Source organism: Rhizobium sp. SAFR-030 (assembly GCF_059415005.1).
Map to the genome: position 1 here is coordinate 801,409 of NZ_JBPFDO010000002.1, position 49,492 is coordinate 850,900.

The following is a 49,492-nucleotide window of genomic DNA, read 5'->3' on the forward strand; positions in this document are numbered from 1 at the left end:
GGATCAGCACGGCGTTCAGCACCGGTCGGATGACCTTGAGCAGATCGTCGGGTCCGCTTGCGCCGGCTGCCGAGTAGTCGATCCAGTCGCTGTTGAGATCAAGCACCGGATTGCCGGAACGCTGCGATTCCATCAGCCCGCGCTTGTAGCCGCGGGCCTTCGCGCCGCCATACTCCACCTCGGTCAGCGGCGCATGCTTCAACCCGTACAGCAGGTTGTCGCGAAGCGTGCCGTGGAAGAAGTAGACGTCCGACGAGACGAAGGAGATGCGGCGCCCGGTGACCGATTCGGGCAGCTCCAGCATGTCCTTGCCATCGATGGTGATTCTTCCCGACATCGGCCAGACGATCCGTCCGAGCGCTTCGGCCAGTGCCTCGGCGCCCCCGCCATTCGGTCCGACCAAAGCGACCGTCTCGTCCGGTTCGATCTCCAGCGAGACGTGATTGAGAAGCCGTGCGCCGCTGTCGTCGGCAAGCGTCAGGTTGGAGACGACCAGCGGATGCGAGAGTGGCAGAATGGCTGTCGCAACCACGTCCTGCACCTGCGGTGCGACCAGTCCGTCGACATCGAACTGCTCGACCACCTGCGCATATTTCACCTGCACGTCCTGGCGAGCCTGATCCCAGTCGATGAGTTCCTTGAGCGGCCCCGGCAGGTCCTTGTAGGCGCTGATCACCGCCACCAGCTGGCCGATGTCGAGCCGTCCCTGGAGCGCCAGGTAGCCGCCAATCGCGTAGAACAGGAACGGTGTCAGCTGGGCGAGGAAATTATTGATGAACTTGACCAGAAATTTCCACTGGTAGAGGTCGTAGCGGATGGTGAAGATCAGCGCTAGGCGGGCTGCTATATCGGCCCGTTCGAGGTTCGACGTATCGTGCCCGTGGATGGTGTGGATGCCGTCGACGATCTCGCCGACGCGGCCCGAAAGCTGCCGTGCCGTCAGCTGGCGTTGCCGGCCAAGTTCCAGCAGCCGCTTGCGCATGCGCGGGATGATGATGGCCTGCACGCAGACGATGCCGGCGGCGATCATGCCGAGCCAGAAGTTCTGGACGATGATGAAGCACAGCGCCGTCAGCGCCTGGCCGCCGAGCAGCGCCGGCTGGACAAAGGCGTCGCCGGTAAACCCGCCGAGTGGCTCCACCTCGTCCTTGATCATCGACGAAATCTCCGCCGATTTGACGCGCTTGAAGTAGATGGGAGGAAAACGCAGGATCCGGTCGACAAGCTCGAAGCGGATGCGCCGCAGCATGCGTTCGCCGAGCTGGCCCTTGAACGTGTTGATATAGAACTTGAACAGGCCATTGAGCACGACCAGCGCCAGGAAGACGCCGCTCAGCGCCATCAGCGTCTCCACACGGTCAAGCTCAATCCCGTCGAACAGCTGAAGATGCCCGACCAGCGGCAGGTCGAAGGCAATGTCCATGAACGGCTTGGTGGCGGCGACATCCTCGAAGCCTTGCCCCTGGATCGGGCCGTTGACGATCTGCTTGGGAAGATCGAAGGCGAGGAAGTAGGGAATCATCGACGCTGCGACGACGAGCAGGATCCAGATTTGCTGACTATAGGTATTGGACCAGATGTAACGCGTGAGGCTCTTTTCCATCCGGGTCAGACATATCCTCGTTGGCCTGGTGCTTCAGTCCCGCTCCGTCCCGTGACGCAAGCCTACCGATTTGAGCCGCGTCCGGGCGGGAAAGCAATCGAAAAAAGCACTGCACGCGAACCGCCGGGAAAACATCCGGGGGCAACGGAGCTAGTCGCGCCTCACCACCTCGGCGGAATGCGCCGGCGGCTGGCGGCGGTCAGGGCAGCAGCCGGTTCAACCAGGTGGCGGACTGCCGCTTCTGGCCGCCCTGCGCGCTGTCGCGGTGCAGGAGAATCAGCCGTTCGGCTTCCGACAGCGCATTGCGGCGCAGGTCGGCGACGGCCTCTTCGACACGCACGTCCGAGGCGAGCGACTTCTGCACCGTATCCGGCGTGAGGATCGTCACCTTCTGGCGCACGCCACGCAGTTTTTCGACGCCAAGCATCGACCAGTCGCCACGCGCGTAACCGGAAAATGCCTTGCTGGCGATAACGTCGGTTGTGTATTTCTTCGTCAGTTCCTGCAGGCGCACCACTTCGTTCACCGAGGAACCGAAGGCGGAGAAGGTCAGGCGGTCGCGCAGGCCGACATTGCCGAACATGACATTGCCGACATGCAGGCCGAGCCCGTATTCGATGTTCGCCAGCCCCTTTTCGTGACGATGGCGGTTGAGATCAGCGACCCGGCTGCGCGCCACGGTCACCGCGGCCATCACCGCTTGGCAGGCCTGGCGGGATGGTTCGCTGTGCCGATCGCAGGGGAAGACGGCAAGGAAGCCGTCGCCGAGGAAACTCAGGATCTGCCCGCCGTTGCGATTGAACGGTGCGGCAATGGCGTCGAAGAAGTCGTTCAGCGTATCGATATAGACCTGTCTGCCTTCCTTCTCCGCAAGAATCGTCGAGCTGCGCATGTCGCCCATCACCAGAGCGGCGCGGATCGTCTCGCCGTCGCCGCGGCGGATCTGGCCGTTCATCACCCGCTTGCCGGCATCGCCGCCGAGATAGGTGGTCAGCATGTTGTTGGCGAGCTTGTCCAGCACCGCCATCTTCGCCGCCACCGCCAGATGGTTCTGGATGCGCTGGAGGGCGGCGATCATGTCGTCGCTGAAGCCGTCCTTGGCGTCCGTCGACCACGAGCCCATCATGCCCTGGACGGATTGTTCGCCGAACGGCTGGATGAAGGCGATGTAGTCGGTAACCTTGTCTTCCTGCAGGTCCTCGAACACCGGAAATTCATATGGGCCTTCCTTCGGCACCCGGCGACGCAGGTAATCGAGATCATTGCTCAGAAGCTGGTAGTAGGGGCTGCGCAGGAAGATCTCCGGGCTGCCGGCGTCGTGCCGGTATCCTTCCACCGTCAGCCCGCTCTTGGCACGCCAGGTGAAACCGAGGGCGTCATAGAGCGGATGGAGCATCGAAAACGTCAGGTGCACGCGCACGATCGGCATGCCGGCGGCGGCGATACGATCGCAGAAGCCGCGGATGATCTCTTCCAGCGGCTGGCCGGCCAGCGCGTTGCGGATCAGCCAGTCCGCGACATTGTCCATGAAGATGGTCGAGACATTTCCAGCGGTACGGGTCATCGGCGGAGCCTGCGTTGCGATCGGCGCCGGGCGCCGGAGACATGAAAACCGTCGCTGCTTCGATGGATGGACGATCCGCGGCGGGCAGCCAGGACATCTAGATCGGAACTCTGTGTGGCAAAGACAAGGCTGCCGCGCCGATCTTGTGACAATCGTGTCATGAGCGCCTCAGGCCGGCATGCTGAACCTGTTCGCGCCGCCGGAGTGCTTCTCGGCGAGACTGCTTGCCGCATAGGCATAGCCGCCGCTGGCACCATCGATGAAGTGCATGTGATCGTGGCTCATCGGGTTGAGAACCAGGCACGTCATCAGCGCGCTGTTCTGGCGATGCAGACCGTAGTGGCAGATGCCGTCCCGTTCGGCCTGCTCCAACAGCGCCTCCAGCCGCTGCCGGTGGGGCTCGTCGACATCGACGGTCATCTTCAGACCGTCGTCGAACTTGCGGAAATCCGAGTTTTCGGCGATCTCTCGCGTATAGCGGCGGGCATCGAAGCGCCCGATCGACAGGTTGAGGCGATGCGAAATGTAGACGATGCCGACCTGCAGCAGGTATACGAGCCGCTTCGACAGGCGCGCGCCGGCCGTCGGTGCCGCCGCTGACGTTTCGAGCGCCATCCCGCCGCCCATCAGACCGACCTGCGGCCCGTCTTCCGGCACCGGATGGCCATCGCGGCTCTGTTCCGACATCACGGAAATAAGCGCTGCTGCGAGTGCCTGAAACGCCGGTGCCGCCTGCGGCGAGGCGGGCTTGACGATAATCGACACAATCTCGCCGTTGCGCGCCGGGATCGGGCTCCAGCGGCACGACAGCCCGGTGAGGTCCGGCGCCGATGCCTGGCCTTCGGGAACGTGGTAGCGACCGGCCTTCATTTCGCCCTCCGCCCAGCTCGTGCCGCCGCCGTCGAACATCGCGTAGGAGATGTGCTGACTGGGGCCGAAGCGGGCGATCGCCACGTCGAAACCATTGGTACGAACGGCTTCGATCGGCACCAGCGCGACGCGCATCGTCAGCTCGAGCTCGCTGGCTGCCCAATCGCGGACAGCGCTCAAAGCGACGGCCACGTCGTCCGTTCTCGACCCGGGAAACGCGATCATCGCCCCGTCGCCGCCGAAGACGAACGGATAATCCTGTGTGCCGAGCGCGTTGAGGACGGCGGAGATGACTCCGGCACCAGCCATGTTGACGGACTTGTACCGACCGAGAGCAATGGCCTGGGTCGACCCGACAATATCGGCGAGCGCTAGAACCCATCCGGACGGCAGAGGCGCATAGCTTGCCGCATCCGCAAGCTCCTCGAAACGAAGGAGCACCGGCAAGGACTGGTAGAAGTCGTCGTCATCCATCGTGCGCATGTGCCGATGCTAGCACGGCGCGGGGGGCTGCGCATCAGACGCGGTCGGGCTGCCGGACTTTATTCGCTGACGTCTGCAACAGAGCGAGTTCGCCGGCGGAGTGGAACGCGAAGACTTTTAGGGGTAGCGACCGCCCACGGATGACGATGTCACGTCGCGCAAGCGACGAGACGTCGATCTGCGACAGTTCGGCGACCGGCTCCGAGATCACCAGCGGCAAGTCGAATTCCTTCGCTGCCGATTCCAGCCGGCTTGCGACGTTGACGGTATCGCCGATCGCCGTCAGGCTCTGGGTTGCGCCGTAGCCGATGGTTCCGACGACCGCCGGGCCGACATGGATGCCCATGGCTATCCGCAACGGCGTCGTCAGTTCGTCGGCCAGTTGGCGGTTCAGCTCGTCTATGCCGGCGGCGATTGCGACGGCTGCGTCCAGCGCCTGCCGGCAGGCGTCAGCCGCAGAACCGCTGATGCCGAACAGCGCCATGGCGCCGTCGCCGATGAACTTGTCGATGCGCCCGCCGGACGCCTCGACGGCATGGCCGACCACGGCGAAATAGCGGTTCAGCAGAAAAACGATGTCGAAGGGCAGGCGGGCTTCCGACAGACTGGTGAAGTTGCGGATGTCGCAGAACAGCACGGCGATCTCGCGCTCGCGGCCGGGCACGGATTCGTATCCCTCGGCGACTACGGCCCGTTCCGGCATGGCGACCAGCAGGGGAGCGAGCGTCAGGCTGGCACTCGGCCGCAGCTGGCAGGCGAGCCGGATGCCGCTGCCGGCGCCGATCCGGTCGAGGGTCTTCTGTTCGAGCGGTTCGGCGGGCGGCAGTGACTCTTCGCCGGCTATGATCTGCACCCGGCATGTGGAGCAGCGACCCTTGCCGCCGCAGACCGCGTAATGCGGCTTGCCGGCCAGGCGGCTCGCTTCGAGCACGGTAAACCCGCGCGGCACGCTGATCGCCTCGCCGGTCGGATAGTGGATGGTCACCAGATGGGCGCGCTCGCCGAACCAGCGGATGCCGCGCAGGACGAAGACCAGCAGCAGCGCGCCGGCGAAGCTGCAATAGACGGCGATACGGATCATCTGCAGCTGGCTATCGGCATTCGCCGGCAGAACCGTCGGATCATAGTAGCCGCCCGGAAAGCCGCTCAGCATGAACGTCGGGTTCGTCATCGACCGGCCCATCTGCGCAAAGCCCAGCAGCGACAGAACCGGCAGCAAAATCGCAAGCGTCAGGAACCACGGCCAGACCGAGGGGTACCAGTGTCGGTGCCGCAGCCAGAAGTGAATGCCGATGCATCCGTGGATCCAGACGATCACCAGGGCGATCGCCTGGCGCAACCCGCTGATCGGCGACTTCGTCCACAGCAGGTGAACGACGGTCTCGTAGCTGTCGCTTAGCCGGAACAGCTGCGAGGCGACCCGCGTCGCGAGGATGTGATCGATAATCATCACCGGGATCGCCAGGCCGAGAATGATCTGCAGCGCCTCGCCCTTGGGCATCACGAAGCTGCGCCGCACGTAGATCGAGCGAAGCGTCAGGCCGATGTGGATGAGGAAGGCGCCGTAGAGGACGGTGGTTCCGAGGGGGTTTCGCCAGATGAACAGGAAGATCGGACGCGCGTCGTCGGCCGCCTCGACGGACATAAGCCCGAAGACGTGGTTGCTCATATGCATCATAAGGAACGAATAGATGATCAGTCCCGAAACCAGCCGTGCCCGGCGCAACCGGCGCTCCGTAAGCGGTATCCATTTGGCGAATGCGCTCATGTGCTCCGGTTCTGAAGACCGATGATCTTCCGCCACGAATGGCAGTTTCCCGAAAGCCTGTAAATCGACATTGTCGCGGATTTCGGGCAGGCCGGGATTGGCGCCCGCCCAGGAAGGACGACGTATGCGCAATGATTTACTGATCAGGTGATGTCGAGCAGCATCCCATCGCTGGCTGCGAGACTGTTGGGGAAGGCTTCCTGAGCCAGCCGCTCCAGCAGCGCCAATTCGCCATCGGTGCGGGATGGCGAGTGGTGGAAGAGCACCAGCCGCTTCGTCCGCGCCTCCAGTGCGAGCTTGACGCCCTGTTCCCAGGTCGAGTGACCGAAGCCGCGATAGCGGTCCATCTCGGATTCGGTGAAGGCCGAATCGTAGACCGCGACATCAGCATCGGCCATCAGTTCCAGCGCCGTCGGGTCGAGCACGCCCGGCTGGTGTTCGATGTCGAAGACCAGCGCCAGCGATTTGCCGCCCCATTCGATGCGGTAGCCGATGCAGCCGCCGGGGTGATTGAGGGTAAACGTCTTGATGTGGATGCCCGGCCGCGGCGTCAGGATATCTCCAGCGCGAAAATCATGGAACGCCAGGGATGCCTTGCAGATATCAAGCCGCACCGGAAAGAACGGCGGGCTGATGAACTGCTTGACCAGCTTCTGCGTCGTCATCTGCCCGGCGAGGTGCCCCGACCAGATGTTGACGGTGATTGCCGGGTTGTAGATGGGCTTGAAGAACGGCAGGCCGATGATGTGATCATAGTGCGAATGGGTGAAGAACAGATCGACGTCGGTCGTCTGGTCCGCCAGCATGTCGAGGCCCGCCTCGCGGATGCCGGAACCGGCGTCGAAGAGCAGGCGATTGTTGCCGCAACGAACCTCGATGCAGGGAGTGTTGCCGCCGAAACGCGCGAATTCCGGGCCCGATACCGGCACGCTGCCGCGGACACCCCAAAACTTCATCTGAAAGCTACTGTCTGTCATGTCGCATTCAACACATCTCCCGCTCCATCAGACTATCCAGAAAACCTTACCCATTCCTCAGCCGGCCCGGACTTTGGCCGAACAAGGAGACGCGCTGCAAGTTCGACCACGGCGTGACGGCGATCTTCACCGTTCCTGTCCCTTGCCATGGTGACAAAGGAGACTGCGGACCGGTTTGGCGGATGAAATCCTATCGCGGCGCGAGAATCAAAGGCTTTGTGCGCGCCGGGCGGAGCAGAAGAGCGAGACCCGTGCGGTACTTCATAGATGGTGGTTCCGGCAGGGGTTTGCGAGCAACCTATTGCCTATCCCAATGCGCACGCAGAGAATCCTTTGACGGGAACTCGTCTTGTGCCGGAAGCGCCCTACATCACCGTCACTTATGCTTCCGGAATCGATCAAACCCGCTCAGGACAGATGGAGAAAAACAGTGCTATCCTTTAAAAAGATCCTTGCTGTGGCCTGCGTTGTTGCTCCATTCGCCGCCGCCCAGGCACAGGCCCAGGTGGTCGTGTCGTCGAAGATCGACACGGAAGGCAGCGTGCTCGGCAACATCATCGTCGCCGTGCTCAACGCCAACAAGATCCAGACCACCGACAAGATCCAGCTCGGCGCGACGCCCGTCGTCCGCAAGGCAATCATTGCCGGCGAAATCGATATCTACCCGGAATACACCGGCAATGGCGCGTTCTTCTTCAACAAGCCGGAAGATCCCGCCTGGAAGAATGCCGCTCAGGCGTATGAGGGCGTCAAGAAGATGGACTACGAGGCGAACAAGCTTGTCTGGCTGTCGCCCTCCACCGCCAACAACACCTGGGCAATCGCCGTGCGCCAGGACATTGCTGACAAGAACAGCCTGAAGACCCTGTCGGACTTCGGCAAGTATGTCGCGGGCGGCGGCAAGGTGGTGCTTGCTGCCTCGTCCGAATTCGTCAATTCGGCAGCAGCGCTGCCAGCCTTCCAGACCACCTATGCTTTTGCACTCAAGCCCGACCAGTTGATCACGCTCTCCGGCGGCGATACGGCTGCGACCATCGCCGCTGCGGCCAACCAGACGAACGGCGCCAACGCCGCCATGGTCTACGGTACCGATGGGGGCATCGCGCCGTCGGGCCTCCTCGTCATGGAAGACGACAAGGGCGTCCAGCCGGTCTATCAGCCGGCGCCGGTGATCCGTGAAGCGGTGCTGAAGGAGCATCCGGAGATCGAAGCGCTGCTGAAGCCGGTGTTCGAGAAGCTCGACCTGAAGACGCTGCAGGATCTGAACGGCCGGGTCCAGCTGGGCGGCGAACCGGCAAAGGCCGTGGCCCAGGATTTCCTGACCAAGAACGGTCTGCTGAAGTAACGTGTGCTGTTAGGGTCCGAGCCGGCTTCCTGTCGTAGGCGCCGGCCCGGACCCTGAAACCGCAGGGGGAAGGGCGGGTTGAGGCTTACACCGGACAAGCTTGGTGCGTTTCTCACCCTGCTGGTGATCTACGGCATGGCGTGGGCGCCGTTCGCGACGCTCAAGCCGAACCGGATCGTCCAGGGGCAGGCGCGGGCGCTTTCCGAAGCGCTGCCTGCGCAGGCGCTGGTTCTCGTGTCGGTGCTGCTTGCCGCTGCCGCGCTGATCGCTGTTCTTCGCACTGCGGCATGGCTTAAACTGGCTGCGGGGCTCGCGGCCCTGCTGACCCTCTTCATGGCCATCGGTCAGGCGGCGGATTTTCTCGCGGCTGCTGGAAACACCTATGCGCGCGTCTCACCCGCATCCGGATTCTGGCTCCTGCTGTTTGCCTTCTCGCTGATGACGATCGACGCGCTTGCGAGACTGCGTCCGTCCCCGCTGCTGCGGCTTGTTCTTCTCGGGCTGGCGGTTGCCGCGTTCGCAGGTCTGAAACTCAGCGGTGACCTCGACGGATTGTCGGTGATGAAGGAATACGCCTCGCGCGCCGACAGCTTCTGGGGCGAAGCAACGCGCCACGTCTCCCTGGCGATCGGCTCTCTGGTTGCGGCAGCTGTCGTCGGCTTTCCCCTCGGCCTTCTCTGTCACCGCGTGCCGCCGCTGCGAAAGGGCATACTGGATCTCCTCAACGTCATCCAGACAATCCCCTCCATGGCGCTCTTCGGCTTGCTGATCGCCCCCTTTGCCTGGATCGCCGCCAACATTCCCGGCGCGTCGGCGATCGGAATCGCCGGTATCGGTGCGGCGCCGGCCTTCTTCGCGCTGTTCCTCTACTCACTGCTGCCGGTCGTCGCCAACACGGTAGCGGGGCTCGCCGGCATTCCAGCCGAAACGCGTGACGCAGCGCGCGGTATCGGGTTGAGCCGGTCGGAACTGCTCCTGCAGGTGGAGATCCCGCTGGCGCTGCCGGTGATCCTCACCGCCGTTCGGATCGTTCTCGTGCAGAATATCGGCATGGCCACCATCGCCGCACTGATCGGCGGTGGCGGTTTCGGCGTATTCGTCTTCCAGGGGCTGGGTCAGATGGCGGTCGACCTCGTGCTGCTCGGCGCACTGCCGACCGTCGCACTTGCCTTCGCTGCAGCGACCATCATGAATGCCATTGTTGACACGGTCTCGCGCATTCCAGAACAGGGCGTCCGAGCATGATCGAAATTGATGCGGTCTCGAAGCTTTATGGGCCGCTGCCGGCCGTCGACGACGTCTCGATGACCATCGCGCCGCGCAGCATCGCCGCCGTGGTCGGGACATCCGGTTCCGGCAAGACGACGCTGCTGCGGATGATCAACCGGCTGGTGGAGCCGAGCGCCGGCTCGATCCGGCTCGACGGCGAAGACAATCGCTCTATCCCGGGATACGTGCTGCGCCGTCGGATAGGCTACGCGATCCAGGGACACGGCCTGTTTCCGCACCGGACGGTAGCGGAGAACATCGCGACCGTGCCGCGGCTGCTCGGCTGGGACACCGCCCGGATCAAGGACAAGGTCGAGGAACTGCTGACGCTCTTCCAGCTCGAGCCGGGCGTGTTCGCCGGGCGCTACCCGCACGAACTTTCCGGCGGCCAGCAGCAGCGGGTCGGGGTGGCGCGGGCGCTTGCGGCCGAGCCGAACGTGCTCTTGATGGACGAGCCCTTCGGCGCGCTCGATCCGGTCATCCGCGCCAAGGCGCAGGACGATCTCGTTGCCATCCAGAAGCATCTGAAGACGACGATCGTGCTGGTGACGCACGACATGGACGAGGCTTTTCGTCTTGCCGACATGATCGCCGTCATGGACCAGGGTCGGCTGATCCAGTACGCCAGGCCCGTCGATCTTGTCCGCCATCCGGCGAGTGATTTCGTAGGCACGATGGTCGGAGACGGCCAGCGGCCGTTCCGCCTGCTGGCAATCAGCAAGGTCGCGGATGTGGTGGAGGCCGGTGAAGCCGAAGGCGCGGCTATCGGCGCCGGAAGCACCCAGCAGGATGCGCTTGCCGAGCTCATCTGGTCGCGACGCGATGCGTTGCCGGTGGTCTCGGAGGAGGGCGCGCCGCTTGGCCGCGTCACGTTGAAAAGCCTCCTCCAGCATGCGGCGGCGGAGCGATGAGGCAGTGGGTTCCAAGGCTGCTGCGCGGCGGCGTCGCGGTTCTGCTGATCGCCTTCCTGCTGTCGCCGAACAGCTTTGAGCCGGTGCTGGCGCCGCTTGCTCCTCCCAACGCCCCGGCGATCTACAATCAGGACAGTCTTCTGTGGCTGACGGTGGCACATCTCGGGACGGTGCTTGTCGCGACGCTTATCGCCACGCTTGTCGCGGTATCGATGGCGTTGCTGGTGACGCGCCCGTTCGGCGCCGAATTCCTGCCGCTGTCGCGCAGCATCGTGTCGATCGGACAGACCTTTCCGCCGGTGGCAGTGTTGGCGATCGCCGTTCCCGTGTTCGGCTTCGGCGAGAAACCGACGCTGATCGCCCTCATTCTTTACGGTCTGCTGCCGGTGTTCGAAAACGCGCTGACGGCGCTCAGCCATCCGCCGCGTGCTGTGATTGAAGCAGCCCGTGGCTCGGGAATGACAGGCTGGCAACGGCTGGTGCAGGTGGAACTGCCGCTTGCCGCGCCGCTGATTGCTGCCGGCGTGCGGCTGTCGGCGGTGATCGGTGTGGCGACGGCCACCATCGGATCGACGGTGGCCGCCAAGACGCTCGGCGAGGTCATCATCGCCGGCCTGCAGACCTATAACTACGCCTTCATCCTGCAGGGCGGGATCCTCGTTGCGGCGCTGGCGCTGCTCGTCTCCACCGGGCTGATGATGGTCGAGCGGCTGCTCTGGCGCCAGCGCGACGATCGCCGTTGAGCGATCACTTAAGGCTGGGGAGCGGGTTTTCCTTGAGAAGCTTCGCCAGGTGCACGGTATTTCGCGCCAGCATCTTCACCGTACTGGTGACTGCATCGGGCACTTCGGGAAGATCGACGAAGTTGGTGCTCTCCATCGCCTGCCCGACCCAGTAGGCAATGGCATTCGGCGCCAGCGTGAAGCCGACGTCGTTCAACGCCTGGTAAAGCTGCGCCGAGACGTGATGGGCACCGTCTTCGTTGCCCACGACGGCGACGGCTGCGACCCGTCCATAGCTGACCATCCGGTCCTGATCGTCGAGTTCCGACAGGAAGGCATCCATCCGCTCCAGCGCCCGCTTGGCGATACTGGAAGGCTGGCCGAGCCAGATCGGCGTCCCGAAGATCAGGATGTCGGCGTCGAGCAGCTTCTGCCGCAACTGCGGCCATGCATCGCCCGGACCTTCGTCGGAACTGACCCCGGGCTTGATGTCGTGGTCCGCCAATCGGATCGTCTCCGTCAGCACGCCCTCCTTTGCCATTTCCGCAGCAATCAGTGACAGCATGCGGTCGGTCGAGGACGGCGTGTCTCCAGTGCTCTTGAGCGTCGCGTTAAAGGCGATGGCCTTCAATGGCATGATCGGGCTCCTTCTGCTGTTCTGGCTCGTAACCAGCACCGAATGCTGTTGTTCCGGCAGTCGCGGCGGGACTTTGCTGGCCCTCGCGCCGGTTCGACACACGCTTCGAGACCCTCGCGCGAAACGGGTTGCGTCCACGACCGATCATGCGAACAAAGGGTCGCGTCCGGCGCAAAATGCGCGGTTTTGCGGGAACGCTTTTTGGCTTTTGCCGTTCATCACGCACGACGTGACAGCGTCGAACCAAGAAAGGATTTGTACCGTGAAAAAGCATCTCATCATTCTTGCAGGCGCTTGTGCGCTTGTCGCCGGTGCTGCCCAGGCTCAGCAGTCGACCGTTAATGGCGCCGCGGGCGGCGCGGTAACCGGCGCGATCGTCGGCGGACCGGTTGGTGCTGCCGTGGGTGGCGTGATCGGCGCCGTCGCCGGGACCGCCATCGATCCGCCGCCGCAGCAGGTCGTCACCTATGTTCGCGAAGCGCCAATGCCGACCGAACGTGTGATCGTTCAGGAACGCGTCTCCGTCGGCCAGCCGCTGCCTACCGCCGTCGTTGTCACGCCGGTTCCGGAAAACCCGAGCTATGGCTACGCAGTCGTCAACGATCAGCGCGTCATCGTCGAACCTTCGTCGCGCAAGGTTGTTCAGGTCATCAACTGACGCTGTCGGATAGGACGCAGGCTCGCTGCGTCCTATCCGTTCTTAAAGGAGGCCCGGGAGATGTATGCAGACCAGGATCGCAAAAGCGACGGCTACGGGTTTCTTCTCACGACCCTGATGGTGATCATGGCAGCCGTCGCAGTCGCGCTGTATCTGGTGCAGGATCCTGGAGCCAACTCCCACTCGCGCGTTTACGTGACATCGGCGGCAAATGCCGATCGCGCCGGCTGATTTCGCCGCGTCCGCTAGCTGCAGGACCAGCCTTGCTAACGCTCATTCATTCGGCACCGATGATGCGCCAGGTGTCCTTGCCCGCCGCCTTGGCGGCGTAGAGCTGCTTGTCGGCAAGCCCGATCAGTCCCTCGACATCACCCGTCTTGTCCGGGCTCCAAGTTCCGCCGATTGACACGTTGACGCTGACCTCGCCGGTGCCGATGGCGATCGGCGGGCGAACGCCCTCGACGACACGGGCGGCGATTTCTTCCGCCACCGTTGCCGATCCCGGGATGATCAGGATGAATTCGTCGCCGCCGGTGCGGCAGACGGCGTCGTCGTTGCGGACGAGGCTGGACAATCGGCGGGCGACCTCGACAAGCACGGCATCGCCTGCCGGATGACCATGCCGGTCGTTGATCTGCTTGAAGCCATCAAGGTCGACGACCAGAAGGCCGAATCCGTCGGTCGACTGCATCTGCTGGTAGGAACTGCGCAGGCCGCGGCGGTTGAGAAGCCCGGTCAAGGCATCCGTCTCGGCGTTCTGCTGCATGTTTTCGAGGCGACGGCGTTCCTCGGTCATGTCGATCGCCACTCCGACGACGCGCAGCGGCTTTCCGGCGCTGTCACGCAGCAAACGGCGGTCGCAGCGCATCCACCGCTCGCCGCTCTCGGTGATCAGCCGATATTCGACGACCGAGTGATCGACCTCACCGGAGATAAGCGGCGTAAGATCGGTGGCCAGTATGTCCTCGGGCAGCACCCTTTCAAGATATTGATCGAGATCGAGGCTTTTGGCGTCGACACCGGTGATGAACTGCGACAGCCGGTGCGACGTTTCGAACACGTGCGTTGCGAGATCCATGTGCCAGAAGCCGCCGCGAAGCGCGGTGATTGCCAGCTCCAACTGCGCCGCCCGCTCGACAAGTTCCAGTTCGACTCGTTTCTGTTCGCTGACATCTTCGATCTGCGACAGGAAGCGGGTGACCTTGCCGGCCTTGTCGCGCATCGCGACGACGTTGAGGCGCGCGTGAACGATCTCGCCATCCGGCCGGATGTAGCGCTTTTCCATCGTGTAGCCGTCTCGGAGACCGTCCATCACCTCGGAAAAGAGCGTCAGATCGGCGTCGACGTCATCCGGATGCGTGAAGTCACGGAAGGGCTTCAGATAGACCTCGCTCTCCGACAGCCCGACCATGCGGCTGAAGCTCGCGTTGCCGCGCAGGATCCGGCCCTGCGTATCGACAATCGCGATGCCGATCGGCGCGTTGTCGAAGGCATAGTCGAAGAGCGCCAGACGCTCCTCCAGCGAAATTGTTTCTCGAAAGCTCGTATTCATCCGTTCAGCTCTGGTTCCTGCGCTCGACACGACGGGTCGTCCCGATGACGAGGTTAGAACAAAACGGTCGGGTGCTTCCCAGGGTTCCGGCCTGTCTTCATCTCTCGATCGAGGTCGCATAATGGAACTTTAGAAGATGCTTGTCGATAGGCTTGATGCTATTCCTGATCGGCGTTCAGCCGGTAGCCGACGCCGGGCTCGGTGCGCACGATGGCCGGGTTCGTCGGGTCGCGTTCGATCTTCTGCCGCAACTGGCCGATGAATACCCGAAGGTAATGCAGGTCGTCGCCGTGCGCAGGTCCCCAGACGGAGGTGAGCAGCGTCTTGTGGGTCACGACCCTCCCGGCATGACGCGCCAGCAGGGTCAGCAGATCGTATTCCTTCGGCGTCAGGCGGATGCGCTCCTCGCCGCGCGAGACTAGGCGACGCAGCGTGTCGATCACCAGCCCGTCGCTGGTGATCATTGCCGGCAGTGCCTCGGTCTTGCCGCGGTGGCGCAGGGCAGTGCGGACCCGGGCGGTCAATTCGCCGATGCCGAACGGTTTCTCCACGTAGTCGTCGGCACCAAGGTCGAGGGCTGCGATTTTCTCGCTTTCGCGGTCGCGCGCCGAGAGGATGACGATCGGGATGTCGGACCAGCCGCGCAGGCTGGCGATGACATCCTTGCCGTCCATGTCGGGCAGGCCGAGATCGAGAATGACGAGATCCGGTGCGGATGTCGCGACTGCCTTGATGGCCTCGGCACCGGTTGCCGCCTCCACCACTTCGTAGCCGGCAGCCGCCAGCGCCGGCTTCAGGAAACGCTGGATCTGCGGTTCGTCGTCGACGACCAGTATGCGACCCAGCATCAGGCAACCTCTCCGCCGATTTTCGGCGTCTCGACGGGGAAACGCATCACGACGCGGGTTCCTTTCTTGCGGACAGCGGGGCTCTCGGCATGAATGCGGCCTCCCATGGCCTCGACGAAGCCGCGCGCGATCGACAGCCCGAGGCCGGTGCCCGGCGCGCGTCCGTCGGACCGGCCTCTTCGATAGAACTTTTCGAAGACCCGGTCGAGATCATCCGCCGGAATGCCGCGGCCGAGGTCGGTGACCGAGATGACGACGGCGCCGTTTTCCAGCCGTGCATAGACATTCACCGGTTCGCTGCCGCCGTATTTGACGGCGTTATCGAGGAGATTGAACAGCACCTGGCCCAGCAGCACGCTGTCGCCCTCGATCAGCGGCAGGCCGCTTGCCAGTCCTGTCTGGATGACATGCCCCGGAAAATACTTTCTCGCCCGCTCGACGGCCGACTGCACGACGTCGGCAACATCCAGCCAGTCGCGCTTCGGCTTCAGCGTACCGGCTTCGATGCGCGTCATGTCGAGCAGGTTGGCGACGAAGCGGCTGAGCCTGCCGCCTTCCTCCTCGATCGACTGGAGCAGGTCGTCGCGGCTCTCCGCCGTCATCCGTTCGCCGAGTTCGCGCAGGCTGGTGACGGCACCAGTGATCGTCGCGAGCGGCGTCTTGAGATCGTGCGAGATCGACGACAGTAGCGCCTCGCGATAGCGCTCGCCCTCGATCCGTGCCGCCTGTCCGAGGTTCTTCTCGGCAAGCAGCGCGCGGTCGATGGCGATGGTCGTCTGGTCGAGGATGGCCGACAGGGCGCGTTCGGCCGTGATGTCGAGCCGAGCCTCCGTCTGCTCTATGCCGCACACAGCAAGCGAGCCATGCGGGCCGGCGAGCGGACGGAATTCGAAGCGGCTGTTGGGAAGCGTGCCGGTGCCGCGTCCGGCCGGCTCCTGCTTGTCGAACGCCCAGCGTGCGGCCGTCACGTCGGCAATGTCGAGTTCCGTATCGGGCGGCCAGGCGGCGGCGATGCGCAGGTCGTCACGTTCCGGCAGGAGCATCACGACATTGCGCCTCAGGCTTGCCTGCAGTTGCGAAACGGCGGCCCAGATCGCTTGCTCCGGCTTGTCCGTGCCCGACAACTTGCGGGAAAAATCGTGCAGCGACTGCAGCGCCGTCGCCCGAAGGCGGGCAGCATCTGCCTGTTCGCGGATGCGCGATGCAAAGCCGCCGGCGATCACCGCGACCGCGAAGAACACGAACAGCGCAAACACCTCGTGCGGGGCGGCGATGGTGAAGGTGTGGAATGGCGCGATGAAGAAGAAGTTGTAGCACATAGCCGAGAGGACGACGGCGACAAGTGCCGAGATGTAGCCGGACAGCATCGCCGACCCGAGAACTGCCAGCAAAAACAGCAGAGAGATGTTAGGCAGATGGACGAACCTGTCGATCGTCGTGCCGACGAACGTGGTCGTCGCCACCAGGGCGATGGCGCTGGCAGCCGGTCTCCAGAGGTCAGAGATTGCGAGGCGCGGGTGCGGGGACTTTCGGATCGGCTTTTCCCGCCGGTCCGGTGTCACCAGGTGAATGCCCAGTCCGCCGGCGCGACGGGTGATCTCTTCCGGAAGCGACGGCGACAGGAGACGCGCCCACTTGCGCCGTCGCTTGGCGCCGATGACGATCTGTGTGGCATGCTCCCGGCGCGCCAGCCGGAGGATTTCCTCGACGAAATCGGTGCCGATGATCCGCCGAGTCTCAGCACCCAACTGTTCGGCCAGACGGAAGATCTCGTCGATGCGCTGTAGGCTGCCTCGGCTGTCCACCTCGCGGTCGGCCCGCTCGACACAGACGACGATCCAGGGGGCGTTGAGGCCGGATGCGAGGCGGCTTGCGACGCGCACCACCTTTTCCGAAACCTCATCGGGCCCGACGCAGACGATCAGCCGCTCGCCGGTCGCCCACGGTCCTTCGATGGCGTTCTGCCGCAGGTAGTCGACCATCTGGTCGTCGACGCGGTCCGCCGTGCGGCGCAACGCCAGTTCGCGCAGGGCCGTCAGGTTGCCGAGCCGGAAAAACCGATCGGCTGCCCGGCTCGCGCTCTCGGGCAGGTAGACCTTGCCCTCCTTGAGCCGTTCGATGAGTTCGGTCGGTGGAAGGTCGACCAGCAGGACCTCGTCGGCGCGCTTCAGCACGATATCCGGAACCCGCTCGCGCACTGTGACGCCGGTGATCTGGGCGACGAGGTCCGCCAGGCTTTCGAGGTGCTGGATATTGAGCGCCGTCCAGACGTTGATCCCGGCGTCGATCAGTCCCTCGATATCCTGGTGCCGTTTCGGATGCCGGTTGCCGTCCGGGTTGGAATGGGCGAGTTCGTCGACGATCAGGATATGCGGCTTGCGCGCGAGCGCCGCATCGAGGTCGAACTCGTCCATCATCCGGCCGCGATGGGCGACGCGCATGCGCGGCAGAACCTCCAGGCCGTCGAGCAGCCCGGCGGTCTCGCTGCGGCCGTGCGTTTCGACGAGGCCGACGACGACATCGATGCCGTCGGCCTTCAGCCGCCTGGCGCGCGACAACATCGCATAGGTCTTGCCGACGCCGGGGGCGGCGCCGAGAAACACTGTCAGCTTTCCTCGGCGGCCCTGATCCGCAAGGGCAAGCAGCGCATCGGGGTCAGGCCTGCGATGATCCGCGCGATCGTCCTGCGCCATTCCCGTCCTCACATCTGGCTGCGTTCTGGCTTAGTCTTACAGCCGCGGTGCGCTCGAGTCTAAAGACTGTCGAGCGCCATATTGAGCTGCAGCACGTTAACACGTGGTTCGCCGACGAAACCGAGATCACGCCCCTGCGTTTGACGAGCCAGAAGCTCCTCGATAGCGGAGGGCGTTAAGCCTCGTGCGCCGGCCACCCGTGCGATCTGCATCCGGGCGTAGTCGGGCGAGATATGCGGGTCGAGGCCCGAGCCCGATGTAGTGACGGCGTCGCCCGGGACGGACGCGGGGGATCCGGCGGTCTTGAGCTTGGCGACGTCGGCTGCGACGCGGTCGCGCAGCTTGGCCGAAGTCGTGCCGAGGTTGGAGCCGGAAGAGGCATTGGCGCTGTAGGGGTCGGGACTGGTGGCGGATGGACGCGGCCAGAAGTAGCGGTCGGAGGCAAAGTTCTGGCCGATGAGGCTGGAGCCGATGACCGTCCCGTCCTTCTCGACCAGGCTGCCGCTTGCCTGGGCAGGCATCAGCGTTCCGGCGATGCCGGTCATGGCAAACGGGTAGGCGAGGCCTGTGACGATTGTCATGGCGGCGGTGAGGACGAGGGCGGGTCTGAGTTGGTTGAGCATGATCACACCAAATGGAGGGCGCTGACGGCCAGATCGATCACCTTGATGCCGGCGAACGGCAGAAGGAGACCTCCGAGGCCATAGACGAGGAGGTTGCGGCGAAGCAGGGCTGCGGCGCCGGACGGACGGTAGGACACGCCGCGTAGCGCCAGCGGAATGAGGGCGACGATGATCAGCGCGTTGAAGATGACCGCCGACAGGATTGCTGATTGCGGCGAGGCAAGTTGCATGACGTTGAGGGCGGCCAGTGCCGGGTAGGTCGCGACGAACAGCGCCGGGATGATGGCGAAGTATTTGGCGACGTCGTTGGCGATCGAGAAGGTCGTCAGCGATCCGCGCGTCATCAGCAACTGCTTGCCGATCTCGACGATCTCGATCAGCTTTGTCGGGCTGGAATCAAGGTCCACCATGTTGGCGGCTTCGCGGGCGGCCTGAGTGCCCGTCTGCATGGCGACGCCGACATCGGCCTGGGCGAGCGCCGGAGCGTCGTTCGTGCCGTCGCCGCACATGGCGATCAACCGCCCACCCTGCTGCTCGCGGCGGATATAGGCGAGCTTGTCCTCCGGTGTCGCCTGGGCGAGGAAATCGTCGACGCCGGCTTCCGAGGCGATCGCTGCCGCCGTCACCGGATTGTCGCCGGTGACCATGACGGTGCGGATCCCCATGGCGCGCAGTTCGGCAAAACGCTCCTTGATGCCGGGCTTCACCACATCCTTGAGGTGGATGACGCCGAGCAGGCGGTCGCCATCGGCAACGGCCAGCGGCGTGCCGCCGCTGCGGGCAACCATGTCGACGGCGCGGCGAAACTCCTGCGGCGCATCCTGCTCGGTCATGCCCGCAAATTTCAGCACCGCATCGACGGCACCCTTGCGCAGGCGGCGACCGTCCTTGTCGATGCCCGACAGGCGGGTTTCTGCGGTGAATGCGATGACTGCGTCATAACGCGCATCCGGCATGGGGAGCGAGAACTCGCCCGTGGCAAGGGCGACCACCGAGCGACCCTCGGGCGTTTCGTCGGCAAGGCTTGCCAGAAGAGCGGCCTCGGCGAGTTCCGCTGCCGAGGCACCTGGAGCGGGGATGAAGTCACTTGCCATGCGGTTGCCGAAGGTGATCGTGCCGGTCTTGTCGAGCAGCAGCGTGTCGACGTCGCCGGCCGCCTCGACGGCACGGCCTGAGGTGGCGATGACGTTGAAGCGCACCAGCCGGTCCATACCGGCAATGCCGATCGCCGACAGCAGGCCGCCGATCGTCGTCGGGATGAGCGTCACCAGCAGCGCGGCCAGAACCGTGACCGACAGGATCGTGCCGGAGTAGCCGGCCAATCCCCAGATGGCCACGGAGACGAACAGGAAGATCAGCGTCAGACCCGACAGCAGGATCGACAGAGCGATCTCGTTGGGTGTCTTCTGTCGCTGGGCGCCTTCGATCAGCGCGATCATCCGGTCGACGAAGCTCGACCCCGGCGCCACGGTGATCTTTACCCGGATTTCATCGGACAGTACCTGCGTCCCGCCGGTCACCGCAGAGCGGTCGCCGCCGGATTCGCGGATGACAGGGGCAGATTCGCCGGTGATGGCGCTCTCGTTGACGGAGGCCACACCCTCGACGACTTCGCCGTCGCCGGGAATGAGCTCGCCTGCTGCTACCAGCACGATGTCGCCGATCTTGAGGCTGCTGGCGGGAACGGTCTCAATCCTGCCGCCGGCAATTTGCCGTCGCGCGACGAGTTCGGACTTCGTCTTCTTGAGGCTGTCGGCCTGCGCTCGGCCGCGCCCTTCGGCGACGGCTTCGGCGAAGGTGGCGAACAGCACCGTGAACCACAGCCAGGCAGCGATCTGGCCGGAGAACGCTGCTTCTGCCGGATTGACGGCAAGGTCGCGCAGGAAAAGGATGGAAACCACCGCCGCCACCGCTTCGGTGACGAAGATGACCGGGTTGCGCAGCAACTGGCGCGGGTCGAGCTTCAGCACGGCATCACGTGCCGCCGGCAGCAGGATCGAGGGGTCGAGCAGGCTTTGGGCCTGATGGTCCTTGGACATGATTGCGTATTCCTTCAGAAGGTCTGGCCGGCGAGCATGGCAAGGTGCTCGACGATCGGGCCAAGGGCGAGCGCCGGGAAGAACTGCAGGCCGCCGAGAATGAGGATGATGCCGATCAGCAGCCCGACGAAGAGCGGTCCGTCGGTGGGGAAGGTCCCCGAAGAGTTCGGTACCTTGATCTTGGCGGCCAGAGAGCCGGCAATCGCCATCACCGGAACGACATAGCCGAAGCGGCCGAGCAGCATCGCGATGCCGAGCGTCGTGTTGTACCAGAGGGTGTTGCCGGTAAGCCCGCCAAACGCCGAGCCGTTGTTGCCGGCAGCCGAGGTGTAGGCGTAGAGGATTTCCGACAGCCCGTGCGGACCCGCGGTTCCGACGCTTGCCACCGCGACGGGCAGCAGGGCGGAGACGGCGGTGAAACCGAGGATCACCAGCGGCAGGATGAGCACCGCCAGCATGGCGAACTTCATCTCGCGGCCCTCGATCTTCTTGCCGAGGAATTCCGGCGTCCGTCCGACCATCAGACCGGCGACGAACACCGCCAGAAGACTGAAGACCAGCATTCCGTAGAGGCCGGACCCGACGCCGCCCGGCAGAACCTCGCCGAGCTGGATCAGGAACATCGGTGCAAGTCCGCCGATGCCGGTGAAAGAGCCGTGCATGCCGTTGACACCGCCATCCGAGAGGCCGGTGGTGACCGCCGCGTAGAGTGCGGTCATCGCCTGGCCGAAGCGGACTTCCTTGCCTTCCATATTGCCCATGGCAGGATCGACGCCAATGGCTGTCAGGATCGTGTTGCCGCCGGCTTCGGCCCAGTAGGTGACCGCGACGCCGCCGACCAGCAGCAGGCTCATTGCCGCAAGCAGAGCCCAGCCCTGGCGGCGGTTGCCGACCATCTGGCCGAAGGTGTATGCCATCGCTGCCGAGACCGACAGCATGGCGAACATGTTGAGATAGTTCGACCAGGCCGTCGGGTTTTCGAACGGGTGGGCGGCGTTGACGTTGAAGAAGCCGCCGCCATTGGTGCCGAGCTGCTTGATGGCTTCCTGCGAGGCAACGGGGCCAAGCGAGATGACCTGCTGGGCGCCTTCGAGCGTCGTTGCTGTAACCGAAGCGTCAAGCGTCTGCGGCAGGCCCATGGCGACGAAGGCGATCGTCACCACCACCGCCAGCGGCAGCAGCACGAACAGCGTCGCACGCGTCATGTCGACCCAGAAATTGCCGAGCGTCGAAACCTTCGAGCGGGCAAGCGCGCGGGTGAAGGCGACAGCGAGCGCCATGCCGGTGGCCGCAGACAGGAAGTTATGCACCGTCAGGCCGGCCATCTGGCTGAAGTGGCTCATCGTCGCCTCGCCGGCATAATTCTGCCAGTTGGTATTGGTGACGAACGAGACGGCGGTGTTGAAGGCGAGATCCGCGGGGACTGCCGCGAACCCTTGCGGGTTGAGCGGCAGAAATGCCTGGAGGCGCAGGATGGCATAGAGCGAGGCGACGCCGACCAGCGAGAAGGTCAGCATTGCCATCGTGTAGCCAAGCCAGCTCTGCTCCCTGGCGGGATCGATGCCCGATGCGCGGTAAAGGCCGCGCTCGACGGGAGCGAGCAGCGGCGACAGGAAGGTGCGTTCGCCACCGAACACTCGCGCCATGTAAAGCCCGAGAGGCTTCACGACGAGGAGCACCGCGACGAAAAGGAGGCTGATCTGCAGCCACCCGATGATGGTCATTGGATATTCTCCCGGGGCTCAGAAGCGTTCTGGGCGGATGAGGGTGAAGACGAGATAGCCGCCGAGTGCGACGGCAACGGCGAGGCCGAGAAGCGGTTCGAACATGCCGATCGCCTCAGAGCCGGTCGAGGGCGCGGGCATAGGCGGCCAGCACGACAAGCGTGCCGCAGCCAATTGCCAGGAAGATGAAGTCGGGCATCATCATTTCTCCAGTTGTGATGGCGGAGAAGTAGGCCTGAAGCAGGTCAGGTTTCGATGCCGAAGGCAGCACCGGGATGCAAGGAAAAGATAAAGGGAGCTTGGCGCACCGTGTGCGCGAACCGCGGCCTGGGTCGCGGGCGAGGAATCGCCAGGCCTGGAAGACAAGACATCCGTCGCGGTGCTTTGCGTATAGACCGATCAGCGGCAAGTTTAGTGAGGATTACTGGAGATCGTGCCCCGGCAACATTGAATGCGCCCGTTCGGGAAAAAAGAACCCGACCACAAGGGCCGGGTTCAAATAGCAGAAGATAAATCCATCTGCTTCTCGCGATCTGGAGTGTTCCACACATGCCAAGTGACTGCAAGAGCGTCAGGGTCAATTAATATGCAGATGATCATAATTTATGCGATCATTAGTCAGAATTGCGCAAGGGTCCTCGCCTCCGATGGCGCCCTATAATCTGCATCAGTTTGATGCTGCTGGGCAGCGCGCCGAGCGTCATCGCCCGGGGGGCGGGACATCTCGCTAGTTTACCATGTCGACAGATAGCCGCGTTGCTTTAGGGGAAACCCCGGCCAATCGACGTGCGCCGTGTTAATGTGCAGCACGACGAACCGCACCTGTTCCAGTGCGCCTCCACTTTGCTCACCCCGGGATGACCATGCAGATCGACAGGTTGAAGATAGCAGACATCTTGCTCGTCAGGCCGAAGAAGCTCGGCGACGGCCGTGGCTATTTCATGGAAACGTTTCGCGAGAACCTGTTTCAGCTCGAGGCCGGCCCTGTCCACTTCGTGCAAGACAATCAATCTCTCTCAGCCGAAGTCGGAACCGTCCGGGGACTGCATTTTCAAATGCCGCCGAAGGCGCAGGGCAAACTGGTTTCCTGTGTTGCGGGCGCGCTTCTGGATGTCGCTGTCGACATCCGTCACGGATCGCCGACTTACGGGCAGCATGTCGCGACGGAACTGACGGGTGACAATGGGCACCAGCTATGGCTGCCGCCCGGCTTCGCGCACGGGTTCTGCACCCTGATGCCAGACACGATCGTCAGCTATAAGGTGACGGACTATTACAGCTTTGAACATGATCGAGGACTGTCATGGGACGACCCGGCGATCGGCATCGACTGGCCGGTGGAGGCCCGGTCGGTAATCCTGTCGGAGAAGGACAAGCATCAGCCGCAGCTTGCCGATCTGCCGGTCTTGTTCACCTACGGAGAATGAGGAGGGGCCATGCGCGTACTCGTGACCGGCGGCGCCGGCTTCATCGGATCTGCTGTCGTCCGCCATCTGGTGCTCGACAAGCGCTATGAAGTTCTCAACATCGACAAGCTGACCTATGCCGGAACGCTATCGTCGCTGAAGGCTGTCGATGGCAATAGCGGCTACCGCTTCCTTCAGGCGGACATCTGCGACGGGCGGTCAGTGAGCGAGGCGTTCGAAAGCTTCCGGCCCGACCGCGTGATGCATCTGGCAGCGGAAAGCCATGTTGATCGGTCGATTACGGGGGCGAGAGAGTTCGTCGAGACGAACGTCATCGGCACCTTTACCATGCTGGAATGCGCGCGTGCCTACTGGCAGACGCTCACCGGCGCGGCGAGGGACGCTTTCCGCTTCCTGCATGTCTCCACCGACGAGGTCTATGGCTCCCTGGACGACCACGGCCTGTTCAGCGAGACAACACCCTACGATCCAAGCTCACCCTATTCGGCATCAAAGGCTGCTTCCGACCATCTCGCCAAGGCCTGGGCGCGCACCTATGGCATGCCGGTGGTCGTTTCGAACTGCTCGAACAACTACGGTCCTTATCATTTCCCTGAAAAGCTCATTCCTCTGGTGATCCTCAACGCCCTGCATGGCAACCCGCTGCCCGTCTACGGGAGCGGCGACAACATCCGCGACTGGCTCTACGTCGAGGATCATGCCCGTGCGCTCGATATCATTGCCGAGCGGGGCCGCATCGGCGAGACCTACAATGTCGGCGGGCGCAACGAACGGCGCAACATCGACGTGGTCCGGAGCATCTGCGGGCTGATGGACCACCTGCGTCCGGTGAACCGTCCGCACGAGAGCCTGATCCGCTACGTCACCGACCGTCCGGGACACGATGCGCGCTATGCGATCGACGCCACCAAGCTTGAGACCGAACTCGGCTGGAAGGCCACCCACGACTTCGATGCGGGCATCGAGAAAACCGTGCGCTGGTACCTGGATAACGAATGGTGGTGGGCGCCCCTGCGAAAAGGCTACGCGGGCGAACGTCTCGGCCTGACGCTGGCTGGAGCGACGCCATGAGCCGCAGACGCTATCTGGTCACCGGCAGCAAGGGACAGGTGGTTCAGTCGCTGGTCGAACGTGGCAAAGTCGACGAAAACATCGAAATCATCGCGTCCGGTCGTCCGATGCTGGATCTCGCGCAGCCGGAGAGCCTTGAGGCCGCCATTTCACGCGTCGAGCTCGATCTCATCGTGTCGGCCGCCGCCTACACGGCGGTCGACCAGGCGGAAACCGAGGAGGGGCAAGCCAAGGCCGTCAATGCCGATGGTCCGGCTGCTCTTGCCGGCATAGCATCGGCGCGTGGCATTCCGCTCATTCACCTGTCGACAGACTACGTGTTCGATGGCAGCAAGCAGGCGCCTTACCTCGAGTCCGACCCGGTCGCGCCGCTTGGCGTCTACGGGCGCACCAAGTTGGAAGGTGAACGTCGTATCCTGGCAAGCTCGGACAACGTCGTGATCCTGCGCACCGCCTGGGTCTACAGTCCGTTCGGGCGCAATTTCGTCAAGACCATGATAGGCGTCGCCGCCACGCGAGACAGGCTCAACGTGGTCGCCGATCAGGTCGGCAATCCCACGTCTGCGCTGGATATCGCCGACTGTGTGCTGGCCGTCGCCGCCAATCTTCTGGAAAGCAACGATGCGTCCCTGCGGGGCGTCTTCCATATGGCGGGCGCCGGCGAGGCAAGCTGGGCCGATTTCGCCGAGGAGATATTCAGGGTCTCGGCAGCGTCCGGCGGTCCGTCGGCAAAAGTCGACCGGATCCCGTCGAGCGCCTATCCGACGCCGGCCCGCCGGCCCGCCAATTCCAGGCTCGACTGCAGCCGGCTGCAGAGCGCGCACGGCATCCGCCTGCCGGACTGGCGGCAATCGACCGCGGAGGTGGTCGAACGGCTGCTGCGGTATCAAGGCAATTCGTCAGCGAGTTGAGGGGGAGCGCATGAAGGGGATCATCCTGGCCGGGGGCAGCGGCACGCGCCTGCATCCGATGACGCTGGTGACGTCGAAGCAACTGATGCCGATCTACGACAAGCCGATGATCTACTATCCCTTGTCGACGCTAATGCTGGCAGGCATCCGCGACATCCTGATCATCTCGACTCCCGCCGACCTGCCCAACTTCCAGGCACTGCTGGGAGACGGATCGAAGTGGGGAATTTCCCTCTCCTACGCCGAGCAGCCGTCGCCGGATGGGCTGGCGCAAGCCTATGTCATCGGCGCCGACTTCGTCGGCTCGAGCCCCTCCTGCCTCGTCCTCGGCGACAACATCTTCTACGGCCACGGCATCAACGACCTCTTTCGCAGCGCCATGAGTCGCGAGAGTGGTGCAACCGTGTTCGCCTATCATGTCAGTGACCCGTCACGATATGGCGTCGTCGACTTCGACGAAACGATGAAGGCGGTGTCGATCGAGGAAAAGCCCGCCAACCCTAAATCGAACTGGGCTGTCACCGGGCTTTATTTCTACGACAGCGACGTCATCGAGATCGCCGCCGGCCTCACACCGTCGGCGCGTGGCGAGCTGGAAATCACCGATGTCAACAGGATCTATCTGGAACGCGGCAAGCTTTCGGTCGAACAGATGGGGCGCGGCTACGCCTGGCTGGATACCGGCACGCCGGACAGCCTCCTGGATGCGTCAGAATTCGTGGCGACGCTTGAGCGCCGGCAGGGCTTCAAGATTTCCTGCCCTGAAGAGATCGCCTATCGAGAGGGCTTTATCGACGCCCAGCAATTGGAAAACCTGGGCAAGGCATATGGGAAGAGCGCCTATGGATCCTACCTGCTGAACAAGGTTCTTGGGCGAGGCTGACAATCAGCGGGCGCGGGCCTTTGCACATGCACAGCCCGACCTACGAGGTCGGGCTCACATCCTCCACGCCGAGACCTAGCGGCCGAACTCGTCGGCCACGCGAACGATATCGTCTTCCGCCAGGTAGGAGCCAGTCTGGACCTCCACCATCTCGAGCAGGATCTTGCCGGGATTGAACAGCCGGTGGATCTCGCCCTGCGGGATGTAGAGCGACTCGTTCTCGCGCAGGAACGTCACCGTATCGCCGATCGTTACTTCCGCCACGCCCCTGACGCAGACCCAGTGTTCCGAGCGGTGATAGTGGCGCTGCAGCGAGAGCTTCTTGCCAGGCAGCACGAAGAGACGCTTCACCTGGAACCGGTCGCCCGAGAGAAGCGACGTGTACCCACCCCACGGGCGATAGGAAGTTGGATGGGTTTCCGTCAGATCTGCCGTCGATGGATCGGCGGCGAGACGCTTGACCAGCTTGCCGACCTCCTGGCTGTCTTCCAGCCGGCCGACATAGACCGCGTCCTCGCTGGCGATGACGGCGACGTCGCTCAAGCCTTGGACTGCCAGGTGCACGGACCTCGACAGGACCAGGGAATTGGAGGAGTTGATGATGGTGGCATTGCCGATGACGACATTGCCGGCATCGTCCTGCTCGCCGACTTTCCAGACCGCATCCCAGCTGCCGAGATCGGACCACGGGAAGGTGGACGGCACGACCGCTGCCTTCTCCGTCTTCTCCATGATCGCGTAGTCGATGGAGATATCGGGGCTCTTGCCGAAGCAGTCGAGGTCGAGGCGGGCGAAATCCAGATCGAGGGTGGCGTGTTCCACAGCACCCTTGGCCGCGGCATGAACTTCCGGTGCGAATTCCAGCATTTCGCTCAGCAGCAGGTCGCAGCGGCACATGAAGATGCCGGAATTCCAGTAGAAGCCGCCGTCGCGGAGCATTTCCTCGGCCTTCGCAAGCGGCGGCTTTTCCACGAAGCGCTTTACCGCGCGGGCGCCCGAGGTAAGCGTTTCGCCGCCCTCGATGTATCCGTAGCCGGTGGCCGGCTCCGTCGGCGTGATGCCGAAAGTGACGATCTTGCCGGTCAGGGCCGTTTCGCGGGCGATCCGGATCGAGCGCCGGTATTCCTCGCCGGCGTCGATTTCGTGGTCGGACGCAAGCAGTTGCAGAACCGCGTCCTCGCCGAAGCGGTCGCTGAGGAAGAACGCAGCCGCTGCGATGGCGGCCGCGGTGTTGCGCGCTACCGGCTCCAGGAGGATGCCCGAGAGAGCTGCACCCACTTCCCGGGCCTGTTCGGCGACGAGGAAGCGGAAGTCCTGGTTGGTGATGACCACCGCCGCCTCGTAGAGGGCCGGGTCGGCAACGCGTTCGAGCGTTTCCTGGAACAGCGTCTTGTCGTCCACCACCTTGATGAACTGCTTGGGCGCGCTGGAGCGTGACAGAGGCCACAGGCGCGTTCCCTTTCCACCGGCCATGATGACGGGGATGATTTTCTGGCTCACGAGCGTCTCCAAGAAAGAAAAGGTGTCATCAATGCCGGTTGGCGGCCCACTGCTGGATCATCGTCATACCTTGCCGAAGAAGGGCGGCGGATGAGGTCTCGTCGGCCGCTTCCACATAACAGCGCATCTCCGGTGCGTTGCCGGAGGGGCGGAAATGAATGGTCCGTCCGCCCGACAGCGTGACGCGCAACCCGTCGATGTCGCTGGTCGACAGGACCTCTCCCAACGGACGGAGGAAGCTGCCAAGATTGTCCGCGCCGCCGCGCAGGAACGTCATGAACGCTGCGCTCGTATCGACGGGAAAATTCTCCAGCCGGTCTGCAGAAGCGAAAGGCAGGTTGAACGAGGAGGCGATGGCGGAGAGCGGTCGCGCCTCGGATTTTGGTAGCGCCAGACAGGCGAGGATTGGCAGGAAGCTGTCGCGGGTTGGCAGCGCGCCGAGGGTCGTCCCGCCCGACTGAAACGACGAGGCGGTCAAAACGCCGCCATTGGCTTCGAAACCCATGATCGCCGACTTCCCGGCGGCAGTCGCCGTGTTCATTCCATCGATGACGAACGGCGATCCGACCTTCGTGCGGATGACCTCGAAGGTACCGGAAGCTTCGATGCCGGAGTTGGATGTCACCGGGGTCACGACCACCGAGGCGCCGAGAAACTTCGCCGCGATCAGGCCGAGGAGGTCGCCCCGCAGTGGCGCGCCGTTCTCGTCTGCGACGAGCGGCCGGTCACCGTCACCGTCTGCCGAGACGATGGCGTCCAGCCGGTGCTCGGCGCTCCACCCGGCGAGCAACTGGATGGTATCGGCTGAGACGGCCTCGGTATCCACCGGGATGAACGTATCGGAGCGCCCGAGCGCAATAACATCCGCTCCGAAGCCTGAGAGGATGTCGACCAGGCCGTCGCGCGCCACGCTGCTGTGCTGATAGACGCCGATCCTCAGGCCAGAGAGTCCATCCTTGCCCAGCATCGTACGGTAACGGGCGAGGAAGGTCTCCATGGCCGCGGATGATTCGTCCGAACCGCCTCCCGGTGTGAGGTCCCTGATAGCATCGCTCAGTTCCGCAGCGATCTGGTTGATCCGCTGTTCATCCCGCTTGTCGATCTCGCCGTCCGGCCGATAGAACTTTATGCCGTTGCGGTCGGCCGGGATGTGCGATCCCGTCACCATCAGGCTGGCGGCGCCGCGAGCCATTGCGTAACAGGCAAGTGCCGGCGTTGGGATGGCCCCGCAATCGATTGGCACCAGGCCCGTCCGTGCAAGGGCTCCCATGCAGGTCGCCGCGATGTCGGGCGTCGAGGGCCGGTAGTCACCGGCGACGAACACTCGGTCACCCGGCTTCGCCAAGCCTGCATCGAGTAGATAGCGGCCGAAAGCGGTAGCGTAGAGCGCCGAGGTGTGTCCCTGCAGGTCGGTGACGAGGCCGCGAAGTCCGCTGGTGCCGAATTTCATGACGCTATCCTTATCGATCCGCGGGATGCTCCTGAAAAGTCAAAAGATCATACAAGATATAATACACTTACTTAATCTATTATGCTTTTTATATGCGGCAGTCCCGGCATCTATTCTGCGGCTTTATTCGAGCATCATCGCCTGTTCGATGGCCGATCGAGGATCATCGTCCGGGCTCGGTTCACCATTGATGCTGCAGTCAAGCCTGTCCCAAAACCACCTGTCCCCCGCATTTTAAGGGTCTGCGAAAGGCCCGCCTAACGATTGTCGGCTAGCCTGAGGCTTGCAGTATCGCCACAGGCAGGTGCTCGGCTCTTGCCCGCGTGAAAGTTTGGCGAACAGGGACAGGTTCTGGAACGACATGAGGTTTGCTTCTCGGCGCAACCCGCACCAACAGGATGGGATGGTTTCGGCCCGGCCTCTCGGCCCTTCCGGACGCCTGGATGCAGCCCCGGCGGCAGATTTCCAGCCGTCGGCCGCAAAGCCCGTCGTCTTCGGCGGTACCGTCGGCCTCTACACCCCGCCCGCCCGTATTATCGCGCCATCGGCGACCGCCGTGCTGTTTGCGTCGCCCTGGGGATTGGAGGAACTGTCGACGCGCAAGTTCTTCCGCGTCCTCGCCGATCGGTTCGCGCTCCACGGCGTGGCAAGCCTGCGCTTTGATTACCCCGGCACGGGCGACGCTCTGGACCCTGCCGAAGAGGAGACCGCGATCGGTGCCTGGCATGAGGCACTGCTGGATGCGGCGCGTCTGCTGGGATCGTTCGGGCACCAGCGCGTGCTCCTGATCGGCCAGAGCCTCGGCGCCGCCTTGTCGCTTCAAGTGTCGCACAGGATGGACAACCTCGACGGCGTCGCCCTGCTGGCGCCCGTCGTTTCCGGCCGCGCCTATCTGCGGGAACTGGCACTGTGGTCGACGGTGGTCGACGACAGTCTGAAACTAAGGGATGTCGATCGCGCTCCTGCCGGGAGCGTTGCCATCGCCGGGCTCGTCATGCCGGCCGGCATTGCCTCTGCCGTCGGAAAGCTGAAACTCTCGACAGCAGCGCCGGCGCGGCCGGTCGACTATCTTCTGCTCGATCGGCCCGGACAGATCGGTGGCGATGCGCTGTTCGAGCATCTGCAAGCCGAGGCGCGATATATCGAGCGACGGACCTTCGACGGCTACGAGGCGCTGATCGCAAGCCCGACCACCTCGCGCATTCCTCAGGAGGTGATCGCGACGCTGGTGGACTGGGTCGACCGGCACAAGGCACCGGCGATGGCGCCTCTGGCGGCCGTCGCCTCGGCCTTCAATCCGCCTGCCAAGGCGCTTCTCCAGTCCCCGGACTTCTCTGAGCGTCCCGTGCGCTTCGGCGATGCGGATCGGCTGTACGGCGTGCTCTGCGAGCCGGTTGGCGAACGCCGCGGCGCGACCGTCATCCTTCTCGGCTCTGCCTACGATCGCCATTCCGGATGGGGGCGGCTGACGGCGCTGACGGCGCGGCGCCTGGCGGCGGCCGGCATCGCCTCGCTGCGCTTCGATTGCGCCAACGTCGCCGACAGTCCGGCGGCAACGGGCGCTCCTTTGCAGGTCCTCTATTCCCGCGAGCAGCAGGCGGACGTCACGGAAGCCCTCGATTTTCTCGAAACGCGCTCGCTGCTCCCGGCCGTTGCCGTCGGACGCTGCAGCGGAGCCTATCTGGCGTTCCGTAGCGCACTTGCGGAAAAGCGGATCGAGGGCGTGGTCGCAGTCAACCCTTACGCCTTCCACTGGGACGAGACGAAGCCGCTGCAGGATGACCTCCGGTCGATGCCGCAAAGCATCGATACCTATTGGCGCAAGATGGTAAGCGGCGCAGCGATCGGCCGCATCCTGCGCGGTGAGATCGACATCCGCAACTCGGCCCGGAACGTCGCCGCGGCGGTCTTCGGCAAGCTCGAATACCAGATGTCGTCGAGGTTCGGCCTGTCGCTGACGCGCTCGGCCGAGCGCGCCTCCGTCTATGAAGCATTCGAAACGCTGGGCGAACGGCGCGTCCAGGTCTCGCTCCTCTACAGCTGCGGCGATGTCGGGCTGGACCACCTGCGGTACCATTTCGGCGACGACGGCATCCAGTTGAACCGGTTCGCCAATGTCGCGATCGAGTTCATTCCAGATGCCGACCACAACCTGACCCCGCAAGCAGCACGTGCGGTCTATCTGGAACGGGTTCGCGAGATGGCGCTGCGGATCCGGACGAGAGTGCAATAGCGGCAGGGTGTCCCGCTTCGACACGATTGCCCGGCGGCACAATGAAATATTCAGAACTCTCGTCGATACTGGGCATCGATGCCGCAAACGCGACGCGTGGTAGGGTCTCTCATGTCAAACAGCTTTCACATCGCGGCAAGGCCGCCTCTGGTCCGGGAAGAGCCGGATCGGAGTTCGATGGTCGAGCTGAACGATCTGAAGAGCATCCTCCTGCATCGCCGCTGGCTGATCCTCGGCACCGCGGCGCTGCTGACCCTTGTCGCTCTCCTTTACGGAATGCTGACGGCACCCCAGTTTTCCTCGACCGCCGAAATCCTCATCGATCCGCGCGATCTCCAGGTTGTCCGCAACGATCTCTACCAGAGCTCGGTCGCTGCCGACGGCGGGATCACGCAGGTTGAAAGTCAGGTGAGCGTCGTGCAGTCGACGGGCGTGCTGATGCGCGCCGTCGAGGCGACACAGTTGACGCAGGATCCCGAGTTCAATCGCCAGGGCCTGCTTGGCCGTCTCCTCGGTTCCGGGGATACGGCAACGGACGGGCAGGCGGCCATGGTGAAGACCATCGATGCCCTGCGCCGGCGTCTCTCCGTCAAGCGGGCCGACAAGGTGCTCGTCATCGACGTCACAGTCACCTCCACCGATGCACGCAAGGCAGCACGGCTCGCCAACGCGGTCGCCGGCGCCTATCTGCAGGACCAGGCGTCGGCAAGATCGCAGGCGGCGGGACAGGCATCCGACGCGCTCGTCTCAAGGCTGGAAGAACTGCGCAACCAGGTGCAGAAGTCCGCGAACGCCGTTGAGACCTACCGGCAGCAGAACAATTTGGTCATGTCTTCCGGCCGGCTGGTGAGCGAGCAGGAGATGACCGACCTCAACAATCAGCTGACGGCGGCCCGGGCGCGCAGCGCACTGCTTCGGGCGCAGGTGGACCAGATCCGCTCGCAGCGCGACACGGGGCTCTCCTCCGGCGCCACGTCGGAGGCCATCCAATCCTCCGTCATCACCCAGCTGCGCAGTCAGGAGGCGGCGCTCGAGGAGCGGGCGACGAGCCTGCGAACGCAGCTCGGTGCGTCCCATCCGTCGATGATCGCGGTCCAGTCGCAGCTCGCCAACATCCAGCGTTTGATCTCCCGGGAGCTCGATCGCATCTCGGCGTCGGTGTCTGCAGATTATCAGCGCGCACTTGCCAACGAGAAGGATCTGTCGAGCAAGGTTGGCGATCTCGAGGGCGAGCTGACGTCGAAGTCGCAGGCCTCCGTGCGCCTGAGCGAACTGCAACGGGATCTCGATTCCGTCCGTTCGATCTACGAATCCTTCCTCACCCGGGCACAGGAAACCCGCGAGCAGGTGACAATCAACAACACCAATGCCCGCATCATTACCGAGGCGCTGCCGGCCCAGAAGAAGAGCTGGCCGCCGGTGCCGTTGCTGCTGGCAGGCGCCATGTTCGGCGGTCTCGGCCTTGGCGCCGGCCTCGCTCTGATGGCGGAATTTGTCTCGCCGACCGTGCTGTCGCCGTCGCAGCTCCAGTCGGCGCTCGGTGCGCCGGTCATCGGCATCATCCCCGGCGAAGGCCGGAGGCGGCGCCGTCGCTTCGACAGTCCGCGGAGACGCGCCGGTAGTGGTGCTGAGGATGAAGAGGAAGCGATCAGCCCCAAACTCGAAGGTGCGATCGGGCTTGCGCTGCGACGCCTGTTCGAAGGCGGCGATCTCCAGCCGCTGACCGCCGGCACTGCACCGAGCCTTTTGCTAACCTCCGGCGCAAGCGATACGGCCGAGCGGCTGCGGCTCGTCGGACTGCTCGGCATCCACGCCACCAGCCGCGGAGAGCGTGTGCTCGTCATCGACGCCAACATGGACCAGGACGGCCGCGCCGACCGCGGCCTGCTCGACGTACTTGCCGGCGACTGCGCGATGACAGATGCCATCCATTTCCACTTCGGCCAGAACATCGCCTACATGCGTCGCGGCGGTGCCCGCAAGATGCTGAAGGAGAGCGACAGCCGCGCCAATGCCCACAAGATGCTGAGCCAGGCGCACCGCATGTTCGACCTGGTCGTCATCGATGGCGGCATCCTATCTGAAAACCTCAAGACGGCGCCGCTCGTTGCCAGTGTCGATGCCGTAGTGCTCGTCGCGGAAAAGAATGTGACGAGCCTGAAAGACGCCGAAGCCCTGGCGCAGGCGGCCGACCTGATGGGCCACAGGCTGACGGGTATCCTGTTGGTCGACGGCTCGATCAGGTCGTGATGCGGCCATGGTAGAGCGGACGGTCCAGGAAGTTCAGGGCTACCGTACCGAACGCATCCGCCGTGCAGGGCTCGATGCGATCACCCGGCATGGCCTGGCGCTCGCCGTCGTCGTTCTGCTGTCGGTGTCGGGCGGTGTGCTCTGGGTGCTGGGCTACAATTACGATGGCCTCTCCGGCAGTGCCGCCACCAAGATCCACCCAGCAACCTACATCACCCTCATCATCTTTGGCTGGCGCGCCTGCACCTTCGGCAATCCGCTGCGATATGTCGCTCACGTTGCCGACCAGCGGCCATCGACGGCGCTGCTGCTGGCGCTGACAACGGTGATCCTGGTCTTCGTTATCCTGCGCCAGCGGCCGAACATGGCAGGGTTGGTCGATACGTTCATGGGCGCGACTTTCCTCGTCCTGCTGCTGTCGGACGCGGACGACCGGCTGATGACGCGGCTGCGGCAGGTGATCCACGCGATCATGACCGTCAATGCGCTGCTCGGCCTGTTCGAATTCGCCACCAAGCACCTGCTGTTTCCGTTCCGCTTTGACGGACAGGCGTTCGAGACCGATCTGCGATCGTCGGCGCTGCAGGGCCATCCGCTGATTAACGCCGCCGTTACCGCCTGCTATGTCCTGTCGCTGATCAGCGGCGCCAGGGACCTGACGCAGGCAAGGCGGCTCGCCATGATCGGTCTGCAACTCGCCGCACTGGTGGCCTTCGGCGGCCGGACTGCCTTCGTGCTCACGCTGCTCTTCGGTGGCGTGTATGCGCTGGGGCAGTCGGGCCGTGCACTACGCCGTGGGCGGGTCAGCCTGCCGGCAGCGGCTATGGTGTTCCTGTTCGTCAGCCTTGCGCCGGTTGTCCTGGTCTTCCTCATCTCGCAGGGCTTTTTCGATGCCTTTGCCAGCCGCTTCGTCGCGGACGGCGGCAGTGCCAACGCCCGCATCCTGATGTTCGAGCTGTTCGACCATTTCTCGGTGAGCGAGATCATCATCGGCCCACCGCTCGACCTGTTGGAAAGCCTGCGACGCATCTACGGGCTGGAATGGGGGATCGAGAACCCGATCATCCGCATGACGCTGTACCAGGGCGCCTTCGTGACGCTGCTGCTGACGGTCGGCTTCGGACTGTTCATGTATGAGATCAGCCGCCAGTGCCTGCGTGGGGTATGGCTGCCGATGATGGTCTGGCTGCTGATCATCAACACCGCCGAAAGCATTGCCTCGAAGACGACGCTGATGACCAAGTTTTGCGTCATCATCCTGTGCATGTACCACGCCTCGACGGTGAGGCCGGTGCCACCGCTCAGCGTGCGTCGGTGAGCCCCAGCGCCCTGACGATCGGCAGGTCAAATCGTCGGTCTACGTCATCCGTCACCACGCCCATGCCGTCGAACATGTTCCAGAACGCCCATGGAAATCCCAGTGCTTCGGCGCTCCGGCGAACATCTTCGACATAGCGGGCGCGATCGGGCGCCGGTGCCGCGATATAACGACTGTCGGAGCGTAAAGCGCCGAACTCGCCCATCAGGATGCGCGCCGGCGTGATGCCGTGGCTGGTTCCCCAGGCCGCTACCTGCGACAGGTACCCATCGACGAAGCCGCGGGACGGCTGGGCGTCGAAATACACCTTCAGCACCTTTTCCGTCTCCGCATATGCTGCCCGCTTCTGAGCCGCCGTCCGCTCGCCATCGGCTTCCATCTGGGCCTTGACGGCAGCCAGCGTCACCTCCAGTGAGCCCGCCGATGCCGGCCAAGGCACCTGGTTCAGCGCGCGGTAGACCGGCTCGCTCATCCACGGCGCGCCCTGGTGCGAGAACAGATAGGGCTCGTAAAAATGGAAGGTGTAGATCAGCGGCGCCAGCAGTTCGAGCGGCGCTGGGTCAAGCGCCGTGAGACCCGACACCATGCTGCCGCAGCTTCCCGTGGCGACCAGCATCAGGTTCGGTGCATGACTGCGCGCGGTGGTCAGCAACTGTCGCTGCACCTTGTCCCACGCCGCCGAACCGCAGGCCTGCGACGGCTCGTTGACCGGCTCCAGCGCTACTCGGTCTGCGGGATGCCGTGACAGGATCTCGGCGACATCGGCAACCAGTGCCCGGTAGGCCGAAAACTCAGGTGCATCAACGCTCGCCGTGAGGTTGCCGGAGTTCCAGTAGTGCGTTGCCTCGTTCGACTGAAGATTGACGACCAGGCGCAGATCTGCCGAAAGCACCGTATCGACGGCCCTGGATAGCATGTCGAGGAGGTCGCGCCGTTGCCGGCCGCGCATCGCCAGGAACGGGCCGGGGTCGATGGGCAGCCGGGCGAAATCGAAGCCCGCAGCGCGCAGTCGTTGCAGGTCACCCGGCGTCGGCACAGCCCTTTGCGTCTGGAACGGCGGCCAGTCGTAGTCCCGCCGGGGGGCGGCGAACTCGCGGGTCAGCGAAAACCACGGCCAGAGGTTGATGCCGCGACGGATCGGAAAACCGCTGGCGCCGCCTGCTGCGAAGGAGTCAGCCGGGACGATGCTCGCAGCGAGCGTGGCCGCCGCACCGGACACGAAGGTTCGGCGCGAGGTGTTGACGGTCACTCGGCCACCGGCTGCGTCTTATCGACCGTCGCGGCGGAAACGCTTCGGCGTGCCGCCAGAGCCAGGAATTCCTGCTCGTAGGTGGCAAGGATGTCGTCCCACTGGAAGGTGGATCGGGCGCGATCTCGTGCGGCTGCCTGGCAGGTCGCGACGAGAGCATCGTCCTGCAACGCAACATCGAAACAGCGTTCGCAGGCGTCGGCATCAGTAAAATAGAGAGCCGCATCGCCGGCGGTCCAGCGGTTGTAGCGGTTGTCGTGGGCAATCACCATGTTGCCGGCCGCAAGCGCCTCGACCAGCGAAGGATTGGTGCCGCCGACCGTGTGGCCGTGGACATAGGCGCGGGCATGGAAACGCAACGCCTGTACCGCTCCGGCATCGTAGATGGCACCGGGGAACAGCACTTCGTCGCTCGCGGCATCAAGGATCGCCTGATGGTAGGCGTTGCCTTCGACGAAGGTGCCGAGCACCACCAGGCGCGCGTTGCGTCGGCGACGCGAAAAGGCCTCGACGAGTGTCAGGATATTGTTGTCCGGCTCGATGCGGGCAATCGAGATCAGATAGTTGCCGGGCACCAGGCCGAGATGACGCACCGGATCTTCGGGTGCCTCTGTCACTGCCACGCCGCCATAGGGGATCATCACCGCCGCCTTGCGGCTGCGGCGGGTGGCAAGGTGATCGGCGATGGCCGGGTGATCGGCGACCAGACGATGAGAGCTCCAGGCGCCGATCCACTCGTTGATCCAGAACCAGGTCTTCACCGGAAGGCTCCACTTGGCACGCTTCCATTCGATGCCGTCCATATTGGTGATGATCGGCCGGCCCTTGGCGCGAAGATAAGGCAGGAAGATCGCCCCGTTATACCCGAGCACGAGGCAGACGCCGGTGCGCTTTGCTGCATCCCTCACGCACTTCCAGTCGAATTCCAGCGTCGCCCTCGGCCCCGAGGACCCCACCTGCACATGGATGCATTCGATGCCGCGCCAGGTCTCGCTGCGGACCTCCTGCGTCACCGTTTCCACCTCGTCCTGGCAGTAGACGCCGACATGCCAGCCGCGCTCGACAAGATAGAGCGCCAGCTTCTCGGCAAACGTTTCGAAACCGCCGTGCGAAGCCGGGACGCCGCGTGTGCCAAGAATGAGCAGTGACGGTTTGAACTGGTTCATGGCTGATTCAACTTTCTCACGTACACGTTCATCAATGGGACATTAGCGGCTGCTGGTTGAGAAAGTTGCAAGGATCGTACCAGGCACGGATTTTGCGTCGGGTCGGATGAAGACGCCAGCCGCTGTTTCAAAGTGAGACCAATATGCGCATTGCATGCATCCATCAGGGCTATGAACTTTATGGCTCCGACCGCAGCTTTGCCGAAAGTGTCGAAGCCCTGCGGTCCGGCTATCCGGATGCGGAGATCGAGGTCGTGCTGCCGCGCAGCGGACCCATCGTCGACCTGTTGACCCCGCATGCGACGCGCATCGTCTTCGAACCCCTGTGGGTCCTGCGTCGCAAGGCGTTTCTGCGACTGTTGACGGTCGATGCCGCGCGGCTTCCGCTTGCCGTTCTTCGAGCGGCGCGGCGCCTCGCCGGTTTCGATCTTGTTTACGTCAACACCTCGGTCATCGTCGATTACGCGCTGGCGGCCCGTTTTTATCCGGGCAAAGCAATCTTCCACATCCACGAAATCCCCGAAGGGCTGGCGCTGAAGGTGCTGGGCGGGCTGTTCGGCTGGAGCCATTCCGAGCTGATCTTCAACTCGAATGCCACCAGCCGCACCTTTGGCGATCCGAAATCGATCCCGACGCATGTGATCTACAATGGCGTCGAGGGACCGGCAGCGCCTGAACCTGTCACCTATGATGGAAGCCGACCGCTTCGGGTCTTGATGCTTGGTCGCATCAACCGGATCAAGGGGCAGGAGGTGCTGCTCGACGCGATCACCGGCATGGACCCGGCCATGCGGTCGCGGCTGCAGGTCCGGATCGTCGGCAGCGCGTTTGAAAGCGACGAGCCGGAGCGTGAGCTGCAACGGCGGATCGATACCCTCGGCCTTGGCGAGCGGGTAGACCTGCAGCCGTTCGACGCCGATCCATCCGACCATTATCGCTGGGCCGATATCGTTGTCATTCCCTCCCGTCGGCCGGAATCGCTCGGTCGCGTCGCAATCGAGGCCATGGCCTGGGGGCGTCCGCCGGTAGCCTCCGCCATCGGCGGGCTGACGGAGGTCGTCGAAGACGGCAAGACGGGATGGACGGTGCCGCCGGGCAATGTCGACGCCCTGCGCCGGAGGCTGGAGACGATCATCGCCGATCCGAGGCCGCTCGGCGAGATGGCTATCGCCGGTCGGCGGCGCTATGAAAATTTGTTCAGCAAGCACGCTGTTGCCGAACGGATCACGGCGGCCGTCGCGGCGAACCTTGCTCGGCGCAGACGGCGCCCTGCCGCATCGCTTTCCGACGAACGGCGGGGGAGAGCGCCATGAACGGGCAGATCCTGCTCCTCATTCGCCGGCTGGCACTGATGGTCAGTGGCGAGGCGCTGCAGAGTGGCTTCCACTTCGCCCTCAACATCTACCTGCTGCATGTCCTGTCGGCGCGCGACTACGGCATCTTTGCGATCAGCATGGTGATGGGCGGCGTCGGCGTCGCCTATATCCGATCATTGACCGCCGTGCCGGCCAGCATCTGGATCGCCCGCAGCACGACGCGCCGGCAGGCCGACGCCTACGATGTGGCGTTCGGTTCAGGCGCGCTTCTGCTGTCGCTGCTGTTTGCGCTCTTAGCCGGAGCCCTCCTCAAAATATGGGGTGCGGACGGCGCCATCTTCGGCGGCGCATTCGTCGCGCTCTGGGCGCTGCGCAGCCATCTGAGGACCGCGTCGTTTGCGCGCAAGCGCCAGTGGATCGTCAGTTGCAGCGACCTGTCCTTCACCATCCTCGGCTGCGCGATGACGGCGCTGATCGTCCTTCGCGCCGAAAACGTGCTGCGCGGCATCTTCGAGGGACTGACGCTCGCCAATGGCGTCGGGATCCTGCTGCTGCTGGTGCTGCCCCGCACGAGGCTGCGCGTCAGCCTGCGGCGGACGGTCCGGCAGCGGTATATGCGGCTCTGGCCACAGTTGCGATGGACGGTATTTTATGTAAGCACCTCGCTTCTGCAGGGGCAGGCGATCGCGCTGCTTGTCACCGGCATGGCCGGCCCTGCAGCCTATGCGCCGATTGCCGCGGTGATCACGTTGTTCGCGCCGCTGCGCATCGTTGCCACGGCCTTCGACAACATGATGCAGCCGGAAATCTCAGCCTCGATCGGCCGTGGGGAGTACCGGAAGGTCTGGAACCACGCGCTGGTGTGGTCCGGTCTGCTGTCGCTCGGATGTCTCGTCTATGGCGGCCTCGTGTTTTTCCTGGCCCCCCACATCAAGTCCGAGACCTTTCTGGATGCGTCGATCCAGACCATCGGCATCTCCGCCTGGCTGATCTCCATCCTGCTGATCGCCTACTCGATGCCGCGGATCGTCCTCGAGACGATGAGCGCGTTCTGGACGCTGGCGATCATCAACCTGGTGGCAGCCGTCATCGGGCTTGTCTGTATCGCGACACTGCTTGCGCTGACGACCCCGGCTCTTTCGCTTGCCGGAGCAGTCGTGTCGGAAGCGGTTTTCTTCGGCCTCTGCTGGATAACCGTCAAGCGGCGGCTGATCGGCAGACAGCAGCGGTACGTCGAGGCGCGTGCGATGGAGTAACCGCACCTTGAGCGCAGGGAGCGGCGGGCATATCGATTGGGGGACGCGGTGATGCATGTGCGGATACGCTGCGAGAGCGAGACGGTGCGACGATGGCATGTCTCGCTGGTGAAGCGGCTGCAGGCTCTGCCCGAGATGGCGGTGTCTGTCGAACTGGTGCCGGCATCAGCGGTGCCGCAGCAGGCGGAACTTCCGTCCGGGCTCGAAAACCTGTTCCTGCTGGAGGCGACGATTTTCGGCCGACCACGCGATGGTGACGCGTCTCGCGTACCGGTCGACCTGCTGACGAGCCTGTCTTCCCTGACGGACGCGCCGGTTGATGTGTTGCTCGATCTCTCCGGCGGTGCGCCAGCGGATGCGCGGCCCGTCTGGTCACTGTCCTATGACGGGATCATCGGCCAGGCCGGCCTGATCGACGCCATCCTCGACGGTCGCACGCCAACCGCCGAACTCAGCGAAAACGGCAGAACAATCGCCAGCGGTCGACTGGGCACCGAATATGGCGGCGTCGCCCTTGCAAGCTTCGAGGACATGCTGGCGCGCAGCACCACGATGATCGTTGCGGCATTGCAAGGCTCCTGCCAAGCGTCGCTACCGACTCTGCCTGGGAAAGTCGATCAGGTGACCGCTGCGGGCGGAAAGCCCCGCAATCTCGCGGCGGTCGCGGCAAAGAAGCTGGCGCGGCGGATCGTCCAGCAGATCTACCGCCTCTGCTACAACTCCCCGCACTGGCGCGTCGGCTGGCGGCAGACGGATGGCCGCGACCTGTTCGATCTCAAGGCGCACCCGCAAACCGGGTGGCACGATCTTCCCGACGACGGCCGTCGCTTCTATGCAGACCCGGTCCCGCTGCTGCACCAGGGGCAGGTGACGCTGTTCCTCGAGGACTTCGAGCATAGCCTGGGCAAGGGGATCATTTCCGCCGTCCCATTCGGCGCGTCGGGTCCTATCGGTACCCCGGTGCCGGTCTTGGAGATGGACTGCCATCTTTCCTATCCGTTCGTCTTCGAGGAGGAGGGCGAGATCTGGATGATCCCCGAAACCTCCGGGAACGGCACGATCGAGCTCCTGCGCTCGACCGCTTTTCCGGGTGGCTGGGTGCAGGAGGCGGTGCTGGTGTCCGGGGTGGTCGCCAGCGACGCGACGATCATACGCCGCGGCGCGACCTGGTGGATGTTTGCTACCGTCCGCGATGGAGGAGGCGCGTTTTCCGATGCGTTGCACCTGTGGTCGGCGCCCGATTTCCGCGGCCCGTGGGCACCGCACCGGCAGAACCCGGTGATGATCGACATCGCCTCGGGCCGGCCAGCCGGCAGACTGGTGGAACGCGGCGGAAGCCTCTACCGCCCCGTGCAGGACTGCCGTCGAGGTTACGGTGCGGCACTTGCGTTGGCGCAGGTGACCCGGCTCGATGACGGTGGCTTCGAGCAAACGGTCGAGACCCTGCTGGAACCGGGGCCGGTCTGGCCCGGCCGCCGGCTGCATTCGTTGAACAGCGCCGGTAACCTAGAGTTTATCGACGGGTCAGCCTTTTCTCCGCGCTGGAAGGCCTTTCGAAACCACCGCACCTCCACACGATAAGGGTATCGTAATCATCCTGCGGTACACGCTATGGATGTTTACCGGCTGAAAATGCCCGTGCCCAGATAATCAGGTGGAGCTATGCTTCAGGATCAGACGGCCACTCTCCGTCGCGATCGGCAGATTCCGACGAGACCGTCGTTCGTTGCGCGATGCCACACCAGCTTGTCGTCCGTCGAGACGGTGTGGCGGCTCATGCAATCGAGCGGCCGGGCGACGGCTTTCCAGCACTACGACTGGATGAGAGCGATCGCCGATCACCTCACTCAGCCGGCCGGTGCCGATGTTCTGGTAATCGAGATCTGCGATCGCAGTACCGGCGAACCACTCATGCTGCTGCCGCTTTGCCGCATTCGACGGCGCAGCTGGCAGGCCATCGAGTTCCTCTCGCTCGGCGTTTCCGATCTCAGCGCGCCGGTTCTTGCTGCCGGTCTGTCGATCGCGCCGGAAGACGGCCAGGCGCTTTGGCAGGCGATCTGCGAGGTCCTGCCGAAGGCCGATTTTGTCATCATCGACCAGATCCCGGCGAGCATCGGCGGCATACCCAACCCGCTCGCTCTGCTGCCGCAGGTAAGCGCCAGCACGATGACGAGCTACGATACGCCGATCGACGGCGATCCCGAGACGATCGTCGCACGACTTGCCAACAGCCAGACCCGACGTATCCTGAAGACCTCCGACCGCCGCATGAGCGAGCAGGGGGAGATCGGCTTTCGGCATGCATCGACTCCGGATGAACTGGATGAACTGATGCACGTCATGTTCGAACAGCGCGCCGAGCGCTTTCGGGAACTTGGGCGGTACGATCTGCTGGCGCTGCCGGCGGTGCGCGATTTCTATCGGAATGCGGCAGGCACAAGCCTCGGCGGCAAGGGCCCCGCTCACGTGTTCGGCCTTTCGGTCGACGGCGAGTGGATCGCCACCGCCTACGGGCTCGTCCACGGCTCGGTCTTTCACCTGACGGTGATCACGATGGCCGGCGGTCAGTGGTCGGCGTGCTCGCCGGGCATGGCGACCATCGCCCGGTTCATCCGCTGGTCCCGCCAGAACGGCATCTCGACGATGGATTTTTCCGTTGGCGAGGCACCTTACAAGCCCGGCTTCGGCGGTCAGCCGCGACAGCTCTTCTCTCTGTCACGGCCGATGACGGCCAAGGGACGCCTGATCGTTGCCTCGCGTCGCATCGCCAGCCGAACCAAGCAGGAGATCAAGGCTCGACCGGCGCTATTCCGCCGGCTGCGTTCAATGATGCAGATCGGCCGCCGCATTGGTCACAGCGTCGGTCGGTGGCGCGGCTGACACCGCCACCTTTGGCTCGCGTCGTTAGGTGACGATCCGCACCGGCACCGCCTTCGACGCCGGGGTCTTGGACTGCACGTCGTGATGCGACAGCGCGATCAGCGCATTGAGTTCCGGATAGTATCCCCCGAGACAGCCGTCCGGCAGGTCGAAAGGCGTCACGCTCAGACCGCCGACATAGCGTTTGCGCCCATCATCCGCATCGGATTGGAGCCCGACAACCTGTCCCTCGCGCAGGCCGGCGCGCTGCATTTCCTGGGGATTGATGAGCAGCACGGAGCGGGTACCCTCGATGCCGCGCAGCCGATCGCTGTAGCCGTAGATAGTCGTGTTGAACTGGTCGTTGCTGCGCAGCGTGATCAGCCGGTAGCGGCCGGCCCGGTCCTCGAAGCCCGCCGCCGAAAGCTCCTTCGGCACGGTGAATTCGGCCCGTCCGCTCTCGGTCTTCCAGATCCGCTCGCGCGCCGAGTTCCCCTTGTAGAAGCCACCCGGCGTGAAGACCCGCTCGTTGAAGGCGCGAAACTCCTCGGGATAGGTCTCCTCGATGAGGTCGCGGACTATGGAATAGTCACCGACCCACTCGTCCCATCTCACCTTCGGATTGGCGGGCAGCGTCGCCTTGGCAATGCCGGCAACGATCGCCATTTCCGACAGCAACTCGTCGCTCGCCGGTTTGCGTCTGCCGATCGATCCGTGAATGCAGCTGAGGCTGTCCTCCATGCTGACGATCTGCGGTCCGGCCGCCTGCATGTCCTCCTCCGAGCGGCCAAGGCACGGCAGGAGAAACGCCGTCTCGCCGTTGATGAGGTGGCTGCGGTTCAGCTTGGTGGCGATCTGCACGGTCAGCCGCATCGTCTGCCAGGCCGCTTCCATCGCTTCCGTCTCGGGGATGGCCCGGACGAAGTTGCCGCCGAGCCCGATGAAGGCCTTGATATCGCCGCTCAAGATCTTCTCGCAGGCTTCGACCGTGTTGACGCCCTTGTCGCGCGGCGGGTCGAAACCATAAAGCTCGGCCAGCTTGTCGAGCGGCACCAGTTCCGGCTTTTCGGCAATACCGACGGTTCGCTGGCCCTGGACGTTCGAGTGACCGCGCACCGGCGAGATCCCGGTTCCGTCGCGACCGATATTGCCCTTCATCAGCAGCAGGTTGACGAACATCGCGACGTTGTCGAAGCCGTGCACCTGCTGGGTGAGGCCCATGCCGTAGATGCCGATAACCTTTTCCGCCTCGACATAGACCTGTCCGGCCGCCTGCAATGCCTCGCGGGTGAGGCCCGAATTGCGCTCGATCTCTTCCCAGCTCGTCGCCTTCACCTTCTGCTCAAACTGGTCGAAGCCCGACGTGTGGCTCTCGATGAACGGCCGGTCCAGCACGCTGCGGCCCTGCTGCTGCTCTTCCTCGTGCCTGGAAAGCACGTGCTTGCACAGGCCCATGAGGGCGGCGATGTCGCCACCTGCCTTCACCTGCAGATACTGGCAGGAGATCGGCGTCTCATGACCGGTCAGCATCTCGGTCGGGCTCTGCGGATTGACCATCGCCACCAGGCCCTTCTCCTTGACCGGGTTGAAGGTGACGATCTTGCAGCCGCGCTTGACGGCTTCCTGCAAGGGATGAAGAAAGCGCGGGCTGTTGGACCCGGTGTTCTGGCCGAAGAAAAAGATTGCATCGCAGGTGGAGAAATCCTCGAATACCGATGTGCCGACGGGTGCTCCGATGACCTTCTTGAGCGCCACAGACGTCGTCTCGTGGCACATGTTCGAGCTGTCGGGCAGGTTGTTGGTGCCGTAGAGGCGGGCGAAGAGGGCATAGAGATAGGAGGTCTCCAGGCTCGCACGGCCCGATGCGTAGAAGACCGCCGAATTCGGATCCCGCTCCCTCAGCGTCTTCAACTCGGCGCCGATCGCCTCGAAGGCTTCCTCCCAGGAGCAGGGAACGTAGCGGTCCTGCGTGCGGTCGAGCCGCATCGGATGCGTCAGGCGTCCAGCCTGTTCGAGGTCGTGATCCGACCAGTCGCGCAGTTCGCTGATCGTGTGCTTGGCAAAAAACTCCGGCCGACACCGGCGTGTGGTCAGCTCCCACAGCGTCGCTTTCGCACCGTTCTCGCAGAACTCGAAGCCGCTGTGATCGGCGGGCTTGGTCCAGGCGCAGGAGACGCACATGAAGCCGCCCGGCTTGTTCTGCCGGGCCAGTGTCTCAAGTGCCCCGGGCGTTGGCCATTCCTTGCCGAAAATCGAGGTTATCCCGCGCAACGACCCCCATCCGCCCGCCGGTCCATCGTAGTGAACGGTTTCCTGATCGGCCATCATGCTTCTCCTCGTATCGCATCGGGGCAAAGGCGGGTCGGAGAGTGTTGCAGCCGATATGAGCGCAGGAAAGGCGCGGCTCATCGCCCGGCGGCAGGTCCGGACCCGCGCATCGAACGAAAGCAACTCGGCAGGCGCGGCAATGTTCCGTCTCGTGCGCCTTGCGCGGTAGAGGCGCAGTCGAAGCCCTCGGCGCCCGCGAAACCCGCCGCCTGCCGGCGACAGCCTTAGCCGCTCACACCTGGTTGGCGGGCATCGGGATGACGGTGGAGGCAGCGGCCGTCGCGGCATTTTCGGTCACGTGACCGGTGCCGGAGCGGACGACGACGGCGGTCGAGGCCAGCGGCAGGCCGGCCTCCTTGAGCGCCGTCAGCAGCCGCTTCATGCCCTCGCGCTTGATGAGGCTTGGGTTGCCGGGCCGCGAGGTGAACTTGAACCTGACGACCATCGAGCTCTCCGTTACCGCCTGAATTCCCTGCATCTTCAGCGGAACGAGAAAATCATTGCCGAAGTCGGGATGCTCCAGAAGGCCAAGCCCCACCTTCTTTGCCGTCTTGCGGATCAGTTCGAGATCCGCATCCGGTTCGAAGCGCAGCTCGAACTTGATCGTCCCCCAGTCGCGACTGAAGTTGGTGACGGAGGTGATCGTCCCGAAAGGGATGGTGTGGATCGGCCCGTTGTGATGCCGCAGCCGGACGGAGCGCAGCGAGATCTGTTCGACCGTTCCCATCAGTTTGCCCGTATCGATGTATTCGCCGATCCGGAAGGCGTCTTCGGCGAGGAAGAAGATGCCCGATACGACATCCTTCACCAGCGTTTGAGAGCCGAAGGAGAGCGCCAGCCCCAGCACGCCGAAGCCTGCGAGCAGCGGCGTCACGTCGACGCCGGCCGAAGAGATGACGACGAGGCCGGCGACCGCGAGGACGGCGCCGAGGATCAGGTTGCGGACGACCGGCAGGATGGTCGCGATCCGGCTTGTGCCAGGCGGCGGAAGATCCTCCTGCTGGCCGGGAAGCAGAACGATTGCTGCCGGCGCGACGGTTTCGAAATAGCCGAACAGGAAGCTGCAGATGCTCCAGCTGACGATCAGCGCCAGGCTCAGATGTTCGAGCCAGACGAGCCAGCCGGTGACGAGCGCGGAGGCGCCCATCATCAGCGGCTGCCAGAGGAGGACCACCACGTGCAGGCCGGCAAGCCAGATGGCTCCGGCAATCGGCATGCGCAGGCTCCAGAGCAGGAGCGTCGCAAGGTCTCGGCCGTTCTTGCGTTCGCGGCGGCGTGCAGTGGCTCCAAGCAGCGATACGATGCCGAGGTCGAGGATCGGGACGACGACGACGATGAACTGCATGGCCCCCGCCGCCCGCGCCCAGACGCCGTTCTGCGACGTGCCGGCGACCAGCAGGCCGGCGATCCAGATGGCAACGGCCGAGACGATGTAGAAGGTCGCGAGCGCCGATCCGATGAGCCGGCGCGCCGAGCCGGTCTCGCGGCCGGCGAACACCCGCGCGATGTCATGGCGGCCGGCGATGAACCACCAAAGCTTCAGCACCGTCAGAATGGAGGCCGTGAGGAACAGCCAGCTGTCGGCAGCAACGGGGTCGACCATGCGCACGTCCGCCAGCTGTACGGAACTGGCGATGAAGGCGTTCAGCGTCCCGTAGGCGACGAGCATGCGAAAATGCCACCGCGCATGATCGATATCGAGAAGCGGCGGCAGAGTCTCGCCGTTGCGGGTGAACAGCAGCCGACCGATCGCCGCATAGGTCAACGTGCCGGCAAGCACCCAGAGGAGCGACGAAGCCACCTGGCGGGACAGGGTCTCGGGCGCAAGAAGCTGCCGCAGCAGCGCATGGGCCACCGCGACATAGGCGACGACGGCAACTGCGTCGCAAGCCAGCCGGACCACGGCGATCCAGAAACGGTGATGCAGCACGGAGCGCCGCAATGCGGTCGCGAGAAGGGCGCGCACCGTCCAGGCGACGGTGAGCCCGCCCGCCGCTGCACCGAACGCTGCAAAGAGTGCGCCGATCGGGCCGTCGCTTTCCGCCGACAGCATGCTCCAACTGGAGCTGAAGGCGGCCGGCAGCCCGGCGATCCCGGCGATCGACCGAGCGGTGCCGCGGTTCAGCGCGCTCAGCAGATCGCGCAGCATCCACATCCCGTCGACGGCAACCACCGGCTGCGGCCGATCCTCCGCTGCGGCAGCTTTGTCCGTCCCACCAGTTTCCTGCCACTGCAGGACGACGGGCCGGCCGGATCCGCCCGCCGCCTTGACCGCCGCGTCGATCCCGGCGGCATCCTGCCCAGGGCCGACCATGATGGTGATCGGCGCCGCGTCGGTTTGCGCGCGGAGTTCTGGCTCGGGCATGAGGAGCGGCAAGGCGGCAAGCACCGCCGTGGCAAGGAGACGGCCGATCCGTTTGCCCTTGGCGCCGAGGACGGTGAAAAGCTTGGCAAGAAGAGACATCTGCAGCACCGCCCCGATCGCCGATCCTTTCGGCCTGGATCCTGCGATGATGCATCAGATGTCGAAGGCTTGGCAATGTCGAGATTTGTGGGGCTCTACACGTCCGGCCGCAACTTGATCGGGCGCTCAATACCCCCGCTGCATGTCGATGGTGGTCGGCAGCGTGCCGTTGCGTCGCCAGACGCGGATGTTGCCGGCGACGATGCCGCTTGCGGTCGTCGGGCTGGTCGGCGCCGAAATATGCGGCAGTACCGTCACATGCGGATGGCTCCAGAAGCGTGCCGTTGCCTCCAGCGGCTCCCGTTCGAAGACGTCGAGGACGGCATGGTCCAGATGCCGGTTGTCCAGTGCATCGAGAACATCGTCGGCGACGATGACCGCGCCCCGCGCAAAGTTGATGAGAGAGGCGCCCTCCGGCAGCAGCGAGAGCCTCTGCCTGTCGAGCAGGCCGCGTGTCTGCGCCGTTAGGGGCACGAGGCAGACGAGAATGTCGCTCGCGGAGAGAAGGGCGGCCAAACCGTCTTCGCCATGGTGGAGCGTCAGACCCGGGAGATCCTTGCGGGTCCGGCTCCAGCCCTGAACCGGAAACCCCGCTTGCTGCAGGCGTAACGCTGCCGCCGTTCCAAGCGCACCGAGGCCCAGCAATCCGATCCGCATGGTCGATGGATGCCGGTAGGGACGGGGATCCCAGCGGCGGGCCGCCTGGCTGCGGTGATAGGCCGGCATGTCGCGCTGCAGGTAGTATGTCCAGGCAAGCACCGCTTCAGCCATGACGCGAGCCAGTTCCGGATCGACGAGCCGGACGATCGGCGGCGCCGTGGCTCCGAGCTCCAGCACCAGCCGCTCGACGCCGGCCCACAGGCTGTGGATCCAGGAGAGACCGGGCAGGGCAGAGATCTCCGCCGGATCGGGATTGGCGACGATGGCGATCTCGGCCATCTGCCTTTCATCCTCCGTCAGATCGCGGAAGGGCATGATACGCTCGTCGGGCATCGCTTTGCGCAGCACGTCGAGCCAGTCATCCTCCTCGGTGCGGTTCATACGGCTGACGAAGGCGATCGGCGATGGCATGGGAAGTCCTTGCAGGTTGGCGGGTGCGTGTGTTGCGGCCCTTTGTGGCGGGCGGCGATCGTGGCCGTCAAGCGGATGTCGTCGCAGCGGCCTCTTGCGGCCGCCATTCGGCATCTGGCTCGCGGAGTATGGCGCCCGACGGCGGCAGCAACCAGAGCCCGGCCGTCTCGTCGACACGCAAACAGGTGCCGACATGACAAAGACAGGCGTCTGCCGGCCAATGCCGTGCGCATCAACCAGCGAGCGTCAGATCGAAAGCTCTAATAGTCAGCTACTTTCAGCCACTTACGAATTTTCTGAAGTTTTTGCGACGGTGGTTGTTGACGTGTGGGAAGTGTGGATCTATAACCCCGATCACTGACGAGGGCGGCGGCGCTGCAAGCGACGAAGTCTTTCGTTCTGGAGAAAACCTGAGGTTTCGGGATTTTCTCTGTCAAAATCATATAAGATTGGC

37 protein-coding genes (1 of these 37 cut by a window edge) are annotated in these 49,492 nt (G+C 64.1%); 17 read left to right on the top strand and 20 right to left on the bottom strand.

All coding sequences use genetic code 11. The annotated features are described in order from the left end of the window. The 5 genes from ACR65N_RS09330 to ACR65N_RS09350 form a co-directional block, all read right to left on the bottom strand. Positions 1 to 1,603, bottom strand: partial view of an ABC transporter transmembrane domain-containing protein gene (locus tag ACR65N_RS09330; protein WP_440456744.1) — the 5' portion only. Its footprint begins 1,109 nt before the window's first position; only the first 1,603 of its 2,712 coding nucleotides appear in the window; it begins with the start codon at positions 1,601 to 1,603; its stop codon lies off the left edge, out of view. 199 nt (positions 1,604 to 1,802) lie between these two features. After that, positions 1,803 to 3,167, bottom strand: coding sequence for an adenylate/guanylate cyclase domain-containing protein (locus ACR65N_RS09335; protein ID WP_440456745.1), 1,365 nt, complete (start codon positions 3,165 to 3,167; stop codon positions 1,803 to 1,805). Between the two features lie 168 nt (positions 3,168 to 3,335). Then, the gene (locus ACR65N_RS09340) at positions 3,336 to 4,520 is read right to left on the bottom strand and encodes a DUF3095 domain-containing protein (protein ID WP_440456746.1); all 1,185 of its coding nucleotides are present in this window, start codon (positions 4,518 to 4,520) and stop codon (positions 3,336 to 3,338) included. Positions 4,521 to 4,554: 34 nt separating this feature from the next. Continuing rightward, on the bottom strand, positions 4,555 to 6,288 hold the full coding sequence (locus ACR65N_RS09345; protein WP_440456747.1) for an adenylate/guanylate cyclase domain-containing protein: 1,734 nt from the start codon (positions 6,286 to 6,288) through the stop codon (positions 4,555 to 4,557). A gap of 143 nt (positions 6,289 to 6,431) precedes the next feature. Then, positions 6,432 to 7,265 (bottom strand): MBL fold metallo-hydrolase, encoded by an 834-nt coding sequence (locus ACR65N_RS09350; protein WP_430307282.1) that lies wholly within the window; start codon positions 7,263 to 7,265, stop codon positions 6,432 to 6,434. 382 nt (positions 7,266 to 7,647) lie between these two features. On the opposite strand from ACR65N_RS09350, the gene osmF reads away from it, so the two are divergent. The 4 genes from osmF (at position 7,648) to ACR65N_RS09370 (ending at position 11,533) form a co-directional block, all read left to right on the top strand. Continuing rightward, positions 7,648 to 8,610 carry a glycine betaine ABC transporter substrate-binding protein OsmF gene (osmF, locus tag ACR65N_RS09355; RefSeq protein ID WP_440456748.1) on the top strand — a complete coding sequence of 321 codons (963 nt, stop codon included), beginning with the start codon at positions 7,648 to 7,650 and terminating at the stop codon, positions 8,608 to 8,610. Between the two features lie 78 nt (positions 8,611 to 8,688). Then, a complete protein-coding gene (locus ACR65N_RS09360) occupies positions 8,689 to 9,855 on the top strand; it encodes an ABC transporter permease (RefSeq protein WP_495065919.1) in 1,167 nt (388 codons plus the stop codon). Further along, complete coding sequence (locus tag ACR65N_RS09365; protein WP_440456749.1) at positions 9,852 to 10,790, top strand: ABC transporter ATP-binding protein; 939 nt, start codon at positions 9,852 to 9,854, stop codon at positions 10,788 to 10,790. Before ACR65N_RS09360 ends, ACR65N_RS09365 begins: the two co-directional genes overlap by 4 nt. Then, positions 10,787 to 11,533, top strand: a complete 747-nt coding sequence (locus ACR65N_RS09370; protein ID WP_440456750.1) for an ABC transporter permease — start codon at positions 10,787 to 10,789, stop codon at positions 11,531 to 11,533. Before ACR65N_RS09365 ends, ACR65N_RS09370 begins: the two co-directional genes overlap by 4 nt. Before the next feature lie 4 nt (positions 11,534 to 11,537). Here the strand turns inward: ACR65N_RS09370 and ACR65N_RS09375 are convergent, their stop codons facing one another. Further along, a complete protein-coding gene (locus tag ACR65N_RS09375) occupies positions 11,538 to 12,149 on the bottom strand; it encodes a flavodoxin family protein (protein ID WP_440456751.1) in 612 nt (203 codons plus the stop codon). Between the two features lie 262 nt (positions 12,150 to 12,411). On the opposite strand from ACR65N_RS09375, the gene ACR65N_RS09380 reads away from it, so the two are divergent. Next, complete coding sequence (locus ACR65N_RS09380) at positions 12,412 to 12,807, top strand: DUF1236 domain-containing protein (protein ID WP_430307288.1); 396 nt, start codon at positions 12,412 to 12,414, stop codon at positions 12,805 to 12,807. A 60-nt stretch (positions 12,808 to 12,867) separates the two neighbouring features. Next, on the top strand, positions 12,868 to 13,038 hold the full coding sequence (locus ACR65N_RS09385; RefSeq protein WP_440456752.1) for a hypothetical protein: 171 nt from the start codon (positions 12,868 to 12,870) through the stop codon (positions 13,036 to 13,038). Positions 13,039 to 13,084: 46 nt separating this feature from the next. Here the strand turns inward: ACR65N_RS09385 and ACR65N_RS09390 are convergent, their stop codons facing one another. The 7 genes from ACR65N_RS09390 to kdpF all read right to left on the bottom strand — a co-directional run bounded on the left by ACR65N_RS09390 (position 13,085) and on the right by kdpF (position 22,427). After that, on the bottom strand, positions 13,085 to 14,359 hold the full coding sequence (locus ACR65N_RS09390) for a diguanylate cyclase domain-containing protein (protein WP_440456753.1): 1,275 nt from the start codon (positions 14,357 to 14,359) through the stop codon (positions 13,085 to 13,087). A 158-nt stretch (positions 14,360 to 14,517) separates the two neighbouring features. Continuing rightward, positions 14,518 to 15,210, bottom strand: a complete 693-nt coding sequence (locus ACR65N_RS09395) for a response regulator (RefSeq protein ID WP_430307357.1) — start codon at positions 15,208 to 15,210, stop codon at positions 14,518 to 14,520. Beyond that, positions 15,207 to 17,900: an ATP-binding protein gene (locus ACR65N_RS09400; protein WP_440456754.1), complete on the bottom strand. Its 2,694-nt coding sequence runs from the start codon at positions 17,898 to 17,900 to the stop codon at positions 15,207 to 15,209. Before ACR65N_RS09400 ends, ACR65N_RS09395 begins: the two co-directional genes overlap by 4 nt. A gap of 59 nt (positions 17,901 to 17,959) precedes the next feature. Then, on the bottom strand, positions 17,960 to 18,523 hold the full coding sequence (gene kdpC, locus ACR65N_RS09405; protein ID WP_440456755.1) for a potassium-transporting ATPase subunit KdpC: 564 nt from the start codon (positions 18,521 to 18,523) through the stop codon (positions 17,960 to 17,962). 2 nt (positions 18,524 to 18,525) lie between these two features. Continuing rightward, positions 18,526 to 20,562: a potassium-transporting ATPase subunit KdpB gene (kdpB, locus tag ACR65N_RS09410; RefSeq protein WP_440456756.1), complete on the bottom strand. Its 2,037-nt coding sequence runs from the start codon at positions 20,560 to 20,562 to the stop codon at positions 18,526 to 18,528. Positions 20,563 to 20,576: 14 nt separating this feature from the next. Further along, on the bottom strand, positions 20,577 to 22,286 hold the full coding sequence (gene kdpA / locus ACR65N_RS09415) for a potassium-transporting ATPase subunit KdpA (RefSeq protein WP_440456757.1): 1,710 nt from the start codon (positions 22,284 to 22,286) through the stop codon (positions 20,577 to 20,579). Positions 22,287 to 22,304: 18 nt separating this feature from the next. Then, entirely contained in the window at positions 22,305 to 22,427 is a 123-nt protein-coding gene (kdpF, locus tag ACR65N_RS09420; RefSeq protein ID WP_430307294.1) for a K(+)-transporting ATPase subunit F, read from the bottom strand. A gap of 722 nt (positions 22,428 to 23,149) precedes the next feature. Between kdpF and rfbC the strand changes: the two genes are divergently transcribed. Genes rfbC through rfbA form a run of 4 tightly spaced genes read left to right on the top strand, consistent with a single transcriptional unit; the run spans position 23,150 to position 26,578 of the window. Further along, on the top strand, positions 23,150 to 23,713 hold the full coding sequence (rfbC, locus tag ACR65N_RS09425; protein WP_440456758.1) for a dTDP-4-dehydrorhamnose 3,5-epimerase: 564 nt from the start codon (positions 23,150 to 23,152) through the stop codon (positions 23,711 to 23,713). A gap of 9 nt (positions 23,714 to 23,722) precedes the next feature. Beyond that, entirely contained in the window at positions 23,723 to 24,784 is a 1,062-nt protein-coding gene (rfbB, locus tag ACR65N_RS09430; RefSeq protein ID WP_440456759.1) for a dTDP-glucose 4,6-dehydratase, read from the top strand. Continuing rightward, the gene (gene rfbD, locus ACR65N_RS09435; RefSeq protein ID WP_440456760.1) at positions 24,781 to 25,695 is read left to right on the top strand and encodes a dTDP-4-dehydrorhamnose reductase; all 915 of its coding nucleotides are present in this window, start codon (positions 24,781 to 24,783) and stop codon (positions 25,693 to 25,695) included. The genes rfbB and rfbD overlap by 4 nt, the downstream gene beginning before the upstream one ends. 10 nt (positions 25,696 to 25,705) lie before the next feature. Further along, on the top strand, positions 25,706 to 26,578 hold the full coding sequence (gene rfbA / locus ACR65N_RS09440) for a glucose-1-phosphate thymidylyltransferase RfbA (RefSeq protein WP_440456761.1): 873 nt from the start codon (positions 25,706 to 25,708) through the stop codon (positions 26,576 to 26,578). Positions 26,579 to 26,653: 75 nt separating this feature from the next. Here rfbA and ACR65N_RS09445 read toward each other — a convergent pair whose 3' ends face one another. Together ACR65N_RS09445 and ACR65N_RS09450 are read right to left on the bottom strand one after the other, a co-directional pair. After that, entirely contained in the window at positions 26,654 to 28,078 is a 1,425-nt protein-coding gene (locus tag ACR65N_RS09445) for a mannose-1-phosphate guanylyltransferase/mannose-6-phosphate isomerase (RefSeq protein WP_440456762.1), read from the bottom strand. A 28-nt stretch (positions 28,079 to 28,106) separates the two neighbouring features. Next, entirely contained in the window at positions 28,107 to 29,528 is a 1,422-nt protein-coding gene (locus ACR65N_RS09450; protein WP_440456763.1) for a phosphomannomutase, read from the bottom strand. Between the two features lie 361 nt (positions 29,529 to 29,889). On the opposite strand from ACR65N_RS09450, the gene ACR65N_RS09455 reads away from it, so the two are divergent. The 3 genes from ACR65N_RS09455 (at position 29,890) to ACR65N_RS09465 (ending at position 35,329) form a co-directional block, all read left to right on the top strand. Continuing rightward, entirely contained in the window at positions 29,890 to 31,761 is a 1,872-nt protein-coding gene (locus tag ACR65N_RS09455; protein WP_440456764.1) for a serine aminopeptidase domain-containing protein, read from the top strand. Between the two features lie 177 nt (positions 31,762 to 31,938). Then, on the top strand, positions 31,939 to 34,011 hold the full coding sequence (locus tag ACR65N_RS09460) for a GumC family protein (protein WP_440456765.1): 2,073 nt from the start codon (positions 31,939 to 31,941) through the stop codon (positions 34,009 to 34,011). A 7-nt stretch (positions 34,012 to 34,018) separates the two neighbouring features. After that, complete coding sequence (locus ACR65N_RS09465) at positions 34,019 to 35,329, top strand: VpsF family polysaccharide biosynthesis protein (protein ID WP_440456766.1); 1,311 nt, start codon at positions 34,019 to 34,021, stop codon at positions 35,327 to 35,329. Here the strand turns inward: ACR65N_RS09465 and ACR65N_RS09470 are convergent. Beyond that, positions 35,313 to 36,578 (bottom strand): glycoside hydrolase family 5 protein, encoded by a 1,266-nt coding sequence (locus ACR65N_RS09470; RefSeq protein ID WP_440456767.1) that lies wholly within the window; start codon positions 36,576 to 36,578, stop codon positions 35,313 to 35,315. The two genes, ACR65N_RS09465 and ACR65N_RS09470, sit on opposite strands and share 17 nt — an antisense overlap. Continuing rightward, a complete protein-coding gene (locus ACR65N_RS09475; protein WP_440456768.1) occupies positions 36,575 to 37,744 on the bottom strand; it encodes a DUF1972 domain-containing protein in 1,170 nt (389 codons plus the stop codon). Before ACR65N_RS09475 ends, ACR65N_RS09470 begins: the two co-directional genes overlap by 4 nt. A 143-nt stretch (positions 37,745 to 37,887) precedes the next feature. Between ACR65N_RS09475 and ACR65N_RS09480 the strand changes: the two genes are divergently transcribed. The 4 genes from ACR65N_RS09480 to ACR65N_RS09495 all read left to right on the top strand — a co-directional run bounded on the left by ACR65N_RS09480 (position 37,888) and on the right by ACR65N_RS09495 (position 43,196). Beyond that, the gene (locus ACR65N_RS09480; protein WP_440456769.1) at positions 37,888 to 39,057 is read left to right on the top strand and encodes a glycosyltransferase family 4 protein; all 1,170 of its coding nucleotides are present in this window, start codon (positions 37,888 to 37,890) and stop codon (positions 39,055 to 39,057) included. Then, a complete protein-coding gene (locus ACR65N_RS09485) occupies positions 39,054 to 40,316 on the top strand; it encodes a polysaccharide biosynthesis protein (protein ID WP_440456770.1) in 1,263 nt (420 codons plus the stop codon). Before ACR65N_RS09480 ends, ACR65N_RS09485 begins: the two co-directional genes overlap by 4 nt. A gap of 108 nt (positions 40,317 to 40,424) precedes the next feature. Beyond that, positions 40,425 to 41,897, top strand: a complete 1,473-nt coding sequence (locus tag ACR65N_RS09490; protein WP_440456771.1) for a glucosamine inositolphosphorylceramide transferase family protein — start codon at positions 40,425 to 40,427, stop codon at positions 41,895 to 41,897. 195 nt (positions 41,898 to 42,092) lie between these two features. After that, on the top strand, positions 42,093 to 43,196 hold the full coding sequence (locus tag ACR65N_RS09495; RefSeq protein ID WP_440456772.1) for a GNAT family N-acetyltransferase: 1,104 nt from the start codon (positions 42,093 to 42,095) through the stop codon (positions 43,194 to 43,196). Between the two features lie 24 nt (positions 43,197 to 43,220). Here ACR65N_RS09495 and ACR65N_RS09500 read toward each other — a convergent pair whose 3' ends face one another. The 3 genes from ACR65N_RS09500 to ACR65N_RS09510 form a co-directional block, all read right to left on the bottom strand. Beyond that, positions 43,221 to 45,503, bottom strand: coding sequence for an FdhF/YdeP family oxidoreductase (locus ACR65N_RS09500; RefSeq protein ID WP_440456773.1), 2,283 nt, complete (start codon positions 45,501 to 45,503; stop codon positions 43,221 to 43,223). A gap of 232 nt (positions 45,504 to 45,735) precedes the next feature. Continuing rightward, positions 45,736 to 47,967, bottom strand: coding sequence for a mechanosensitive ion channel family protein (locus ACR65N_RS09505; RefSeq protein WP_440456774.1), 2,232 nt, complete (start codon positions 47,965 to 47,967; stop codon positions 45,736 to 45,738). Positions 47,968 to 48,093: 126 nt separating this feature from the next. Next, a complete protein-coding gene (locus ACR65N_RS09510; RefSeq protein WP_440456775.1) occupies positions 48,094 to 49,038 on the bottom strand; it encodes a 2-hydroxyacid dehydrogenase in 945 nt (314 codons plus the stop codon). Between the last annotated feature and the right edge of the window lie 454 nt (positions 49,039 to 49,492).

Excerpts from the sequence above, each read along its gene's own strand:
- ACR65N_RS09335 (WP_440456745.1), bottom strand. The coding sequence starts at position 3,167 with ATGACCCGTACCGCTGGAAATGTCTCGACCATCTTCATGGACAATGTC.
- ACR65N_RS09340 (WP_440456746.1), bottom strand. The coding sequence starts at position 4,520 with ATGCGCACGATGGATGACGACGACTTCTACCAGTCCTTGCCGGTGCTC.
- ACR65N_RS09345 (WP_440456747.1), bottom strand. The coding sequence starts at position 6,288 with ATGAGCGCATTCGCCAAATGGATACCGCTTACGGAGCGCCGGTTGCGC.
- ACR65N_RS09350 (WP_430307282.1), bottom strand. The coding sequence starts at position 7,265 with ATGACAGACAGTAGCTTTCAGATGAAGTTTTGGGGTGTCCGCGGCAGC.
- osmF (WP_440456748.1), top strand. The coding sequence starts at position 7,648 with ATGCTTCCGGAATCGATCAAACCCGCTCAGGACAGATGGAGAAAAACA.
- ACR65N_RS09365 (WP_440456749.1), top strand. The coding sequence starts at position 9,852 with ATGATCGAAATTGATGCGGTCTCGAAGCTTTATGGGCCGCTGCCGGCC.
- ACR65N_RS09370 (WP_440456750.1), top strand. The coding sequence starts at position 10,787 with ATGAGGCAGTGGGTTCCAAGGCTGCTGCGCGGCGGCGTCGCGGTTCTG.
- ACR65N_RS09375 (WP_440456751.1), bottom strand. The coding sequence starts at position 12,149 with ATGCCATTGAAGGCCATCGCCTTTAACGCGACGCTCAAGAGCACTGGA.
- ACR65N_RS09385 (WP_440456752.1), top strand. The coding sequence starts at position 12,868 with ATGTATGCAGACCAGGATCGCAAAAGCGACGGCTACGGGTTTCTTCTC.
- ACR65N_RS09390 (WP_440456753.1), bottom strand. The coding sequence starts at position 14,359 with ATGAATACGAGCTTTCGAGAAACAATTTCGCTGGAGGAGCGTCTGGCG.
- ACR65N_RS09400 (WP_440456754.1), bottom strand. The coding sequence starts at position 17,900 with ATGGCGCAGGACGATCGCGCGGATCATCGCAGGCCTGACCCCGATGCG.
- kdpC (WP_440456755.1), bottom strand. The coding sequence starts at position 18,523 with ATGCTCAACCAACTCAGACCCGCCCTCGTCCTCACCGCCGCCATGACA.
- kdpB (WP_440456756.1), bottom strand. The coding sequence starts at position 20,562 with ATGTCCAAGGACCATCAGGCCCAAAGCCTGCTCGACCCCTCGATCCTG.
- kdpA (WP_440456757.1), bottom strand. The coding sequence starts at position 22,286 with ATGACCATCATCGGGTGGCTGCAGATCAGCCTCCTTTTCGTCGCGGTG.
- kdpF (WP_430307294.1), bottom strand. The coding sequence starts at position 22,427 with ATGCCCGCGCCCTCGACCGGCTCTGAGGCGATCGGCATGTTCGAACCG.
- rfbC (WP_440456758.1), top strand. The coding sequence starts at position 23,150 with ATGCAGATCGACAGGTTGAAGATAGCAGACATCTTGCTCGTCAGGCCG.
- rfbB (WP_440456759.1), top strand. The coding sequence starts at position 23,723 with ATGCGCGTACTCGTGACCGGCGGCGCCGGCTTCATCGGATCTGCTGTC.
- rfbD (WP_440456760.1), top strand. The coding sequence starts at position 24,781 with ATGAGCCGCAGACGCTATCTGGTCACCGGCAGCAAGGGACAGGTGGTT.
- rfbA (WP_440456761.1), top strand. The coding sequence starts at position 25,706 with ATGAAGGGGATCATCCTGGCCGGGGGCAGCGGCACGCGCCTGCATCCG.
- ACR65N_RS09450 (WP_440456763.1), bottom strand. The coding sequence starts at position 29,528 with ATGAAATTCGGCACCAGCGGACTTCGCGGCCTCGTCACCGACCTGCAG.
- ACR65N_RS09455 (WP_440456764.1), top strand. The coding sequence starts at position 29,890 with ATGAGGTTTGCTTCTCGGCGCAACCCGCACCAACAGGATGGGATGGTT.
- ACR65N_RS09460 (WP_440456765.1), top strand. The coding sequence starts at position 31,939 with ATGGTCGAGCTGAACGATCTGAAGAGCATCCTCCTGCATCGCCGCTGG.
- ACR65N_RS09465 (WP_440456766.1), top strand. The coding sequence starts at position 34,019 with ATGGTAGAGCGGACGGTCCAGGAAGTTCAGGGCTACCGTACCGAACGC.
- ACR65N_RS09475 (WP_440456768.1), bottom strand. The coding sequence starts at position 37,744 with ATGAACCAGTTCAAACCGTCACTGCTCATTCTTGGCACACGCGGCGTC.
- ACR65N_RS09480 (WP_440456769.1), top strand. The coding sequence starts at position 37,888 with ATGCGCATTGCATGCATCCATCAGGGCTATGAACTTTATGGCTCCGAC.
- ACR65N_RS09485 (WP_440456770.1), top strand. The coding sequence starts at position 39,054 with ATGAACGGGCAGATCCTGCTCCTCATTCGCCGGCTGGCACTGATGGTC.
- ACR65N_RS09495 (WP_440456772.1), top strand. The coding sequence starts at position 42,093 with ATGCAATCGAGCGGCCGGGCGACGGCTTTCCAGCACTACGACTGGATG.
- ACR65N_RS09500 (WP_440456773.1), bottom strand. The coding sequence starts at position 45,503 with ATGATGGCCGATCAGGAAACCGTTCACTACGATGGACCGGCGGGCGGA.
- ACR65N_RS09505 (WP_440456774.1), bottom strand. The coding sequence starts at position 47,967 with ATGTCTCTTCTTGCCAAGCTTTTCACCGTCCTCGGCGCCAAGGGCAAA.
- ACR65N_RS09510 (WP_440456775.1), bottom strand. The coding sequence starts at position 49,038 with ATGCCATCGCCGATCGCCTTCGTCAGCCGTATGAACCGCACCGAGGAG.